Source organism: Paraburkholderia sp. CNPSo 3272 (genome assembly GCF_024206495.1).
Classification (GTDB): Bacteria; Pseudomonadota; Gammaproteobacteria; order Burkholderiales; family Burkholderiaceae; genus Paraburkholderia.
Genome location: NZ_JAMBPQ010000025.1, coordinates 57,672 through 104,307, shown reverse-complemented (window position 1 = coordinate 104,307; position 46,636 = coordinate 57,672). Strand labels below are relative to the sequence as shown.

Annotated in this window: 46 protein-coding genes; 27 read left to right on the top strand and 19 right to left on the bottom strand. The window is 65.3% G+C overall.

From position 1 onward, the window contains the following. Together M3I53_RS25950 and M3I53_RS25945 are read left to right on the top strand one after the other, a co-directional pair. Positions 1-211 (top strand): transposase (locus M3I53_RS25950; protein WP_254318699.1); only part of this gene is annotated, 211 nt, incomplete at its 5' end. A 282-nt stretch (positions 212-493) separates the two neighbouring features. Then, a complete protein-coding gene (locus M3I53_RS25945; protein ID WP_254318698.1) occupies positions 494-640 on the top strand; it encodes a hypothetical protein in 147 nt (48 codons plus the stop codon). 174 nt (positions 641-814) lie between these two features. On the opposite strand, the gene M3I53_RS25940 is transcribed toward M3I53_RS25945, so the two are convergent. Further along, positions 815-1,135: a hypothetical protein gene (locus M3I53_RS25940; RefSeq protein WP_254318697.1), complete on the bottom strand. Its 321-nt coding sequence runs from the start codon at positions 1,133-1,135 to the stop codon at positions 815-817. Positions 1,136-1,291: 156 nt separating this feature from the next. After that, positions 1,292-1,495 carry a hypothetical protein gene (locus M3I53_RS25935; RefSeq protein WP_254318696.1) on the bottom strand — a complete coding sequence of 68 codons (204 nt, stop codon included), beginning with the start codon at positions 1,493-1,495 and terminating at the stop codon, positions 1,292-1,294. A 439-nt stretch (positions 1,496-1,934) separates the two neighbouring features. Between M3I53_RS25935 and M3I53_RS38690 the strand changes: the two genes are divergently transcribed. The 4 genes from M3I53_RS38690 to M3I53_RS25915 all read left to right on the top strand — a co-directional run bounded on the left by M3I53_RS38690 (position 1,935) and on the right by M3I53_RS25915 (position 5,463). After that, a complete protein-coding gene (locus M3I53_RS38690) occupies positions 1,935-2,429 on the top strand; it encodes an SDR family NAD(P)-dependent oxidoreductase (RefSeq protein ID WP_375542580.1) in 495 nt (164 codons plus the stop codon). Beyond that, positions 2,426-3,304: a LysR substrate-binding domain-containing protein gene (locus M3I53_RS25925; protein ID WP_254318695.1), complete on the top strand. Its 879-nt coding sequence runs from the start codon at positions 2,426-2,428 to the stop codon at positions 3,302-3,304. The genes M3I53_RS38690 and M3I53_RS25925 overlap by 4 nt, the downstream gene beginning before the upstream one ends. Positions 3,305-3,462: 158 nt before the next feature. Then, entirely contained in the window at positions 3,463-4,617 is a 1,155-nt protein-coding gene (locus M3I53_RS25920) for a pyridoxal phosphate-dependent aminotransferase (RefSeq protein WP_254318694.1), read from the top strand. Positions 4,618-4,674: 57 nt separating this feature from the next. Beyond that, entirely contained in the window at positions 4,675-5,463 is a 789-nt protein-coding gene (locus M3I53_RS25915; protein ID WP_254318693.1) for an ABC transporter substrate-binding protein, read from the top strand. A gap of 39 nt (positions 5,464-5,502) precedes the next feature. On the opposite strand, the gene M3I53_RS25910 is transcribed toward M3I53_RS25915, so the two are convergent. Together M3I53_RS25910 and M3I53_RS25905 are read right to left on the bottom strand one after the other, a co-directional pair. Continuing rightward, on the bottom strand, positions 5,503-5,739 hold the full coding sequence (locus tag M3I53_RS25910) for a hypothetical protein (protein ID WP_254318692.1): 237 nt from the start codon (positions 5,737-5,739) through the stop codon (positions 5,503-5,505). 33 nt (positions 5,740-5,772) lie between these two features. After that, a complete protein-coding gene (locus tag M3I53_RS25905; protein ID WP_254318691.1) occupies positions 5,773-6,351 on the bottom strand; it encodes a hypothetical protein in 579 nt (192 codons plus the stop codon). A 199-nt stretch (positions 6,352-6,550) separates the two neighbouring features. Here M3I53_RS25905 and M3I53_RS25900 point away from each other — a divergent pair, with 199 nt between their 5' ends. Beyond that, entirely contained in the window at positions 6,551-6,931 is a 381-nt protein-coding gene (locus M3I53_RS25900; RefSeq protein ID WP_254318690.1) for a DUF3022 domain-containing protein, read from the top strand. 13 nt (positions 6,932-6,944) lie between these two features. Here the strand turns inward: M3I53_RS25900 and M3I53_RS25895 are convergent, their stop codons facing one another. The 3 genes from M3I53_RS25895 to M3I53_RS25885 all read right to left on the bottom strand — a co-directional run bounded on the left by M3I53_RS25895 (position 6,945) and on the right by M3I53_RS25885 (position 10,871). Next, on the bottom strand, positions 6,945-8,267 hold the full coding sequence (locus M3I53_RS25895; RefSeq protein WP_254318689.1) for an MFS transporter: 1,323 nt from the start codon (positions 8,265-8,267) through the stop codon (positions 6,945-6,947). A 126-nt stretch (positions 8,268-8,393) separates the two neighbouring features. Then, complete coding sequence (locus M3I53_RS25890; RefSeq protein ID WP_254318688.1) at positions 8,394-9,923, bottom strand: bifunctional 3-(3-hydroxy-phenyl)propionate/3-hydroxycinnamic acid hydroxylase; 1,530 nt, start codon at positions 9,921-9,923, stop codon at positions 8,394-8,396. A 96-nt stretch (positions 9,924-10,019) separates the two neighbouring features. After that, the gene (locus M3I53_RS25885; protein WP_254318687.1) at positions 10,020-10,871 is read right to left on the bottom strand and encodes a fumarylacetoacetate hydrolase family protein; all 852 of its coding nucleotides are present in this window, start codon (positions 10,869-10,871) and stop codon (positions 10,020-10,022) included. Between the two features lie 145 nt (positions 10,872-11,016). Between M3I53_RS25885 and M3I53_RS25880 the strand changes: the two genes are divergently transcribed. Further along, complete coding sequence (locus tag M3I53_RS25880) at positions 11,017-11,595, top strand: VOC family protein (RefSeq protein WP_254318686.1); 579 nt, start codon at positions 11,017-11,019, stop codon at positions 11,593-11,595. A gap of 12 nt (positions 11,596-11,607) precedes the next feature. Here M3I53_RS25880 and M3I53_RS25875 read toward each other — a convergent pair whose 3' ends face one another. The 4 genes from M3I53_RS25875 to phaP all read right to left on the bottom strand — a co-directional run bounded on the left by M3I53_RS25875 (position 11,608) and on the right by phaP (position 15,525). Further along, positions 11,608-12,363 carry an IclR family transcriptional regulator gene (locus M3I53_RS25875; RefSeq protein WP_254318685.1) on the bottom strand — a complete coding sequence of 252 codons (756 nt, stop codon included), beginning with the start codon at positions 12,361-12,363 and terminating at the stop codon, positions 11,608-11,610. Positions 12,364-12,594: 231 nt separating this feature from the next. Further along, a complete protein-coding gene (phbB, locus tag M3I53_RS25870) occupies positions 12,595-13,338 on the bottom strand; it encodes an acetoacetyl-CoA reductase (RefSeq protein WP_035514360.1) in 744 nt (247 codons plus the stop codon). A gap of 289 nt (positions 13,339-13,627) precedes the next feature. Then, entirely contained in the window at positions 13,628-14,809 is a 1,182-nt protein-coding gene (locus tag M3I53_RS25865; protein ID WP_254318684.1) for an acetyl-CoA C-acetyltransferase, read from the bottom strand. A gap of 140 nt (positions 14,810-14,949) precedes the next feature. After that, on the bottom strand, positions 14,950-15,525 hold the full coding sequence (phaP, locus tag M3I53_RS25860; protein ID WP_254318683.1) for a TIGR01841 family phasin: 576 nt from the start codon (positions 15,523-15,525) through the stop codon (positions 14,950-14,952). Between the two features lie 360 nt (positions 15,526-15,885). Between phaP and M3I53_RS25855 the strand changes: the two genes are divergently transcribed. The 7 genes from M3I53_RS25855 (at position 15,886) to M3I53_RS25825 (ending at position 20,913) form a co-directional block, all read left to right on the top strand. Continuing rightward, positions 15,886-16,221 carry a hypothetical protein gene (locus M3I53_RS25855; protein ID WP_375542582.1) on the top strand — a complete coding sequence of 112 codons (336 nt, stop codon included), beginning with the start codon at positions 15,886-15,888 and terminating at the stop codon, positions 16,219-16,221. Positions 16,222-16,247: 26 nt separating this feature from the next. Continuing rightward, on the top strand, positions 16,248-16,913 hold the full coding sequence (locus tag M3I53_RS25850; RefSeq protein ID WP_254318681.1) for an RNA polymerase sigma factor: 666 nt from the start codon (positions 16,248-16,250) through the stop codon (positions 16,911-16,913). Beyond that, a complete protein-coding gene (locus tag M3I53_RS25845; protein ID WP_254318680.1) occupies positions 16,910-17,365 on the top strand; it encodes a hypothetical protein in 456 nt (151 codons plus the stop codon). Before M3I53_RS25850 ends, M3I53_RS25845 begins: the two co-directional genes overlap by 4 nt. Next, positions 17,362-17,886 (top strand): periplasmic heavy metal sensor, encoded by a 525-nt coding sequence (locus M3I53_RS25840; protein WP_254318679.1) that lies wholly within the window; start codon positions 17,362-17,364, stop codon positions 17,884-17,886. Before M3I53_RS25845 ends, M3I53_RS25840 begins: the two co-directional genes overlap by 4 nt. Positions 17,887-17,971: 85 nt before the next feature. Next, on the top strand, positions 17,972-19,423 hold the full coding sequence (locus M3I53_RS25835; RefSeq protein ID WP_254318678.1) for a DUF1800 family protein: 1,452 nt from the start codon (positions 17,972-17,974) through the stop codon (positions 19,421-19,423). A 5-nt stretch (positions 19,424-19,428) separates the two neighbouring features. Further along, complete coding sequence (locus M3I53_RS25830) at positions 19,429-20,577, top strand: DUF1501 domain-containing protein (protein WP_302057849.1); 1,149 nt, start codon at positions 19,429-19,431, stop codon at positions 20,575-20,577. Positions 20,578-20,697: 120 nt separating this feature from the next. Beyond that, positions 20,698-20,913, top strand: a complete 216-nt coding sequence (locus M3I53_RS25825; protein WP_254318677.1) for a YXWGXW repeat-containing protein — start codon at positions 20,698-20,700, stop codon at positions 20,911-20,913. Positions 20,914-20,950: 37 nt separating this feature from the next. On the opposite strand, the gene M3I53_RS25820 is transcribed toward M3I53_RS25825, so the two are convergent. The 4 genes from M3I53_RS25820 to M3I53_RS25805 form a co-directional block, all read right to left on the bottom strand. Then, complete coding sequence (locus M3I53_RS25820; protein WP_254318676.1) at positions 20,951-22,537, bottom strand: Na+/H+ antiporter; 1,587 nt, start codon at positions 22,535-22,537, stop codon at positions 20,951-20,953. A 55-nt stretch (positions 22,538-22,592) separates the two neighbouring features. Continuing rightward, complete coding sequence (locus M3I53_RS25815) at positions 22,593-23,498, bottom strand: LysR family transcriptional regulator (RefSeq protein WP_254318675.1); 906 nt, start codon at positions 23,496-23,498, stop codon at positions 22,593-22,595. Between the two features lie 92 nt (positions 23,499-23,590). Continuing rightward, the gene (locus M3I53_RS25810; protein ID WP_254318703.1) at positions 23,591-24,358 is read right to left on the bottom strand and encodes an SDR family NAD(P)-dependent oxidoreductase; all 768 of its coding nucleotides are present in this window, start codon (positions 24,356-24,358) and stop codon (positions 23,591-23,593) included. A 41-nt stretch (positions 24,359-24,399) separates the two neighbouring features. Beyond that, positions 24,400-27,933 (bottom strand): indolepyruvate ferredoxin oxidoreductase family protein, encoded by a 3,534-nt coding sequence (locus M3I53_RS25805; RefSeq protein ID WP_254318674.1) that lies wholly within the window; start codon positions 27,931-27,933, stop codon positions 24,400-24,402. 140 nt (positions 27,934-28,073) lie between these two features. Between M3I53_RS25805 and M3I53_RS25800 the strand changes: the two genes are divergently transcribed. Next, entirely contained in the window at positions 28,074-28,547 is a 474-nt protein-coding gene (locus tag M3I53_RS25800; protein WP_254318673.1) for an Lrp/AsnC family transcriptional regulator, read from the top strand. 62 nt (positions 28,548-28,609) lie between these two features. Here M3I53_RS25800 and M3I53_RS25795 read toward each other — a convergent pair whose 3' ends face one another. Next, complete coding sequence (locus M3I53_RS25795; protein WP_254318672.1) at positions 28,610-29,569, bottom strand: DNA-binding protein; 960 nt, start codon at positions 29,567-29,569, stop codon at positions 28,610-28,612. Between the two features lie 480 nt (positions 29,570-30,049). Between M3I53_RS25795 and M3I53_RS25790 the strand changes: the two genes are divergently transcribed. From M3I53_RS25790 to M3I53_RS25770, 5 genes are all read left to right on the top strand, one after another. Next, positions 30,050-31,456, top strand: coding sequence for an FAD-binding oxidoreductase (locus tag M3I53_RS25790; RefSeq protein ID WP_254318671.1), 1,407 nt, complete (start codon positions 30,050-30,052; stop codon positions 31,454-31,456). Between the two features lie 34 nt (positions 31,457-31,490). Beyond that, on the top strand, positions 31,491-31,784 hold the full coding sequence (locus tag M3I53_RS25785; protein ID WP_254318670.1) for a GYD domain-containing protein: 294 nt from the start codon (positions 31,491-31,493) through the stop codon (positions 31,782-31,784). 268 nt (positions 31,785-32,052) lie between these two features. Next, positions 32,053-32,427: a hypothetical protein gene (locus tag M3I53_RS25780; protein WP_254318669.1), complete on the top strand. Its 375-nt coding sequence runs from the start codon at positions 32,053-32,055 to the stop codon at positions 32,425-32,427. Between the two features lie 4 nt (positions 32,428-32,431). Next, positions 32,432-32,776 (top strand): hypothetical protein, encoded by a 345-nt coding sequence (locus M3I53_RS25775; RefSeq protein ID WP_254318668.1) that lies wholly within the window; start codon positions 32,432-32,434, stop codon positions 32,774-32,776. An 81-nt stretch (positions 32,777-32,857) separates the two neighbouring features. After that, positions 32,858-33,310, top strand: a complete 453-nt coding sequence (locus tag M3I53_RS25770) for a lytic transglycosylase domain-containing protein (protein ID WP_375542581.1) — start codon at positions 32,858-32,860, stop codon at positions 33,308-33,310. A gap of 48 nt (positions 33,311-33,358) precedes the next feature. On the opposite strand, the gene M3I53_RS25765 is transcribed toward M3I53_RS25770, so the two are convergent. Both M3I53_RS25765 and M3I53_RS25760 read right to left on the bottom strand, forming a co-directional pair. Beyond that, complete coding sequence (locus M3I53_RS25765; RefSeq protein ID WP_254318666.1) at positions 33,359-34,330, bottom strand: DUF6492 family protein; 972 nt, start codon at positions 34,328-34,330, stop codon at positions 33,359-33,361. A gap of 19 nt (positions 34,331-34,349) precedes the next feature. Continuing rightward, on the bottom strand, positions 34,350-36,524 hold the full coding sequence (locus tag M3I53_RS25760; protein ID WP_254318665.1) for a hypothetical protein: 2,175 nt from the start codon (positions 36,522-36,524) through the stop codon (positions 34,350-34,352). 180 nt (positions 36,525-36,704) lie between these two features. Between M3I53_RS25760 and M3I53_RS25755 the strand changes: the two genes are divergently transcribed. The 6 genes from M3I53_RS25755 to M3I53_RS25730 all read left to right on the top strand — a co-directional run bounded on the left by M3I53_RS25755 (position 36,705) and on the right by M3I53_RS25730 (position 46,160). Next, entirely contained in the window at positions 36,705-37,424 is a 720-nt protein-coding gene (locus tag M3I53_RS25755) for a polysaccharide biosynthesis/export family protein (protein ID WP_254318664.1), read from the top strand. A gap of 63 nt (positions 37,425-37,487) precedes the next feature. Next, a complete protein-coding gene (locus tag M3I53_RS25750) occupies positions 37,488-38,774 on the top strand; it encodes a hypothetical protein (protein WP_254318663.1) in 1,287 nt (428 codons plus the stop codon). Then, a complete protein-coding gene (locus M3I53_RS25745) occupies positions 38,761-40,437 on the top strand; it encodes a glycoside hydrolase family 44 protein (RefSeq protein ID WP_254318662.1) in 1,677 nt (558 codons plus the stop codon). Before M3I53_RS25750 ends, M3I53_RS25745 begins: the two co-directional genes overlap by 14 nt. Beyond that, the gene (locus M3I53_RS25740; protein ID WP_254318661.1) at positions 40,430-41,812 is read left to right on the top strand and encodes a lipopolysaccharide biosynthesis protein; all 1,383 of its coding nucleotides are present in this window, start codon (positions 40,430-40,432) and stop codon (positions 41,810-41,812) included. Before M3I53_RS25745 ends, M3I53_RS25740 begins: the two co-directional genes overlap by 8 nt. Positions 41,813-42,015: 203 nt before the next feature. After that, on the top strand, positions 42,016-43,806 hold the full coding sequence (locus M3I53_RS25735) for an FAD-binding protein (protein WP_254318660.1): 1,791 nt from the start codon (positions 42,016-42,018) through the stop codon (positions 43,804-43,806). A 359-nt stretch (positions 43,807-44,165) separates the two neighbouring features. Continuing rightward, a complete protein-coding gene (locus tag M3I53_RS25730; protein ID WP_254318659.1) occupies positions 44,166-46,160 on the top strand; it encodes an alkaline phosphatase family protein in 1,995 nt (664 codons plus the stop codon). A 135-nt stretch (positions 46,161-46,295) separates the two neighbouring features. On the opposite strand, the gene M3I53_RS25725 is transcribed toward M3I53_RS25730, so the two are convergent. Further along, positions 46,296-46,550 (bottom strand): hypothetical protein, encoded by a 255-nt coding sequence (locus tag M3I53_RS25725; RefSeq protein ID WP_254318658.1) that lies wholly within the window; start codon positions 46,548-46,550, stop codon positions 46,296-46,298. Positions 46,551-46,636: the final 86 nt, after the last annotated feature.

The following is a 46,636-nucleotide window of genomic DNA, read 5'->3' as shown; positions in this document are numbered from 1 at the left end:
CGTTGCGCGTCTGATACGTCGGCACTTCGACGGCATCGTCGCCTGGACTCAGACCCGCCAGACCAACGGCTTCATTGAAGCCATCAACGGCTTGTTTCAAGCGGCCAAGCGAAAGGCTCGCGGTTACACGCGCTTCACGACAATGCGCACGGTCCTCTTTCTCGTTGCCGGCAAGCTCGACTTCTCCGGCTTCAACCCGCATGCCTCGTGAGTCGCATCACCCACTCCAAATTCAAAAGAGCCGCAAATCTTCATTAATTACAAATTCATGATTGAATGATTTCACGTTTACATCGTTAATTCGGGCGCCTCTGACCTCGGCACATGTGAGCTTTCGGTGAAAGTGTGCGGAGCCTCGATCTGGCCACGCCTGGTTCCCGGGCGTGGCCAGACGGCCCGCACTCTTGCGGGCAGGCATCGAAAAGGGGGATTCGCGCACGCTCCAGAATTGCCTGCTGGGCCACGGAGCACCGGCTTTCAGACGAGCGGCCAGATGTCGGCCATCGATCCCGGCATCGCCCCGGCCGCCACGCCGAAAGCGATGCATCCTGGTAATTTATCGCTCGCAACAAGGTGGCTCGAGGCGCAGGTATCACAACAAGCGCTCCGGGTCGCGGCGGCCAGTGAAGCACGGATTTGAGGCTCAACCTTGTCGAGATCGGAATGCTGGCCCGCGCCGTCGCGCAAGCCGGTCTGAACCTGCGTTCACTACTGGTGACATCGGCGAGCAGATAGCAGACTTGCAGACGACTAGCGACGAAATGGCGCAAGCCAGCCTCTGGGGGGCGCGCAGCGAGGAAGCCGCGGCGAGTCTTCAGCAGACGGGGCGGACGTCGCGCGTGTCTAGTCGATGATCGACGAAATCAGCTCCGCTACAAGCGAGCAGTTTAGTTCGATCGGCGAAAGACATCTCGGCATCACGTAGCTCGACCGGACGACCCAACACAACGCGGCGCTGGTCGGGAACTCGGCCGCAGCCGCAGGGAATCTGCGAGACCGCGCTCGGCGCTTGCGTGAGGCAATGGCTGCGTCCGTATAAACGCTGGCTGGATGCCCAATTGACCGCAAGCGCGACATCGTCGCGATACGGCGGCGTGCAAACGGACATGTACTCCACGAGCTTGCCGTCGCGCACGACTGGGTGGCGTTGGCGCGGACCCAGTATTGGTCGCCGTTCTTGCGCCGGTTCTTGAGCGGCGCACTCCGCGACATTCCCGCGCGCAGTGTCGACCACATGTCGGCAAACGCTTCGGGCGGAATGTCGGGATACCACATGTGTGCGGCTCGCCGATCAATTCGCTTTGGTCGAGCCGCTGACAGCAATGAAACCTGGATTGGCATAGCAAATGCGGCTCTGAGGGTCGGTGACCGACATCATCATCACATCGTCCGCGAGTGTGTATTCGCGCTGTGTAACCGCCCGTTGTCGCGCATGGTTGAGTTCTCTTTTTGCTATGGGGATTATCTTTTGAGCGACGATTCCGGTCGCGAGCACGAGGGCGCGTCTCTGGTGGCTCGTTCACATTATCGGCGCCAATAGGGCGGAACGACTTGAATGAAACTGCTCCTTTCACATAAGGGAAACCCTTTTTCGAGAGCGAGGCTTTGTTTTTTTCTCCTTCGCGGCGAATTGGACGTCGCGCCCTGTCATGGTGCTGGCAGTCTGAAAGGAAGGCAAATCGTTAATCTCTCGGATGAGAGTCACCTGAGACCCTGCAAATATCGATTTGGCCCGCGTGAGCAAAGAAGTCGTGCGCGTGACCGTTGCCACACATGGCGTCGGTCACATCAAAGGCGCAGCATCTTCGGTGTTTAGACCCACATGCAACAAAGCCGCTTCCCCTGAATCACTCAGTACAACATAGCGTTTCATGTCTTAAACGTCGTCCGTCATTTTTTACTGTAGTCACCGTAACCCACCTGGAGCGAATGATATGGCGAAGCGGATTGCTTATGTAACCGGCGGCATGGGCGGAATTGGAACGGCGATATGCCAGCGTCTATACACGGACGGGCTCACTGTCGTCGCAGGATGCGGGCCGAAATCTCAGCGACGAGAGCGGTGGCTGGCTGAGCAAGCCGAACGGGGTTTCTCGTTTATTGCGTCGGAGGGCAATGTCGCTGACTGGGAGTCGACCGAGGCTGCCTTCGTAAGGGTGAAGAAGGAGGTCGGCGACATCGACGCAAGCATCCACAATTGCGGCATACGTGGTTCGAAGTGCCGGGTGCGGGCCACAACGCGGAGGCCATGTTCCTCTCCTGAGCCCGGCATACGCGCCCTGTTCGGCACGCACGCCACGATCGACACGACACGCGCGGCAAGCCAGGCGCAGGCGGCGCCGACGATTGAAGCGGGCGGCCGTCGTATCATAGCGGCTCGATTCCCGCCGGCTGCGCGCACTCGCCCGGCCGCCCAACGACCGCCATGAGACGCCTTCCCCCGCTCAACGCCCTGCAGATTTTCGAAACGGTCGCCCGCTACGGCAGCTTTACGCGCGCAGCCGAGCACCTTTGCGTCACACAAGGCGCAGTCAGCCGGCAGATTCTCGCGCTCGAACAGTACTACGGCCTGCCGCTCTTTCGCCGTTCGTCCAAAGGCCTCACGCTCACCGCCGAAGGCGAGCAGCTGCTGCCCGCCGTGCGCGACGGCTTCGGGCGTATCGAAGAAGCCTCGCAGCGTCTCACGCGCCAGCGCACCGAGCTTGCCCTCAAGGTCCCGACCTGCGTGATGCGCTGGATGCTGCCGCGCATCATGCGCTTCCAGAACGAGCACCCCGACCTGCAGATCCAGATCACGACTACGTGGGGACACGAAGTGGACTTCCAGGCCGAGCCTTTCGACGCGGCGATCATCTACGGTTCGTCGCCCGGCGCCGACGTCCATGCGGTACCGCTCTTCGACGAATACCTCACGCCCGTCTGCACGCCCGAGGTGCTCTCGCGCCGCCCGCTCGTGACGCCCGACGACCTCGCGCACCAGACCCTGCTGCACCCCACGCGCGACCACGCCGACTGGCGCCTGTGGCTCGCGCGCGCGGGCGCGAAAAAGGTGGACGCCGATCTCGGTCCCACGTTCGAATCGCTCGATCTCGCGGCCACTGCCGCCATGCAGGGCTTTGGCGTCGCCATTACCGATCGCACGCTCGTCCGTGAGGATGTAGAGACCCGGCGCCTCGTCATGCCCTTCGACCTCGCCGTACCTACGGGCTCGCGCTACTATTTCGTGTACCCCGAGTGTGTGGCCCAGCAGAACAAGGTGCAGCTGTTCAGCGACTGGATGGGCCGGGACCGCTCAACATCGTAGCGCGCCATGAGGGCAGCGCATGGCGGCCATGAGAATTAATCGATTGCATGCCGGCCGCTCTTTCGGCGTAATGGGGCGCTCCGCGCAAGGCCCGATCTTCCGGCAACCTCGCATTTGTCACACCATGCGGCCGCGCGCCGCCCAAGGGGAGACCGACCATGCAGAGCGCCGCGCAGGCCCGCTCGAAGCTGCCCGATGTAGGCACGACGATTTTCACGGTAATCGGCCAGCTCGCCGCCGAACATCAGGCGCTTAACCTCTCGCAAGGCGCGCCGAATTTCGACCCGAGCGCGAAACTCGTCGATGACGTGGCCGCCGCCATGCGCGCGGGCCACAACCAGTACGCGCCCATGGCGGGCCTGGCCGACTTGCGCGAGGCGCTCGCCGCGAAATTCGAAACGCTCCATGGCGCGCACTACGACCCGTCGAGCGAAGTGACCGTGCTCGCGAGCGCGAGCGAAGGCCTGTACTCGACGATCAGCGCGCTCGTGCATCCCGGCGACGAGGTAATCTATTTCGAGCCCTCGTTCGACAGCTATGCGCCCATCGTGCGCCTGCAGGGCGCAAAGCCCGTGGCGATCAAGCTTGCGCAGCCGCATTTCCGCGTGGACTGGGACGCAGTGAGCGCGGCCATCACGCCGCGCACTCGCATGATCATCGTGAACACGCCGCACAATCCCACGGCCACGATATTCGGCGAGGACGACATCGCGCGCCTCGCGGCGCTCACGCGCAACACCGACATCGTGATTCTCTCCGACGAGGTGTACGAGCACGTGGTGTTCGACGGCGCGCCGCACCGGAGCATGGCGCGCTATCGCGAGCTGGCCGAGCGCAGCGTAATCGTTTCGTCGTTCGGCAAGTCGTATCACGTCACGGGCTGGCGCGTGGGCTATTGCCTCGCCGCCGCCGCGCTGATGGACGAGATCCGCAAGGTCCACCAGTTCATGGTCTTTTCCGCCGACACGCCCATGCAATATGCGTTCGCGCAGGCGCTTGCCGAGCCGCAGAGCTATCTGGGTCTCGCGGCCTTCTACCAGCACAAGCGCGACCTGCTCGCGCGCGCGCTGGCCACCTCGCGCTTCGAACTGCTGCCGAGCGAAGGCAGCTTTTTCATGCTCGCGCGCTTCCGGTCCTTCTCCGACGAGCGCGACAGCGACTTCGTGCTGCGGCTCATCCGCGACGCCCGCGTAGCGACGATTCCGCTCTCGGCGTTCTACACCGACGGCACCGACGAAGGCATCATCCGCCTGAGCTTTGCCAAGGATGATGAAACATTGCTCGAAGGCGCTCGCCGCCTTTGCGCGATCTAGCGTACCGGATTCGATACACAACGAAACTGCCTGGAACTGGCAGGCAAGGAGATCACCATGAAGCGACTCAACGCGCTCCTGGCGCTGGCATGCGCGTACGGCATACTTGGCCCGGTATCGGCATTCGCCGATGCGAACCTGCTGCGCTTCGGCGTCGAGGCGCAGTATCCGCCGTTCGAAACAAAAGCCTCGGACGGCACGCTGCAAGGCTTCGATATCGACATCGGCAATGCCGTGTGCACGAAGGCGGGCATGACCTGCAAATGGGTCGAAACCTCATTCGACGGCCTGATCCCCGCGCTTCAGGGCCGCAAGTTCGACGCCATCAACTCGGCGATGAACGCAACCGAAAAGCGCCGCGAGGCCATCGATTTCACCACGGTGATCTATCGTGTGCCGAGCCGCCTGATCGCGCGCAGTGACAGCGGGCTAGTGGCCACCGCCGCATCGCTCAAGGGCAAACGTGTCGGCGTGCTGCAATCGTCGATCCAGGAAACTTATGCGAAGGTGCACTGGGAGCCGGCCGGCGTGACAGTTGTGCCCTACCAGGACCAGAACCAGATTTACGCGGACCTCGGCGCGGGGCGTCTCGATGCGACGCTCGTGCTCGCGCCCGCGGGCCAGAAGGGCTTTCTCTCGCAGCCCGAAGGCAAGGGTTTCGCGTTCGTCGGCGAAGCCGTGCGCGACGACAAAATTCTGGGCAGCGGCGTGGCGTTCGGCATCCGCAAGGGCGATACGGCCTTGCGCGAGCGCCTGAACGCGGCCATCGCGAAGATAGAGTCCGACGGCACGGTCACCTCGCTCGCACACAAATACTTCGGCGACATCGACGTTTCGCCGAAGTAAAACGCCGCACTCAGGGGCGGTCGTATGGCATGAACGAGCTCAGCGCCGCCCCTCGCGCGAATTACGGTTCACGGGCTCGTCGTTCTTCGTGCGCTCCTGGTATGCATCGCCGCCCCGGCGGTCCGTGTCCTCCTGGCCGCTCTCCACGTCGCTATGCCCCTGGCGGCCCACCGAGCGCGGCTCGTGCGGATGACGCCGCGCGAGCGGCTCGCTGCCTTCGTGCTGCGGGCTCTTGACGTTCGTACCGTCGTCGTCCGGGGTCTCGTGATGCTTCATGGTCGCCTCCCTGTCGGCGCAATGCGCTGCCGCTCATTCGCGCAGCGGCTCGACGCTGCGGGTCGGGTCGAAGTCGGCCCAATGGCCCTGTTGCCAGCGGCCGTCGGCGCGCTCGATCTCCACGCCGCCCGCCGCGCTCAGTACCTGCGCCGCCGTGTGCTGGGTGCCGGAGCTCACATGCACGGCCACCAGCACACCGGACTCGCGGGCCTTCGGCGTGCCGTCGGGCTCGTGGCCGATGTCGGGCTGGCGCGCCTTGCCGCCACCCCTCGTCTGCCAAAGCGCGCCCGCGAGCGTGCCCACATAGGCGCCCACGCCGGCGGCCACCGCCAGCACCACGAGCGAGTGGAATACGACGTACGAGATCAGCACGCCGAGCACGAGGCCGATCACCGCGCCCCCCGCCGCCCCCGTTGCCGCGCCCAGCGACGTGCCGCGCGCGCCCGGGTCGACGAACTCGTCGCCGCCCACCGGAAAGCGCGCGTGCTGGCCGCTCGGGTTCACGAAGAACGAGGCGACATCCTCGCCGACGAAGCCGTTCGACTGCAGCTTGTCGACGGCCACTTCCGCTTCGTGCAGGGTCGTGAAGCGGCTTGCAACGATCATGGACATGGCTCTCTCCTTGCAGGCTTCGATGAGTGGAAGTTCTCGAGCGAGCGCGCACGCGCCGTGCCATTCGCCTGGCGCGCTGCCTGAAATGCGCGTTCGCCTGCCGCTGCCAGTTTGCGCATCGGGCGTGCCCAGGCCGTGCTGGAACGCCTGATGCGCACTGCAAACCCACGCAGAGCAAGCCATCGAGACGGGAGCCCTTATGAACACCTTCGATTTCGACCAGCGTCTGGAGGAAATACAGATCGCTGTCGCCGATATTTTCGATTCGCCCAAGCGGCCGGCGCTCAGCCTCATTGACGAGGGCGAGACGATCGTCATCCAGCTTTCCTGGGTCGTGGACTCGCACCGCGACACCACGCTCGACGCACGCTGTGCCGCCACGCTGCGCTTCTCGCGTGCGCAGCTCGACCGCTACGCCGAGATGGACACAGCGCGCCGGCTCATGATCCAGCAGCGCATTCGCGAGCGCGTGCGCGAGCGCTTCGAGGCACGGCAGACGCCGCCCGCCACAGAGGGCGCATGTTCGATCGAAATCGACGTCGACGATTCGGAGTTCGAAACGCCCGAAGGCCCTCTTTGAGCCCCGCGCACGCCTAGCCTGCGGCTGCCGCTGAGCGCTCCATCCGCGAGCGCGACGAAGCGTGCAGCCCGATGTTCGCCACCAGCGCGACGAGGGCCGAACCGGTCACGTACCACGCCGGCGCGGCCGGCGACCCGCTCATGCGCACGAAGGCCGCGCAGAGCAACGGCGCAAAGCCGCTGAACACGACCACCGAAACGTTGTAGGCGAGTGCGATGCCGCTAAAACGCACCTGGACCGGAAAGAGATCGGCGAGGACCGCGGCCCACGTGCCGCTCGCAAGCGAGAACACGAGCGCGGCAAGCACGAACAGCACGACCACGTTCACGCTGTGCGCCGCGAGCGCCGTATAGAACGGCCAGGCGAGTGCGGCGAGCAGGATGCACGACACACGCAGCAAGTATCGGCGCGGCACGAAGTCGCCAGCCCAGGCTGCCGCGAGCAGCCCCACTGAACTCACGAGCAAGTACGCATTCTGGGCGAGCGCGGCCTCACGCGGCGCGTATTTCAACGTTTCGATCAGATACGCGGGCATGTGGCCGTAAAGCACGCCGTTGAAGCCCGCCATCACCGCAATCGAAAACACGCCGCCCACCACCGCGCCGCGATGGTGGCGCAGCGTTTCGCGAAACGGCTGCTTCACCACGGCGCCCTGCATTTGCCGGAATTCGGGCGACTCGTCGAGATTGCGGCGCAGCAGATACGAGACGATCCCGCACAGGCCTCCCACGAGGAACGCGATGCGCCAGCCGTAGCTCGCGGCGTCGGCGGGGGTGAGCGCGGACTGCACGAGGAGATTGACGATCGTCGCGAGCATCACGCCCGTATTGATCGCGCAGACGATCACGCCGGCCGCGAGGCCCGCGCGGCGCGGCGCCGCTTCCACCGCATAGGTAATCGCGCCGGGCATTTCGCCGCCCACGCAAAAGCCTTGCAGCACGCGCAGGCCGATCAGCGCGATGGGCGCGGCAACGCCCCAGCGCGCGTAATTCGGCAACAGGCCGATGCAGATGGTGGCGAGCGTCACGACGACGATCGAGCCCACGAACACGGGCCGCCGCCCGATGCGATCGCCCAGGCTGCTGAGCACGATGCCGCCGAGCGGCCGGATGATATAGCCGATAGCGAGCACCGAAAACGTGAGTAGCATGCTCACGAGCGCGTCGCTCGCCGGAAAGAATTGCGCGGCGATCGAATGCGCGAAGAAGCCGTAGATCACGAAGTCATAGAACTCCAGCGAGCCGCCCAGACTCGCGATGAGGATCATCTTCCATTGGGCGCGGGTCAGGCCAGGCGCCGCGGCGTGCGACGCTGGCAGGGAGGGTGTCGTCTCCATATGCTCTCCTTGTTGATGGACCTGGCGGCGCTTGTGTGGCTGCTAGCGGATCTTCGTCCTGCGCCTGTGCTTCGAAATCACCGGCCCGGGCAGCCGCGTTGCATTGCGGACTGCCCGGGCCTTGGGTCAAGCGGCCTCGCGTCGCTGCGGCGCGCACGCAACGCCTGCACGTGCGAGCAGCGCTTCCAGTTCGCGCGCGTCGTGCGCGACGCCGCCGACGTAGCGGTCGGGCCGCAGCAGCACGGCGCGCGCGCCGGCATCCGCGAGCCAGGCGCGCAGCGGCTCCCGCGTGGCCGGCACGATCGCCACGCGCTCGCGTTGCGCTGCGTTCGTCAGCGCGTCCTGTGCGTGTTGCGCAAGCGCTTCGTCGACGATCAGCGCGAAGCGATAGCCGACGGCGTCGTCGAGGCGCGAACCGTCTTCGAACACGGGCTGCGGCCCGATATCGCCGCCCGCCGCGCCGGTATGCCAGCCAGGGCCCAGACGCGGCTGGGGGGTGCGAAAGTCGCGAATCGCGGCCGTCATCTCGCGGTCGCGCGCGGCAACGGCGTCGCTGTCGGTGGCCTGGATCACGCCGCCTAGCTGCACCGCCGTTTCGATGAACGTGCGCACGTGCGGCTCGCGCTCGCTCTCGTAGGTGTCGAGCAGCGTGTCGGGCAGCGCGCCGGCGATCACGTCGGCGAGCTTCCATGCGAGGTTCGAGGCGTCGCGTATGCCCGCGGCCATGCCCTGCCCCATGAACGGCGGCGTCTGATGGGCAGCGTCGCCCGCGATCAGCAGCCTGCCGCGCCGCCAGCCCTGCGCGATCACCGAATGGAACGTGTAGATCGCCGAGCGTTCGAGTTGCGCGTGCCCGGGCGTGATCCATCGCGCGAGCCGCTCCCAGATCCATTCCGGCGTGCCGATGCGGCGCTCGTCGTCGGCCGGCATCACCATGATTTCCCAGCGGCGGCGGTTGTGCGGCCCGCGCGTGTACGTGGTCGGCCGCGCGGGGTCGCAGTACTGGATCGAGTAGTCGCCGAGATCGACGCGCTCGCCTTCGAGCAGCACGTCCACCACGACCCAGCGCTCGTGCGATTGCAGATCGGCCAGTTCGGTGCCGACGAAGCGCCGCACGGTCGAGCGCGCGCCGTCGCAACCGACCACATAGCGCGCCGTAGTCTGGGCGAGGCGCCCTTGCGCCGTATCCTCGAAACGGATGCGCACGTGGTCGTCGCGTTCGTCGAGCGCGAACACCTCGTGACGCAGATGCACGTCGGCTCCGCCACGCGCCGATAGTTGCTCGCGCAACGCCCGTTCGAGATCCGGCTGATGAAACTTGTAGCTTGCGCACCAGCCTTGCGGGCCGATGCCGCCGGGCCGGGTCCAGTCGATCATCAACTCGCCGCGCGCATTCACGAACTTCATGCCTGGGCCGACGAAGAGATTGGGCAGCAGCGTCTGCGCGATTCCCGCCGCCTGAAACACGCGCATGCATTCGCCGTCGAAGTGCACAGCGCGCGGGAGCTGGAACACGTCCTTGTCGCGCTCGAACACCACGACTTTCAAGCCGCGCAGCGTGAGCAGATTGGCGAGCGTCGCGCCCGTTGGCCCGAAGCCGACGATCGCGACGTCATAGTCGGGCTCCGGATTTGATTTGCATACCGAATTGTTCACGACATCCTCCATCCCATTCACCTGATCCATGGCTAACTGAGTGAAAACTACCTGGATGACTGCGCCGCCCGCAGCGCGCGGGCGGCGTCCTGCGGCCTACGCTTCGTCCGCGACGGGATTCCTGAGCGTGCCGATGCGATCCACCTCGACTTCCACCACGTCGCCATGCTTCATGAAAAGCGGCGGATTACGCTTCGCGCCTACGCCGCCGGGCGTGCCGGTCACGATCACGTCGCCAGGGAAGAGCGGCGTGAAGGTGGAGAGATACGCGATCTGCTTCGCAATGCCGTGAATCAGCATCTCCGTGGTGGCGCGCTGCACTTCCTGGCCGTTCAGACGCGTGACGAGCGTCATCAGCGCGTTCGGCTCGATCTCGTCGCTCGTGACCATCCACGGGCCGAACGCGCCTGTGCGGAAGAAGTTCTTGCCCGGACCCCACTGGCCAGTGTGGCGCTGCCAGTCGCGCACGGAGCCGTCGTTGTAGCAGCTGTAGCCCGCGATATGACGCCACGCGTCGGCCTCGGCGATACGCCGCCCGCCCTCGCCGATGATCACGGCGATCTCGCCTTCATAGTCGAACTGCGTGGACTCGCGCGGACGCAGCATGGGCTCGCCGGCGCCCACCTGCGAAGCCGGCAGCCGCATGAAGATCACGGGCTGCTCGGTGGTCTCGCGGTTGGTCTCCTTCACGTGCTCCGCGTAGTTCAGGCCCACGCAGAAGATCTGCTGCGGATTGGCAATGACGGGCTCGAGAGTGACTTCGGCGAGCGGATAGTCGCCCTTGCCTTCGCTCGCGGCGCGTTCCGCTTCGGCACATGCACCCGCCGCGATCAGCGACTTGAGGTCGGCGTAGCGGCCATCCAGGCGCTTCTTGAGGTCGAACACCGCGCCGTCGCGCACGACGCCGAACGACGAACCTTCATGGGTGGAAAAGCTGGCGAGTTTCATGATGCTCCAATGATAAAGAGTGAGTATTTCGTGGAATGGGGGGCGCGTATTTCTTGTGCGTTTATCGTATTTTGAGAATACACTACGTAAAACGCACAGTACAACGTGATTTGCATCAGGGTTTATCACTATCACTGGAGACAGCATGACTCTGCCGCACACCGAACCAACCACCAGACGAACCGGCCTCACGCTGAGCCACATGGGCTTTTTCGTGAGCGACATGGCGAAGGTCGAAGACTTCTATACGCGGGTGCTCGAATTCACGGTGACGGACCGCGGCACGCTGCCTTCGCCGCGCGGCACGGTCAGCCTCGTCTTTCTCAGCCGCGATCCCCGCGTGCATCACCAGATCGTACTGGCGAGCGGCAGGCCCGAGCAGTTGGCGTTCAATCCGATCAACCAGATTTCACTGGAGGCGGACAGCCTCGCCACGCTGAAGCACTTTCACCGGCGCTTCGTGGAGGAAGGGATGGAGGAGATCGTTCCGGTCACGCACGGCAATGCGATCTCGTTCTATGCGCGCGACCCGGAGGGCAACCGGCTGGAGATCTTCATCGACACGCCGTGGTACGTGGATCAGCCCATGCGTGTCGCCGTGGACTTTGCGCTGCCCGACGACGCGTTGCTCGCCGAGGTCGAGCGCCATGCGAGCACGTTGCCGGGCTTCCGGCCGCGCGCGGTGTGGGAGAGGGAGATGGCGGCGCGTATGGGCGTAGCGTGACGCCGCGCCGCTTTATGCCTCGATCAATGCACGCACGCGCGTGGAAATGCGCGCGGCGGCTTCCTTCACGGCCTCGACCACGCGCTCGAGGTTGAAGAACGCGAGGCGCTGCTCGGGCACGACGAGCGCGAGCGCGGCCACGGCTTCGCCCGATGCGTCGGTGAACAGCGGCGAAGCGACGGCGGACATGCCCGCTTCGAGTTCGCCCTTCGAGAGATAGAAGCCCGCGCGGCGGATCTTGAGCAGGCTCGCGCGGAATTCTTCGAGCGTAGCGCCGAGTCCGCTGGACGCGATGTCCTCGGGGTACTGCTCGAACAGCGCGGCGAGCTTCGCCTTGGGAAACGTCGAAAGGATCGCCTTGGGCGCGGCGCCAAGAAAGAGCGGACGCGGACGGCCACGTCCATAGCGCAGGTCGAATACGGCGTCGTGCGATTCCCGGTGGGTATCGACGAGTTCGTTGCCGTACCAGCGCGACATCACGGCGTCGAAGCCCGACTGCTCGGCCAGTTCGCGCATGACCGGCTGCCCCGCCTTCAATAGCGGATCGGAAATGCGCAGATGGTAGTCGAGCGTGATGATGCGCGGGCCGAGGCCGTATTCGCCGCCCACGAAGCGCAGCAGCATGCCCGTATCGACGAGTTCGCGCAGATAGCGGTAAGCGGTCGGCACCGAGCATTGCAGTTCGGCCGCCACCTGTTCGGCGGAAAGAAAAGGCCGCGCCTCGGAAAAGAGTTCGAGGATGGACAGCAGTTTCGCAATGCTCGACAAAGGGCCGGTCTCCGGTCACGCATGGGGTGGCCAATTATAGCGGCACGCTTCACCGCGTTCGCGCCCCGCAATCCCCGCGGCGCCATGCAAAACCGCCGCCTTGCAAGGCACGCTTTACACGTCCCCTGCAAGGCGGCGGTCGGTATGGATTACCGCTGCCGCATGCACCCCGCATCGCTCAGGCGAAAGTCGCCTGACATCATTCATGCGAAATGCATGTTTAGCATAGCTTTATTGCATATGCTGGCCGCCGTTGATAGGAATATTTGCGCCCGTCACGAATCCCGCTTCGTCCGAACAGAGGAATAGCACGAGCGCGGCGACTTCACCGGGGTTGCCGAGGCGGCCCATCGGAATCTGCGGCAGGATCTTCGTGTCGAGAATGTCCTGAGGAATGGCGGTCACCATCTTCGTGGCGAGATAGCCCGGCGAAATGGTGTTCACGGTCACGCCCTTGCGAGCCACTTCCAGCGCGAGCGACTTCGTGAAACCGTGCATGCCTGCCTTCGCCGCCGCATAGTTGGTCTGTCCGACCGAACCCTTCGAACCGTTCACCGACGAAATGTTGATGATGCGGCCCCACGCGCGCTCGACCATGCTGTCGCAAAGCGGCTTCGAGATATTGAAGATCGAGTCGAGATTCGTGCGCAGCACGGCGTCCCAATTGACCTTGTCGAGCTTGCGAAACGTCATATCGCGCGTGATACCCGCGTTGTTCACGAGAATATCGACGGGGCCGATCTCGCTCTGGATCTTCTGCGCGCCGCGCTGGCACGAATCGTAGTCCGCTACATCCATGCCATATGCGTGAAATTCGCGGTCGGTCTCCTTCATGCGCGCCAGCCAGTCCTTCGCGCCGGCGTTGTCGGGCGAGTGCGTCACCACAACGCGATAACCCGCGTCATGCAGCTTCACGCTGATGGCCTCGCCAAGGCCGCCCATACCACCTGTCACCAATGCAATACGATTAGTCATCCTATATGTCCGCGAGAGTTGAGCATCACGAAAACCGTGGCGTTACGCACTATGCGTGCAGGCGCCACATACACTGTTGCCCGGCTTCATCCTTCTACCCAGGACGAAGACAAGGCGAATGCCGCGCGGCTTCTGATCAATTTCTAGTATTGCGCGTGGTTGCTTGCTACTGGCGGCTCGCCGCTGCTTCTCGCGCGACGAGCCGCTTGCTGCCTGATTACCAGACTGCTTCCTGCGTTGAAAGCGGGATCAAGCTGGGGTAAACGGGGTCAAGCAGAATCAAGCAGGATCAAGCGCGCTCGAGCGCGAGCGCCACGCCCATGCCGCCGCCGATGCACAGCGAAGCCAGGCCGCGCTTCGCATCGCGGCGCTGCATCTCGTGCAGCAGCGTCACGAGAATCCGGCAGCCCGACGCGCCGATCGGGTGACCGATTGCAATCGCCCCGCCGTTCACGTTGATCTTCGACGTGTCCCAGCCCATCTGCTTGTTCACGGCCAGCGCCTGCGCCGCGAATGCCTCGTTGATCTCCATGAGATCGAGGTCGTTCACCGACCAGCCCGCGCGCTCCAGCGCACGCGTGGACGCCGGCACCGGACCCATGCCCATCACCTTCGGATCGACGCCGGCGCTGGCGTACGCCTTGATGCGCGCAAGCGGCGTGAGGCCCAGCGCCTCGGCCTTCTTCGCCGACATCACCACGACCGCGGCTGCGCCGTCGTTGATGCCCGACGCGTTCGCCGCCGTCACCGTGCCTTCCTTGTTGAACGCCGGCTTCAGGCCCGCGAGCGATTCGGCCGTCACGCCGTGGCGCACGAATTCGTCGGTCCTGAACTGCAGCGGCTCACCCTTGCGCTGCGGAATTTCCACCGGCACGATTTCCGCGTCGAAGCGGCCCGCCTTCTGCGCGGCTTCCGCCTTGTTCTGCGAGAGCGCCGCAAACGCGTCCTGTTCTTCGCGCGTGATGCCGTATTCCCTCGCGACGTTTTCCGCCGTCACGCCCATGTGGTACTGGTGGTACACGTCCCACAGGCCGTCGACGATCATGCTGTCGATGAGCTTCGCGTCGCCCATGCGGAAGCCGTCGCGCGAGCCGGGCAGCACGTGCGGCGCGGCGCTCATGTTCTCCTGGCCGCCGGCCACGACGATGTCCGAATCGCCAGCGATGATCGCGTTGGCCGCGAGCATCACCGCCTTCAGGCCCGAGCCGCACACCTTGTTGATCGTCATGGCGGGAACGCCCGCGGGCAGGCCCGCCTTGATCGATGCCTGACGCGCCACGTTCTGGCCCGAACCGGCCGTCAGCACCTGACCCATGATCACGTCGCTCACCTGCTCGGGCTTCACACCCGCGCGCTCGAGCGCGGCCTTGATGACGATTGCGCCCAGGTCGGGCGCCGCCACCTTCGCGAGCGAGCCGCCGAATTTGCCTACTGCCGTACGTGCGGCCGAAACGATCACGATGTCAGTCATGTTGAGCTCCTGCTGTGCAATGCACTGGAATGTCGATGTCTGGAAGGCTGAGCCGGCAAACGCCGCGCCCCCGTCGTTCGTTCACGACGAAGGCGCGCGTTGAGGCGTAGTGGCGTATTGCCGGCGGGCAGGAACGCGAATCAGGCCTTGGCCGGGCTGGCCTTGGCGGCAGCCGGCTGGACCGCGACCGGCGTGGCTTCCTGGGCGGAAGCGACGACGTTCTGGAAACCGCTCTGGGCCGTTTCGAAGGCCTGGCGGGTCACGCCGCGCAACGTTTCGGCGGCGTTGTTGACGGCCGCGAAGGTCGAGTTCATGGCCGCGACGAAGGGCTCCGCGCCCACGGGCGCGTTTTGCGTCAGGCCTTCGGAAAAGGCCTTGAAACGCTGCTCGTTTTCGCCCGTTTGCGCCTGGGCGGCCTGCAGCAACTCGTTTTGGGTCGTCGTCGCGATGTCGACGAGATGGCGGCCGTACGACATGGCCTTGGCGGCGGCTTGCTGCGTTGCACCAATCTGCTGCGTCAGGAACTCCGCGGGATTGCCACTTTCGAGTGCGCCTTTGAGCGTCGCTTCGCTTTCGGCGATGGCAGCCTTGCTGGCCTGGACGTTGAGATCGATCACGGCCTGCACGCCCTCGACAACGGGCTTCGTGAGCGCAAAGAACGCTGCGACGCCAGCCTGGTAGTTCGCGCGGAATTGTTCGGGTGCGGAAACGGACATCAGCTCATACTCCTTGGTTAGTCTTACTAATTAAAGCGCCAACCCCCGATGGCCTGACTTGCGGCTGTATTCCTATGTTTAAAAACTAATGCTGCATCGCCGCAGTCGACCTAGAGTGTCCATTCTAAGACAGAAATTTAACAATTTTGTGGCGGTTCATATTAGGTAGAAACCCTTAATGTAAGTCTTTCGGGTTCGGATCTTGCAGTTGTCAAGCAACCTGCTGCCCGTTCGGTAAGTTCGACGCTGAGCGCGGAAATTGCATGGTGAAGAGATGGCCCGCGACGGATTTTCCGCGCGGCGCCGTTTAAGTCCTCATAGGGGCTGTTGACCCCTCTGCATCAAGGGAGAGAAATCATGATCCGCAAACCACTGCGTTCGTCGTTTGCCGCCGTTCTGCTCGCCTCCACCGCGACGGCCGCGCTAGCTCAAGCCGTGGTCGTCGAACCCAATCAACCGCCTCAGCAGCCGGTGATGGTCGCCCCGACGTCGCCACCGCCTCCGCCGCGGGAAGAAGCGCCCCCACCGCCGCGCCAGGGCTATGTTTGGCAGTCCGGCCACTGGCGCTGGGACCAGGGCGTGTATGTCTGGGAACCCGGCCGTTGGGAAGAGGCCCGCTCGGGGTACAACTGGGTGCCCGGACACTGGGTCGAGGACGGCCCGAACTGGCGATGGATTCCGGGCCACTGGGCATAATGCGGCTCGAGCGGCATAAGGCGTGAATGTCCGACTTCAACCTGGGAAACGACTATGACGGCGCGGCAGCGGGTTCGCCTGCGGTTCCATCGTTGCAGACCAACAAGGCCGGGAAGGCCTTGAACGAACGCGATCCGGATGCGGAACTCGTTGCGCGTGTCGCCGCGCGTGACCCGCTTGCCGTGCGCGCGCTCGTCGCGAGCAAGCTGCCGCGCCTCATCGCACTCGCCACCCGCATGCTGGGGGACCACAGTGAAGCAGAAGACGTCGCTCAGGAAGCGTTCGTGCGGATCTGGAAACAGGCGCCCACCTGGCGCACCGGCGAAGCGAAATTCGACACGTGGCTGCATCGCGTGGCGCTCAACCTGTGTTACGACCGCTTGCGCGGACGCCGCGAAGAGACCGTAGAAGACCTGCACGCCGTGAGCGAGCCGGCTCCCGATCCAGCAGGCTCGCCCGACCAGCAGATCGAAGCGCGTACGCGCGACGAGCGCGTGCGCGCCGCACTCGCGGCGCTGCCCGTGCGCCAGCGCGAAGCGCTCGTGCTCACTTACTATCAGGAGCTTTCGAACCTCGAAGCAGCCACCCTGATGGATATTTCGGTGGACGCGCTCGAAAGCCTGCTGGCGCGCGCCCGGCGCACCCTGCGCGCACAACTGGCCGGCGAAGCTGCCGGTAAGGACTCCGTATGACACCCGAACGATTCCACACGCTCGTCGCGGCTTATGGCGCCGACCCGCAGCGCTGGCCGCAGCATGAGCGCGAAGATGCGCTCGAATGGGCGCGTGCGCATCGCGCAGAAGCCAACGCGGCGCTCGACGAAGCCATGACGCTCGACAGCTGGCTCTCCCGCGACATGGTCGCGCCGCCGGGACGCGCGCTCTTTGAGCAGATCGTTGCAGACGCACCGGTCAGGCCCGTTGCCGCCGCGAAGCGTCGCAGTTTCTGGTGGTCCGGCGCGGCGTTCGCCGGCGTGGGCCTCGCGGGTGCGCTCGCAGGCGCGCTGACGATCTCGTTTGTCGTCCTCGGCGGCACGACGCCCGCAGGCCAGCACGAGACGTATCTCAGTACGAGCTTCGGGGGGACCGTTTCGGACTGGAGCGAATCGAACCTCAACCCCGGCGGCGAAGGGAGTGACGAATGAACGGCTGCTCATGGAAAACGCTGCTCGTGGGCTCGGTTCTCCTGAACGTTTTTCTGCTCGGTGGAATTGCGGGCGGTGCGTGGCGCTGGCTCGCCGTACGCAGCGAGCCGCAGGCGCAGGCGACGCAGCGCGTGGCGTTGCGCTTCGCCACCGAAGAGCTTTCGCCGCAACGCCAGCAGCAGTTCGCCCAGGCGCTCAAGTCCTCGCGCCGCGAAGGCCGCCAGTTCGCGCGCGACGGACGCGACGGACGCCGCGAGGTGCTCGACCTGCTCGCCGCGCCGCAACTCGACCGCAACGCCATCGACGCCGCGCTCACGCGCACGCGCACCGCCGATACCGCGTTGCGCGCGCAAATCGAAAGCGGCGTGGTCGATTTCGCGGCCACGCTCACGCCCGAAGAACGCGTGAAGTTCGTCGAGGGGCTCGAAAAGCGCGGCCAGTGGCGATTGCCGGCACAATCGCAGAAGCAGCCGCCAATGCAACCGCAGAACGCCGTGAGCGAGGCGAGCGGCGCGCAGTAAAAATTTGGCAGATCAGCGACGGATACCGCGAGCGACGAGCGTTTAACGGGAATACACAACGCTCCAATGAGCACAAGGACCGCGCATGGAAAGCCTTTCGAATGTCCGCGCCGGCGCGATCGCCATGAACCGCTTCGGCCTCGGCGCGCGCGCCGACGAGCCGCCGCCCGCCGACCCCCATGGCTGGCTGCTCGGCCAGCTCCACGCATACGAACCTTCGCCCGCGGCGTGGCGTAACGAGCCCGGCGCGCTGGCGCTCGCCGCGCGCTTCGAGGAAGAGCGCCAGCAAGGTATGGCGGCCGACGCGGCCGCGAGCGCCGCTTCCGGGGCCAATGCACAAGAGAACGCTCAACAAGCCGCACGCCGCGCGGCCAACCAGGCGATCCGCCGCGAGAGCGTGGGCATCTACCGCAGCGCGGTGAACGCGCGCCTCGCGAGCGCCTTGCAGACCGACACGCCTTTCGTCGAGCGCCTCGTGCACTTCTGGTCGAACCACTTCGCCGTATCGGTGGACAAGGCATTGATCGCGGGCATTGCGGGCGCATTCGAAATGGAAGCGATCCGGCCGCACGTGCTCGGCAATTTCGCGGACATGCTGGTTGCCGTCGAGCAGCACCCTGCCATGCAGCTCTTTCTCGATCAGACGCGCTCCGTGGGCCCCGACAGCCGCGCCGCGCTGCGCGCCGATCAGCGCGACCCCGCGCACAAGCGCGGCCTCAACGAGAACCTTGCACGCGAGATCATGGAGCTGCACACCCTCGGCGTGCGCACCGGCTACACGCAGGACGACGTGACCGAATTCGCCCGTGCGCTCACGGGCTGGAGCGTGGCAGGCGTGCGCGGGCCGCAGCCCGGCAATGCCGCGCCCGGCAGCTTCGTGTTTCGCCCCGCGCTGCACGAGCCGGGCACGCGCACCGTGATGGGCAAGCGCTACGATCAAGCGGGGGAGCAGCAGGCGCTCGCCATCCTCAACGACCTCGCGCACGCGAGCGCCACGAGCCGCCATATCGCGTTTCAGCTCGCGCGTCACTTCGTTGCCGACAATCCGCCGCCGGCGCTCACCGAGCGCCTTGCGCTCGCCTTCGAGCAAAGCGGCGGCGACCTGCCCACCGTGTATCGCGCGCTCATTGAAGCGCCGCAAGCGTGGGCGCCCGTCGATGCGAAGTTCAAGACGCCGTGGGAGTGGACCGTTTCGTCGATGCGCGGTCTCGGCTGGCGCGAACCCGGCGACGCGGGCGACATCAACGCCGCGCCGCTGCTCACGCAGCTCGGCCAGCCCGTGTGGCGGCCGGGCTCGCCCGCCGGCTACGACGACATCGCCGCAAGCTGGGCCGCGCCCGATGCGCTAGTGCGCCGCGTGGAAGTCGCGCAGCGTTTTTCGGCGCGCGTGGGCGACCGGCTCGACCCGCGCACGCTCGGCAGCACGCTCATGGGCGCCACGCTCAGCGCGCCCACGGCCACCGCGGTCGCGCATGCCGAAAGCGCGTCCACTGCGATCGCCTTGCTGCTCGTCTCGCCCGATTTCCTGAGGAGATAACCGCCATGGTTTCCCGCCGCCATTTCCTGCGCGTCGCCGCCGCCGGCGCGGGCGCGATGCTCGTCGCGCCGCAGATCGTTTTCGCCAGCGTCGAAACCGAGCGCCGCTTCGTGTTCGTGATCCAGCGCGGCGCGGCCGACGGACTCAACATCGTCGTGCCCTATGCGGAGCCGGCCTACGCTACGCTGCGCGGCCCGCTCGCCATCGACATCGACAAGGCCACGAAACTCGACGGCACGTTCGCGCTGCATCCGTCGCTCGTGCAGATGGCGCAGATGTATGGCGAGAAGCAGGCGCTCTTCGTGCATGCGATCGCTTCGCCCTATCGCGACCGCTCGCACTTCGACGGTCAGAACGTGCTGGAAACGGGCGGCCGCGCGCCCTATCAGGTCAAGGACGGCTGGCTCAATCGCCTCGTCGCCATGTTGCCTGCCTCGCGCGAAAACGCCATTGCGCTAGCGCCTACCGTGCCGCTCGCACTGCGCGGCGCGGTGCAGGTGAGTTCGTACGCGCCCTCGGCGCTGCCGAGCGCGTCCGACGATCTGCTCACGCGCGTGTCCGCGCTCTACGAAGCCGATCCGCAACTGCGCGCGCTCTGGACTTCGGCGATGAACGCACGTGGGCTTGCGGGCGCCGCCAGTGCGCGCCAGGACCCCGCGAGCGTCGGCAAGCTTGCGGCGGGCTTCCTCTCGCGCCCCGACGGCCCGCGCATCGCCATGATCGAAACCGGCGGATGGGACACGCACAGCGCGCAGAATGCCCGGCTCGCGAATCAGCTGAAGGCGCTCGACACGATGCTCGCCTCGCTGCGCGACGGACTCGGCCCCGCGTGGGACAAGACCACGGTGCTCGTCGCGACCGAGTTCGGCCGCACGGCGGCGGCAAACGGCACGGGGGGCACCGACCACGGGCAGGCTTCGGTGGCGATGCTCGTAGGCGGCGCTGTGGCAGGCGGACGCGTACAGGCCGACTGGCCGGGGCTGCGCAGCGCGGATCTCTACGAGTCGCGCGACCTCAAGCCCACGGCCTCTCTCGACGCATTGATCGCGGGCGCGGCCGCGCAGAGCCTCGGGCTCGATCCGCAGCGCACGGCATCGACGCTATTCGGCGATGCGGGCACAAAAAATGCGGCAACGGGTCTGATAAGGGCATGAATGGTTAGAACAAGCAACACCGAAGCGGCCGCTTTTCGAGGCCCCGGATGCTCGGCACGCGACGAGATCGGCCAGCCGTTCGGATAACCAAACAATTTCAGTCAGTGGAGGACACCCGCCATGAAGATAAAACTACTGCACCCCGTGACCCTGGTCGCCTGCGCCGCCCTGCTTTCCGCGTGTATCGTGGAGCCCGCCCATCCCCCGGAGCCGGCGCCGCGCGTCGAGACACCGCCACCCGCACCCGCCGAGGGCTATGCGTGGTCCAAGGGACATTACCGTTGGGAAGGTAACCAGTGGGTGTGGATTCCGGGGCATTGGGTGCAGGGGTACTAAGGCTGCATCGTGCGCCGGAAGAACGCGCGGAAAAGTATCAGCCCTTCCCATGTCGCGCCGACAGCTCTTCCAGATCGAGATCGCGTTCGAGCACGCGCAATAGTTCGTCGTGGATCAGTCCAGCGCGGTGCAGCTTCAACAGCTCCGCGCGTCCTGCCTCCACGGCGGCCAGCACGACGTCGTAGTGCGAGGTGCGCATCTCCTGAGGAAAGCTCTCGGCGTTTGCATAATTGCGCGTCAGGTTCGCACGATACGTGTACTGCTCCAGCAGCCGCGGGTGGATCACGCTGCCGTCCTGCCCATGGACGAGCGGCGTGATCGCCGCCAGCTGCGCGGCTTCGACGCGCGCCCATGCCTGCGGCTCGCTAAGGTAGGGTTCCTCATCTTCCATATCGTTCGCAGGTCTGATGAGTTTGATGAGCGGCCCAATGGTCGTGCCTTGCAGCAGCACCGTGAACAGAATGACGGCGAACGCGGCGAAGAGAATGAGATCGCGGCCAGGCATCGCCTCCGGCAGCGCAAGCGCAATGGCCAGCGTAACCACGCCGCGCATGCCGGCCCAGCTCACCACCGTTGCGCCGCGAAAGTCCGGCGCTTTCACGCGGGCCGGTACCATCCGGTTTAGCGCGGCCCTGACGATCTCGGTCCCATACGTCCACACGCAGCGCGATACGACAACGGCGAGCACCACGGCCATCGCAGCGGGACCGAGCAGCGCGACGGCATTGGCCGTCCCGCCGAGGCGCAGCATCACCCCACGCAGCGAGAGGCCGATCAGCACGAACACCAGCGCCTCCAGCACGAAGACCATGACCTGCCAGAACGCCGTGCCGCGGCTGCGCACCGTGGCCGAAAAGATTTCGTGCTGATGCCAGCCTAGATGCATGCCGCACGTGACCGTGGCGATCACACTCGAAACGTCCAGCATGTCCCCCGCGATATAGGCGATCCAGCCTGCGAGGACGGAGGCGGTGATGATCAGATACTCATCTTCGAGCTGACGCAGCAGGCACACCACGACATAGCCGACGACAGCGCCGACCACAATGCCGCCCAGCGCGAGCCCGACGAAACTGAGCGCCGCATTCGGCTCGCTGAAGACGCCCGTCAATGCCGCCGCGACGGCGAAGCGAAACAGCACGAGACCGGCGGCGTCGTTGAGCAGGCTCTCGCCTTCGAGCAGCACCATCAGGCGGCGCGGCAGCGCGAGCCTCTCTAGCACGGCTTTCGCGGCGACCGCGTCGGGCGGCGACACCACCGCGCCCAGCGCGAAACATGCTGCCCACGGCAGCGAAGGAACGGCCCAATGCGCGACCACGCCAACCGCCCACGTCGTGAATGCTACGGCGCCGATGGCGAAGAGCAGGATGGGCGCGAGGTAACGCTTGAAGTCGGACCAGACGAAGAAGTAAGCGCCGTCCATCAGCAAGGGCGGCAGGAACACGATGAGAACGAGGTCCGGGTCGATCACGACCGGCGGCAGACCGGGCGCGAAGGCCATGGCGGCGCCGCCTACCAGCAGCGCGGCAGCGGGCGGCAGGCGCAGACGTTTGGCGAGCAGCTCGAGCGCGATGATGGCGATGAGCGAAAGGAGCACGAGCTTGAACGCCGACGCAGCCGACATGAGGCTTCCTCGTTTTTACCCTGGTACGGTGAGTGGAGGGGCGCGGCCGCCCCCTTCAATTCCCGCAAGCATGAATCAAAAACTGCTGCATCGCTCTCGCCGGGTCGCTGAGCACCGCACCAGGATGCCACAACATGCCCGCTTCCATCTGCGCAATGGCATCCTCGATGGCGCACGCGTCGATGCGCTTGCCCTCCAGCGACCACGGCCTGAACACCATGTCCGAGAGTATCGTCACGCCAAAGCCATGCGCCACGAGCCCGCGCAGCGCCTCCATCGAACTCGTGCGAAACGCGATATTGGGCGCAACGCGGCGCTTTTTCCAGTAGCGCAGCGTCGAGGCCTCGCCCTCGTCCACCGTGAGCTGGATATAGGGGTAACGCGCGATGTCGCGCAGCGTGACGGTGCCCATCTGTGCGAGCGGATGCGTCGGCGCGGCCCACAACTGGCGGCGCGAACGCATCAGCAAGTGGTGGCCGAAGCGCGCGCGCCGCTCCACGTTGGAAAGCAAGGCGACGCCGAGGTCCACCTCGCCCGCGAGCACCGCCTGTTCGATGGCGGGCCGGTCCAGATCGTGCAGATCGATCTCGATCTCGGGATAGGTCGCGCGAAACCGTGCAAGGAGTTCCGGCAGGAAATAGCCGAGCAGCGTATAGGAGGCGGCCATGCGCACCGTACCGCGCAGGCTGTGCGCGCGAAACGGCGCTTTATGCAGCGCGTCGCGCACCGACTCCAGCACGTGGCGCGCGTGATTGAGGAAGTCCTGTCCGTCCGGCGTCAGTGCCACGCCTTGGGGCAAGCGCACGAAAAGCCGCGTGCCGAGCGCCTCCTCGAGCGCCAGCACCGCATTGGTGATCGCCGACTGCGAGACATGCTCGGCCGCCGCCGCCATCGAAAACTGCCCGTTCTGGGCCGCCGCCACGAAGTAGCGGAACTGCCGCAAGGTCACGTCCTTGGCCATGTGCTTTTCGAATATCGTGAGTCGATGGTTCCGATTCTACGATACGCGGTCTGCGACGTCCCCGCGGCGGTCGGCCCCACAGAAAACGGGTATCAGCGCGGCGCCATGCGCAAGGCGCCGTCCAGCCGTATCACCTCGCCGTTGAGATAGCGGTTGCCGACGATATGCTCGACGAGCGCCGCGAACTCCGCGGGCTGCCCAAGACGCTGCGGGAACGGCACGCCCGCGCCGAGCGCCTGCTGCACTTCGGCGGGCATGGCGAGCAGCATCGGCGTTTCGAAGATGCCGGGCGCGATGGTCACTACACGAACACCGTTGCGCGCCAGTTCGCGCGCCGCCGGCAGCGTGAGCGAAACGACGCCGCCCTTCGAGGCCGCGTAGGCCGACTGTCCGATCTGGCCATCGTACGCGGCCACCGAAGCCGTATTGACGATCACGCCGCGCTCGCCGCCGGCGTCGGGCGTATTGTTCGCCATCGCCACGGCGGCGAGGCGCATCACGTTGAAGGTGCCGATGAGGTTGACGCTTACGACCTTCGCGAACAGATCGAGCGAATGCGCCCCTTCTTTTCCGACGATGCGCTGCGCCGGTGCGATCCCCGCGCAGTTCACCACGCCATGCAGCGCACCGAAGCGCTGCGTGACGAGCGCGATGGCCGACTCGACGCTTGCCGCCAGCGTCACATCCACCTCGACGGCCAGTGCATGCTCGCCGCCGAGAGCCGCCACGTCACGCGCACGGGCCAGGTCGATATCGCCGAACACGACATTCGCGCCGCGCTCGAGCAGATGTCGGCCCACCGCCGCGCCGAGCCCAGAACCACCGCCCGTGATGAAAAACGTCTTGTCCTGCACAATCATTTGAATCGCCTCCATGGGTTATCGATTAGTTATCCGATATGTCAAACCGTTTCGCCTGCCAGTTCCGCGCGATACTTTTCGCGCACACCGCGCGAACGCTCGTAATTGCGCTCCTTGACGATACCGAAGCCCCGCACCGCACCCGGCACCCCAAGCAGCCCGACGGCTGCAGGAAGCGTCTGCTGCGTCAGCTTGCCGAGTACGAGGCGCACGTCGTCCTCGAATTCGCCGATCATCGCGCGCTCGATCACGCGGTCGCGCTGCCGTGCGAACGGATCGAACGGCGTGCCGCGCAGCGCCTTGCCGTGTTTGAGCACGCGCAGCAGCGGCTCGGCCCACACGCCGCGCAGCGCGATCTTGTTGCGGCGTCCCGTTTGCGCATCGCGGCGTGTGAGGAGCGGCGGCGCCATGTGGAAGGTCTTCTTGCCCGCCGTGCCATCGAACAAGCCGGACAAGTACGTGCCGAAGCCGCCATCGGTGTGCAGGCGCGCGACCTCGTATTCGTCCTTGTAGGCGAGCACCTTGAAATAATGGCGCGCCGCCGCTTGCGCAAGCGCGCCACTGGCCCCTTCGACTGCGCGCTCTGCCTGCGCGACGGCATCGACCAGCGCGCGATAGCGCTTCGCATAGGCGGCATTCTGGTATTGCGTGAGATCGCGCTCGCGCTCGGCCACGAAGCGAGCGAGATCGAACGGCGTGTCCGCGACCGCAATGTGCGCCCCCGTCACGCGTTCGAGCGCGCGAGCGTCCTGTGCGATCAAACGTCCCCAGAGGAACGCGCGTTCGTTCATCTTCACGGCCGCGCCATTGAGCACGATTGCCTGCAGGATGGATGCTTCGGAAAGCGGCACGAGGCCCGACTGATACGCGTAGCCCACCATCATCATGTTCGAGGCTATCGCGTCGCCGAAAATCGCTTCCGCCGCCGCCGTGCAGTCCCAGAAGACGGCGCCGTCCGCGCCCATCGCGCTCTCTATCGCGGCCTGATGGACGGCCTTGCTCACGGGCAGATCGCCGTCGCGCACGAAGTCGGCTGTCGCGTTGATGCGCTCGTTCACGATCGCGCGCGCGCCGCCGGCCGGCAAGCGCGAGAGCGCGCCAGACGATGCCGCCACCACGGCGTCGCAGCCCAGCAGCACGTTGGCCGCATGAGCGCCGATACGCGAAGTGGTGATGAGCCCGCGGCTCTGCGCGATCTGCACGTGGCTCAACACCGCGCCGTTCTTTTGCGCGAGGCCCGTGAAGTCGAGCGTAGAGGCGCCGCGCCCTTCGAGGTGCGCGGCCATGGCGAGGATCGCGCCGATCGTCACGACGCCCGTGCCGCCCACACCCGTCACCACCATGCGCAGATGTTGCTCAAGCGCCTGCGGCACGCGCGCGGGCGGTGCGAGCGTGGCGCGCAGTTCGGCTTCGATGCGCTGAATGCGCGCGGCGTCCGGGCGCTTCGGCTCCATGCCCTCGACCGTCACGAAGCTCGGGCAGAAGCCCTTCACGCACGAGGTGTCCTTGTTGCAACTCGATTGGTTGATGGCCCGCTTGCGGCCCAACTCCGTTTCAAGCGGCTCGATCGCGATGCAGTTCGACTGCACGGAGCAGTCGCCGCAGCCCTCGCACACGGCCGGATTGATCACCACACGCGTGGGCGGGTCGATCAGCTTGCCGCGCTTGCGGCGGCGGCGCTTTTCGGCGGCGCAGGTCTGGTCGTAGACGATCACCGAAACGCCCTTCTGTTCGCGCAGGCGGCGCTGCAGCGCTTCGAGTGCGTCGCGGTGCAGGAGCGTCACGCCCGCAGGCAACGCCTGCGAGCCCGCGTACTGCTCGGGCCGGTCGGTCACCACGACGACTTCGTTGACGCCTTCGGCCCGGACCTGCGCCACCACGCGATGCACGGTGAGGCCGCCCTCTGCGGGCTGGCCGCCGGTCATTGCCACCGCGTCGTTGAAGAGGATCTTGTAGGTGACGTTCGCGCGCGCCGCCACGGCCTGGCGGATCGCCAGGCTGCCCGAGTGCTGATAGGTGCCGTCGCCGAGATTCACGAACAGATGCGGCATGTCCGTGAAAGTCGACATGCCGACCCACTGCACGCCTTCGCCGCCCATCTGGCAAAACGTCGCCGTGTCGCCCGCCTCGCCGAGCGCCATGATGTGGCAGCCGATGCCCGCCGCGGCATGCGAGCCCTCGGGCAGACGCGTCGACGTATTGTGCGGGCAACCCGCGCAGAAGAACGGCTTGCGGGTGAGCGGTTCGCCTGGCGGCACCTGCGCGAGCGCGATCACGCGCTGCGCGCCGCCCAGACGCGCCTGGGTTGCGCCCGTAGCGACCAGCGGCAAATCGACTTCGACGTGTCGGAAAAACCGCTGCAGCGCCTGCGCGAGCTGCTCGGGCGCGAACTCCATCGCGGCGGACAGCAGCGGCTCGCGCTCGCCAAGCGTCTTCCCGTGCACGGAGGGTCGCTCGTCGGCGCGCACGTTGAAGAGCGCTTCCTTGATCTGCCGCTCCACGAACGAGCGCTTTTCCTCCACGACGAAAAGCGCCTGCATGCCGCGCGCAAATGCCTTGAGCCCCTCCGTTTCGAGCGGCCAGATCATGCCGACCTTATAAAGCCCGATACCAAGTTGTTCGAGGCGCCCGGCCGTGAGCCCCAGCGCCTCGAACGCGGCCAGCACGTCCGCATGCGCCTTGCCAACCGTCACGATACCCACGCGCGCCTGCGCAGGCCGCAGCAACGCGCGGTCGAGCGGATTCGCGCGCATGAAGGCGAGCGCGCCGGGCAGGCGCTCTTCGAGCACGCGGCGCTCCAGTTCGGCGCGCTCCGCGGGCCAGCGCAATTGCGGGTCGTAGTTGAAGCCGCGCTGTGCGGGCACCGCGATGTCTTCGGGCAAACGCAACGGCGCGCCGCGGCCCACGCGCATCGAGCGGCCGCTTTCCACCGTCTCCGTAATCGCCTTGAAGCCGACCCAGAGTCCGCTGAAACGCGAAAGCGCATAGCCGGTGAGCCCGTACTCGATGTACTCCTCAACCGACGCCGGAAAGAGAATCGGCATCATCGCGCCTTCGAATACGTGATCCGTCTGGTGCGGAAACATCGACGACTGCGCCGCGTGGTCGTCGCCGGCCACGGCCAGCACGCCGCCGTGCCGCGCGGTGCCGAGCATGTTCGCGTTGCGGAACACGTCGCCGGTACGGTCCACGCCCGGCCCCTTGCCGTACCACATCGAGTACACGCCTTCCACACGTTTGCCCGGAAACGCGTCGAGCTGCTGCGCGCCCCACAGCATGGTCGCGCCAAGGTCTTCGTTCAGGCCCGGCTCGAAGCGCACGTCGAAGTCCGCGAGCAATGCCTTCTGGCGCCACAGCTCCTGATCGAATCCGCCGAGCGGCGAGCCGCGATAGCCGGAGACGAGGCCCGCCGTTTTCAGCCCGGCGCGCCGGTCCGCGCGCGCCTGTTCGATCAGGATGCGCACGAGCGCCTGAGTGCCGGTGAGAAAGACGGCGCCGTCCTCGCGCAGGTAGCGGTCTTCGAGGCGATAGTCCGTATCGATCTGGCGGTCGGTCTCGACGGCTCGCATGTTCATGGTTGTCTCCGCTGTTCGACTTGTGGGTATAGCGGATTCTAGGTAGCTAATAGCGGCGATTCGTGCCAAACTGAGCCACGGAATTCTCGTGCATTAGCAACACTCGCCCAAAATCCGCCTTTTTTAGGGAAACCTGGCCAATGAAATTCGACCGCGTGGATGTGGCCATCCTGCACGCCCTGCAGCGCGACGCGCACGTGAAGTCCGCCGACCTCGCGGAATCGCTCGGGCTTTCGCTCTCGCCGTTCTACCGGCGCATCCGCATGCTCGAAGAGCGCGGCGTCATCACGCAGTACGTCACGCTGCTCGATCAGGAGAAGGCGGGCTTTCCCGTAAACGCGTACGTGTCAGTGGCAATCGAGAAGAAGAACGAGACACGGCTAGCCGCGTTCGAGCGCGCAATCTCGAACTACGACGAAGTGATGGAGTGCTACTTGATGACGGGCGCGTTCGACTACATGCTGCGCGTGGTGGCGAGCGATATTGCGGGCATCGAGCGTTTCGTCATGACGCGCCTCACCAAGATCGAGGGCGTGCGCGACATTCACACTTCCGTGGCGCTGCGCCGCGTGGAGTACAAAACCGGGCTGCCGGTGCGCGTGCGCGACGAGTGACACGCGGCGCAATGCTGCTCTTCGGTCAGGATTTCGAGGGAGTCACTGCGTAGCCAGGGCGTTCACGCCTTTTGCCCCGTCTTGCGCGCCGCTCGCAACGGCCTCGCTGCGGCGCCCTTCTCCGGCGCGGACTCCCGCCCGCGCCCCTGAACCTCGCGGGTCGAACGCAGCGCGTCGAGCCTGCCTTCGAGCATGCCCACCTGGTGGCGCAAATCGCCCAGTTGCGTCTGCAATGCCTGAATTTCAGCGCGCGCACTTTCCTCCGTGCGCACCGCGCGCTGCGCAGCGGCTTCGGCGTCGCGCTGCAAACGCACGTTGGCCGTGCGCTCGCGCTCGATTTCGAGCTGGGCGCGCTTCTCCGCTGCCTGCCAGCGCGTTTGCGCGAGTTCGGCGCTTGCGCGCAGCTTGTCGCGTGCGGCCGCAAAGTCGGCGCGCGCCTGGGTGAGCGCCATGTCGCGTTCGCGGCTCGCTTCGCGCTCGCGCGTCAGTTCCGCTTCGAGTGCGCCGCGCGTGGCAACCGCGGCGGCTTGCGCCTGTTCCAGCTCCTGAATGCGCACCTGCGCCGTGAGCAGCGCGGCGGTGCGCTGTTCGAGCGCCACCTCCGTGTGCGACAGGTCTGCGCGCACGACGGCGGTTGCGCCTTCCGCGGCGCGGCGTGCCTCCTCCACTTCGAGCCGCAGCGCTTCGAGCGACGCCTGCGCGGCCGCCGTGGCGCGCGTCCAGAGCGCGCCCATCAGTTCGCCGGCGGCCCCTTGCAGCTCCTCGGGCAGATCGGCGTGTTCGATACGCAAGCGGCTCTTTTCGCGCAGGGTGGCCCAGAACTCAGAAAGCACTGCTGTAGGCGTGCTCATGCTGCCGCGGCGCACGAGCTGATAGAGCCGGTTGGCCGTGGGCGTAATGCCGTAGCGGAAGAACATCAGCGCGCACACTTCGCGATACAGCTCGCGCGTTTTGGGAAACTCGGCCTTGAGCCGCTCGATCTCGGCGGCGAGGCGTACTTCGTCGGGGGCGACGTCGGTCATGGGGCAGTGGGGGGCTGGAATGCGTCGATATTACAACGCAAAGCGTATGGTTCCTACCGCCACGCATGCAGCCCGCTCTTGCGCGAAAATCATAGAAGCCATGCATTGCGCTTGCTAAACTACTAAGGCGAATCCAGACGCGACAATAATCTGAATTAATCGCACGCTTTTTTATCAAGCTGCATAATTTAGGTTATCTAATGAATCGGCGAGGCTCGGTGGCTGACTGGGTACGATCCAGACCGTCACAGCGTGCTCGCCGCCCGGTCCCTCGCGGTCCGGCCCGAGGCGGCCCCTGCCGCCCTTTGCGAAAGCCCTTCCTTCCCGCTTTCCCGACCGGACGCACGCCGCGTCACGCGCGTGTGTAAGCCGCATTGATTCGACAATTGAAGCGGTCGCCTGCAGTTCCGTTCAGTCCATGAAGACGCTCGCCCGGCTGTTGGCGCGCGCTTGTCCGTTCCGTTGATTGAGAGGTGTGCCATGTCGAGCCTGTCGAGCGAATCCATCGCCACATTGAAAAGCGCGCTGCGCGGCGAAGCCCTGCAACCCGGCGACGCGGCCTATGAAGAAGCCCGGCAAATCTGGAACGCGATGATCGAGCGCCGCCCCGCGCTCATCGTGCGCTGCCGCGGTTGCGCCGACGTGCGCCAGGCCGTGGCGCTCGCGCGCGAATCCGGTCTGCCGCTCGCCGTGCGCGGCGGCGGCCACAATATCGCGGGCAGCGCGCTATGCGACGGCGGCATCGTGATCGATCTCTCGCTGATGAAGTCGGTCAGAGTCGAGCCCGCCACGCGCCGCGCGTATGTGGAGCCGGGCGCCACGCTGCACGACTTCGACCACGAGGCACAGGCGTTCGGCCTCGCCACGCCGCTCGGCATCAATTCGACGACGGGCGTCGCGGGTCTCACGCTGGGCGCCGGCTTCGGCTGGCTAAGCCGGCGCTTCGGCATGTCGGTCGACAACCTCGTCGCCGCCGACGTCGTGACCGCCGACGGCAATCTGCTGCGCGCGAGCGCCGAAGAAAACGCCGACCTCTTCTGGGCGCTGCGCGGCGGCGGCGGCAACTTCGGTGTTGTGACGATGTTCGAGTTCGCGCTACACCCCGTCGGTCCCGAGATCTACGGCGGACTGGTCGTGCTCCCGTTCGACGCCGCGAAAGAAGCGCTGACGCACTACCGCGAGGCGGTCGAAGCGATGCCCGAAGACCTGACCGTGTGGAGCGTCTCGCGTCTCGCGCCGCCGCTGCCTTTCCTGCCATCCGAGGTGCACGGCAAGCCAGTCATCGTGTTCGCGATCTGCTATTCGGGGCCGCTGGAGAACGGGCCGACCGCGGTGGACGCGGTGCGGCGCTTCGGCAAGCCGTGTGGCGAACATCTCGGGCCGATGCCCTACGCCGCGTGGCAGCAGGCATTCGATCCGCTCCTCACGCCGGGGGCGCGCAACTACTGGAAATCGCACAATCTCGCCGCGCTGCCCGACGGTCTCATCGACACGCTGATCGACGCCATCGCCGCACTGCCCTCCCCCGAGTGCGAAATATTCTTCGGGCAGATCGGGGGCGCGACCCAGCGCGTCGCGCCCGATGCGATGGCCTACCCGAACCGCGACGCGCTCTACGTCATGAACGTGCACGGCCGCTGGACCGATCCCGCCGACGACGCCCGCTGCGTCGCCTGGGCGCGCGGCTTCTTCGAAGCTTCCGCGCCTTATGGCCTTGGCAGCGTCTACGTGAACTTCCTCACCGACGACGAACGCACTCGTGTCGAGGCGGCTTATGGCCCAAACATGAGCCGTCTCGTCGCCGTCAAGACGAAATACGACCCGCAGAATCTTTTCCGCCACAACCAGAACATCCGGCCCGAAGGGTCGGCCGAGGCAAGCCAGTAATCCGCGTATCGATGTCATCGTAAGGAGATTCGTCATGGCGACTTATGTGGTGCTCTCGCAGTTCACCGACCAGGGAATCCGCGCCGTCAAAAACAGCGCGCAACGCGCCGGTCAGGCAGCAGAACTCGCCAAAACTTTCGGCTGTGAAATGAAGCAGATCTATTGGACGCTCGGGAAATACGACATCGTTACGGTCATCGAAGCGCCCGACGAGCAAAGCTTCATGGCGTTCGGCCTGGCGCTCGGGTCGCTCGGCAATATCCGCACGCAAACGCTGCGCGCCTTGAGCAAGGATGAGTTCACGGCGGTGCTCGGCAAGCTCAATTAACGAACGCCGGCGCGCGGCACCCGGGCCGGTGCCGCGCCGCCGCGCATCTTTCTTCATACCTATTCGCTGCATGCGCAGCGCATTTCCCCGCCATTTTGGCGAGGCAGTTCCCTGCCCGAACACACCATGGCGCGCGAGCAACCTTCCGGGAAGCCGCGCTGCGCGAGCGAAGTCTTTCTTTTTGGCAAACGTTTGCCGCCCGGGTATCAAGTCCGCGCTCGCGAGGCCGACAACGCGTACATCGCCACGATTTTCTGGAGGCCCGGCCGTGACGCGCGTTTTGCTTTTACTTGCCGTAATGGTTGTGACAGGCTGCGCGCAACTGCAGCCGCCCAGCACGGCACAAACCGGGAAACCCGCCGCGTCGAACGTCATCATGAAGTTCGACATTCCCGCCGACGCGCTAGGCGCGCACGACGCGCAACTGAGCGCGGTGCTCGCCAAGGCGGGCGCGCTCGCCGCCGCGCAGAAGCAGCCCACCGTGATCCGCGTGACGGCGCTCGGCCAGGACTTCAAATACATCAATCAGGCCATCTGGCGGGGCGTACCCGCGCAAGGGCCCAAGCCCACGCTCGAAAACCTGACGGCGGGTGCGAACCAGACGTACAGCGTCTCGATCGAGCCGTGGCATGCGGGGAGCTGACACGATGCGTCCAATCGTTCTCGCGGCCGCCGCACTCGGTTTCTGTAGCGCCGCCTGGGCGGGCCAACCCGCGGCCAGCGCGCCCGCCGCTGCCACCGTGGTTGCCGCTGCCGCCCCGCCCGCCGCCGATAAGGTTTATCCGCCGCTGCCCTCGCTGGCCATGCTGCCGCCTGCCACCGGCGACGACGACGAGGTTGCCGCGCCGCATTCGTCTTCGCACAGCAAGAAGAAGGCGCGCCAGCGCGATTGCCACTGCGCCATGCCGACGCCGCGTCTCGTTGTCTCCGACACTTCGCGCGCCTATCTCAAGGACATCGAGCAGCAACTCGATTCCGCTCTCGCGCAGTGACGTCGCGCATTGACGCCCAACCCGGAGCTTCGACCCATGCAGCAGAAGACCTACGCCCAGCGCCAGCTACGATCGCGAGTCATGCGCGCGTGGGTCGCGTTCGCGAGCCTCGCGGCGCTCGGCGCAACGGCCGCGCATGCGGCGCCGGCCGCCGACGAATGCTTCGAAAGGGCCGGCGCCTACCAGGGCGTGAATCCGCTCGTGCTGCGCGCCGTGGCGTGGCGTGAGTCGAAAGGCGACGCGGCGGCCATCAATCACAATGCGAACGGCTCGATCGACGTGGGGCAAGCGCAGATCAACTCGATCCACTTTTCGGAGCTTTCGCGCGAGGGCATTCCTCACGGGGCCCTCACGGACCCGTGCGTGAATATTTTCGTGGCGGCCTGGCTGCTCAAACAAAAGATGGTGCGATACGGCAACACGTGGCGCGCCATTGGCGCGTACCACTCGGAGTCGCCGCACGAGCGCGACGCCTACGCGCGCAGCATTCAGGCGATCCTCGTGAGCTGGGGCCACTTGCAGCCGGGGCGATGACCGACGCGCCCGGCGTCCCTTCAGATTCCTTTTATACGCAACAACCGCTTAACCGCGCAGCTTGTTCAACAGCTTGAGTCCGCGACGCGCCACGGCCGAATAAAGCTCGGCACCCTTGAGCGCGGGGTCGACATGACGCTCGTAAGGCTGCAGCGTGATCGGGAAATACGGCGCAAGCTTCTCCACCACGCGCTCCGGCGAGATGTGCGTGTTGCTCTGGACCACGGCGAACATGCCATCGCTTTCCGGCGCGAGATGGCGGGCCTCGCTCCAGCCTTCCATCTTGTCGGCGAACCAGACGCTTTCGTCGGCGTGCAGAGCGCGCTGGCCTGGCTTCGGGCCCGTGTGGTACTGATCCAGCAGCCCTTCGTTTTCCGCGTTGAGCCAGTAGAGCGTGTATTCGGTCCAGTCGAGCGCGTAATTGGCAAGCAGCACGCGCCGCCAGTCGGTGCCATGCAGGGCCGCGAGGCGCTGTTGCAGGCTCAGGCACAGCGTGCGCGACAGGATGGCCGGCGTCCACCAGATGCCGTCGCGCGCGAGTTGAGGATCGAGTTTCAGCAGCTTCGCCGACGCCTCCCAGTAATACGGCTCCACTGTGCGCGGCTGCACATGCGTGAGCGCACGGCCGTCGAGAATCAGCGTGTCCGCGCTGAAGCGATGCGTGGCGAAGCAGTCGGGGTCGAGCACGAGGAAATACTCGGTCTCGATCCATTCGGGCGCATTGAGCTTGATGATCTGCTGCCGGTGCCAGTTGCGGATCTGATGACGCTGCGAAAACTCCGCAAAAATGCCCATGTACAGCGATTCGTCGACCACTTCGATGGGGAAATCGGACCACGCTTTCGCGTAGCCTTTGACCTCTTCGAGTTCGTCGTGCGGCACGACGATCACGAAACGGTGAAACGTCCTGGGCGTCGTGAAGTGACGCAGCGACGAGAAGAGGATGTCGCAACGACCGATGTTGTCGGCGTAATGCCGTCCCCGCGTCTTGACCGGCAGGATGGCGCTGATCTGGTGCATGGCAGTCAGGTCCCGAATGTTAGAAGAATCGATAGATAAAGTTCGGGATGTAGCCGCGCCGATGCGTCAGCGCAATGCCGATCAGCCTGCCGCCCGCGTCGAGCAGCTGCGTTTTCAGGCCGAGGACCACGGGCTTGCGCGAAACCTCTGCGCGCACCGCCATGACCGTAGCGTCCGCCAGCGCCGCGTTTTCGATGCCGGCGAAGGACTGGCTAGCCGGCGGCGCATGCACGACGATGTAGTCGTGCGCCTCGCGCAGCGCGTCGAAGAGAGTCGTGGTCTGCTGCCACGAAGTCGGGAACGCGCCGCTTTCCGGCCGCGCGACGACGATGTTGTGCCGCTCGACGCTCTCGAACACGAGGCCACCCGACGCCGCGATCTCCGTGGGCGCCGCGCTCGCCGCACGGCTTTGCCCGCCGTGCCCCGACCACGTCAGCAGGCCCTGCGCGTTCGGCGGCCCATAGAGCGGCGCGTCGGTGCCGGAAGCCATGTCGAGAATGAGGACCGGCTTGGTCGTGCGGTGCTCCAGTTCGACGGCGAGGCCGCGAATCACCGAAAGCAGCCCGTCGTTCTTGCCGAACGAGAGCGCCATGACGACCTTGGCGGGCGAGTCCGTGCTGGCGTTGATGGCCGCGATCATGCGGCCATACGCCATATGCGCGGGCCGGCTGGCCGCCTTGCCTGCGTCAGCTGACGCGCCCGCGGCGCCGGGCCGCCGTGCGCCGCCGCCAAGCATCACCGGCGCGTTCAGCACCGGCAGCAGCAGCGAGCGCTCGGCCTGCTCCGGACTCAGGAAGGTCTCGCGCATGCTCGCCATGACGAGCACCACGAGCGCCGAAATCAGCAGACCGGCCGCCACGCTCGCCGCAATGATGAGGCTGGCCGACACGCTGCGCTGCGAAGGCGGGAACGGCGCCTGGATCACGCGCACGTTCGTGCTGTTCACCTGGCTCACCTGCTCCTGCTGTATCTTCGCCAGCTCGACCTGGCGCGAACGGTCCTTGAAGCTGTCGGCCAGAATGTCGCGCGTTGCCTGCAGCTGGCGCATCTGGCTGGAGATGTCGCTCAAGCTGCGCAGCTTCGCGCGCGTGTCCTTGATCTGATCTTCGAGCGCCTGCTGGCGCGCGGTTTCGCCCGCGATGCCGGCATTGAGCGCGGCGAGCCGCCCTTGCACCACGTCGTAGTAATCGTTGTGCCCGTAGCGCGTGGCGGTGGCCATCTGGGCCTTGCGCCGCGCGATGCTCGCGTGCATGTCGGCAATCTGCTGATCGAGCTGCTGCACGAACGGCGAGCTATCCATGTAGCGCGAGGCGAAATCGGCGCGGCGCGCTTCGAGCTGCATCAGCGAAAGCTGCATCGTGTCCAGCGCGTGAGCGGCTTCGGAGTCGTCGGTGAAGATCGGAATCGTCGCCTTCACCCCCTTCGACGACGCCTGCTCCGACTTCAGTTCGCCGCGATGCTGCGCGAGCGCCGTGTCGTTCTCGAGCTTTTGCTGAACCAGCTGGCTTTCGAGCAGCACGGCGCGCGAGGTCTGGTCGTCTATATTGACGATGCCGTGCGTTTTCTCGAACGCGAGCAGGTCGGCATCGGCTTTTTTCAGTTGCCTTGCGACTTCGTCGCGCTGACCGGTCAGGAAATCGACGCGGCCCGACGTGAAAATCGTCGCGCGCCGGCGGAAGTACGTATCGAGCAGACGCGAAAGCGCATCGGCCGCTTCCTTGGGATCGGCGTCGTAATACGTGAGGTTGATGGTGCTCGCGAGATCGTTCTGCTCGATATGCAACCGATGCTCGAACTCCTGCAAATGGCTGTCGATTTCGTGTTCGCTTGCGTTCGGCCCCAGTTTCGCAATCACCACGTCGCGATGCAGTTCCGGGCTGCCGAGGATTTGCGCCTCGACGCCGTCGAGCTGGCCAATGGCGGGCTGCACCGCGGCGGCGCCATTCGTGTTGTTCGACTGGTCGTAATATCCTGCAAGGAGTACGAGCAGCGTCGACTGCGCCCGGTAGGGCATGGGCACCAGAAGCGCGACGGCCACGCCGATCGCTACAACGGAAAGAAATACCGCTGTTGCAATCTTGCGATAATAAAAAAAGGTGTTGAGATAATCCCGGACCGTCAGTTCGACAACAGCCGCCTTCCTTTCAGGCCTTGTTCTAGTAGTAATAACCATACAGGTGCGGTTCCGGGCCAACAGTGAAGATTCGACGGCGCATATAATACGTAAGAAAACATTCAGAATGTCGCGTTAAACTGACAGTCTTGGCAAATTCGCGAAAAAATCGTGTGAGTTCCACCCTTCATTAACGGCAATTCCTGCCGTTACTTGACAAGAGATCAGGAACCGCAAGCCACCGCTTCACCCACGCGCCCGATGAACATACTCCGACCAGCCTGTGTCCTCGGGCTGCTGACGCTTACCGCCTGCACCCAGACCTGGGTGGAACCGCAATTCCAGCAGCGCGCGCAGTTCGCCGCGTGGTCGCAAGCCACGCCCGGCGTCTATCGCATCGAACCCGGCGACGACCTTTCGGTCGTCATGCCCTTCAATGCCGAGCTGAACTTTCGCGGCTCAGTCGCGCCGGACGGCGGCCTGACGATGCCGTTCGCGGGCACGATCCCGGCGGCAGGCCTCACGGTCGGCCAGCTCGGCGACGCCATCAACAAGGCGCTCGCCGCCAACGGCATGGCGAAGAACGCGCACGCTTCGGTTTCCATCGTGCAGTCGGCCGCCAAGATCTATGTGGCCGGCCAGGTCGCGCGCCCCGGCGAAATCGCGCTGCACACGGGCATGAGCGTGCTGCAGGCCATCGCCGCAGCGCAGGGCTTGCTCGACACGGCGCGCACCAACGAAGTCGTGGTGATTCGCCGCAGCCCCGATGGCCGCCCGATGCTGCGCACGATCGACCTCGACGCGCTCACGCATCGCGGCGACCCGACCCAGGACGTCATTCTGCAGGCCACCGACACGATCTTCGTGCCGAAGTCCTCGATCGCCGAAGTCGACCAGTGGGTCGATCAGTACATCGACAAGGTCATTCCGTTCCAGCGGGGCTTCGACTACACGATCTCGAACAACCCCGCGACTTACTAAGCTTATTCAGCGAACCTGGACCGCCAGATGGTTTGCGACGACCGGGCAAACGAAGCGAACGCGATGCAAACCGCCACCACGACCACCGGGCTCGCCCCGGTCTTTTCGAGCGAGCCCGCCAGGTGGCGGGTCACGTGGTGGCTGCTCGCGCTCCTGCCGCTCTTCGGCCAGACCTTCCATTACCTGAGCACGCTCGTGCCGCTCTGGGCGCTCTCGAAGGCGCTGCCGGTCATTTCGCTGCCCGCCGTGCTGCGTCTGGGCGGCGAACCGCGTTTTCCCATGACGCGGCAAATCCTCATCAGCTTCGCGTGGCTGTTGCTGGTGCCGAGCTTCGCCGCCATGTTCTATTTCCACGAAGGGTTTTTCACGAGCATCACGGCGCAGGTGAAACTGCTGCCCGTGCTGTACTTCTTCTCGTTTCTCGCGCTGCTCCTCACGCTCAAACCCACGCTCGGCGAGTTGGAGCGCGGCTTCCTGGTGCTCGGCGTCGTCATTCTCGCGGTGCTGATCGTTCTCTGGGCCGTGGTGCCCTCCGACTGGTACCAGGAGTCGTATGTGATCGGCCAGTCGCCCTTTTTCAGCAGCGACAACCGCGGCCATCGCATCCGTATGTCGATGTATTTCCCGCTGATCCTGCTGTTCTTCTGCTACCGGCGCGCCTTCTTCGAAAAGCATGCGGGCTATCTGTTCGGCGTGGTCGTCGCGTTCGCGGTCACGCTGCTGATCGTCAAGACGCGCGCCATGGTCATCGGCATCATGGGCGTGCTCTTCATCAACACCTTCGCCTGGTCGCGCATGCGCACGCGCGTTCTGCTGCTGCTCGCCGCGCCCGTGGCGCTCGTCGCCGTGTTCTCGGCGGGCTACCTCGCCACGACCTTCAGCACCGACGCGAGCACGGGCTTCGACACGCGCCGCGTCACCATCATGCTCGCCACGAAGTTCCTCGGCAGCGAGCCGATGCGCTGGCTCTTCGGCGTCGGTACGATCAGCTCGACGAGCAAGGACAACCTGATCGATTACTTTCACCACTTTTTCTTCCTGGCCGACATTACGTGGCTCGGCATCGTGTTCGAGTACGGCCTGATCGGCGCGCTCATCATCCTGTTCTTCCAGCTGCGCGGCATCGTGTTCTACCGGCGCCTGCGCAAGAAGGTCGACGACGATTTTCTCGGCGCGCTGTTCGACTATCTCGTCTACGTCCTGCTCATTTCATTCTTTTACCCGCCTACCCTCACGCCGGGCGAGACCGCCGTCATTCTCGCGATCTTCGCGTACATCTGGCGCGTGGGCGAGCTGGGCGGCGATTCCAACGACCATGCCGATCTGCAGGTTCACCATGCCTCGCTTTAAGCGCATCAAGCGCCCCAACCTGCACACGCTGCTGGTCGGCGCGCTGCTCATGTCGGGCGCGGCGGCCTGCACCGACGCGACCTCGGGCACCCCCTTGCCGGTGGCCATCTCCGTGGACGCCGCCGCCGGCCGGCACCCCATCAGCCCGCTGATTTACGGCATCAACTTCGGCACGACGGCCGTCCTGCAAGACCTGCGCGCGCCCATCAACCGCTCGGGCGGCAACAGCGCCTCGGCCTATAACTGGCGCCTCGACGCACGCAACGCGGGCAAGGACTGGTATTTCGAGAGCCTCGCCGTCAATCCCGCCGATATCAACGACCAGTTCGGCGAGCGCTTCGTCGCGCTCACCCAGGCGGCGGGCGCCACGCCCATCGTGACCATTCCGATGCTCGGCCGTGTGGCGAAACTCGGGCCGGCGCGCGAGACGCTCGCGAGCTTCTCGATCGCCAAATACGGCCCGCAGCCGAATCACGACGTGAACGGCCACGCCGACGCCGGCAACGGCGTCGCGCCCGGCGACAAGCCCATTGCCGGCAACGACGCGAACGACGCCTCGACGCCCGACGACCCGCAAAACGAGCAGGCGCGCGTAGCGGATCTCGTCAAGCAGTTCGGCGGCGCGAGCGGGGGCGGCGTGCGCTATTACGCGCTCGACAATGAGCCAAGCCTCTGGCAACTCATTCACCGCGACGTGCACCCCACGGGCGCGCATGCGAGCGAGATCGCCAGCAAGGTGATCGCCTATGGGCGCGCCGTTAAGGCGGCGGACCCGCACGCGCAGATCGTCGCGCCGGAAGAATGGGGCTGGCAGGGCTATTTCTATAGCGGCTTCGACCAGCAGTACGCCGCGGACCACGGCCTCGATCACGCGCCCGACCGCACAGGCGAAACCCAAGGCATGCCGTACGTGCCCTGGCTGCTCGCGCAATGGAAAGCGGCGGGGCATCCGGTCGACGTGTTCAGCCTGCACTTCTACCCGCAGGGCGGCGAATACGCCGAGACGGGCGTGACGAACTCGCAGGCCGTCGCGCTCATGCGCAACCGCTCGACGCGCGACCTGTGGGATCCGAACTACAAGGACCCCACGTGGATCAACAGCGTCGTCGCGCTGATCCCGCTGATGCGCCATTGGGTCGATACGTACTACTACCCGGGCACGCCCATCGGCATTACGGAATACAACTGGGGCGGCGACACGCTGATGAACGGCGCGACAGCCCAGGCCGACGTGCTCGGCATTTTCGGCCGCGAGGGGCTGGATATGGCAACGCGCTGGGGCACGCTCGATCCTTCGATGCCGGTGTACAAGGCATTCAAGCTCTACCGCAACTACGACGGCAACGGCGCGGCATTCGGCGCCACCAGCATTGCCGCGAACGCGCCCGACCCGGACGCCGTTTCCGCGTTTGCCGCCTTGCGCGAGCGCGACCACGCGTTGACGCTCGTGGTCATCAACAAGCAGCTGGACCGCCCCGCCGATGCCGCCGTCACGCTCGATCATTTTGCGGCGAGCGGCGTGGCCGAAACCTGGCGGCTCGCGAACAACCAGCTGTTCCGCATGCCCGACGCGCGCTACCAGGACAGCACGCTGCGCGCGAGCCTGCCCGCGCAGAGCGTGACGCTGTTCGTACTGCGCGGCGCTCAGGCGCAGCATGAGTGAAGCCGGCGAAGCGCGCATGCCCGCGCGCCAGAACGGCGCCTCGATGATCCGGGGCTCGCTCGTGAGCCTCGGCGTTCGTCTGCTCGACCTGCCGAGCCGCTACGGTTTCCATCTGCTGATCGCCGCCATGCTGGGCGTGGTGCGTACAGGCGACTTCTATATTGTGTTCAGCACGATGGTGGCGCTCGCGGGGTTCGGGCGCCTCGGCATCGACCAGGCACTCACGCGGCAGATCGCGATGGCCCTCGCGGCGGGCGAGGCGCGCGCCGTGCGGCCGGCCATCCGTCGCGCGCTGTGGCTGGTGCTGCTCGCCTCCACGGCCATTTCGATTGCGCTTGGCGCGGGCGCGTTCGCCTTCGCGCACGACGTGCTGAAAAAGCCCGATCTCGCCTGGCCGCTTGCGCTCGGCGCGCTCTCATTCGTTCCGCAAAATCTCGGCGCGGCAATGGCGGGGGCGCTTGCCGGACTTCAGCGCGTGGGCTGCAGCCAGATGATCTATTCCTGGCTCTGGCCCGCGATCTTCTGCGCCGTCGCCATCCCGCTCGGACTGACGCACGGCATGAGCGTCGCCAGCACGCTGATGCTGATCGCCGCCAGCTTCACGCTCACCGCGCTGACCGGCGCGTTTCTCCTCAGGCGTTTTCTCGCCGGCGTGCCTGCCGGTGCACGAGCGCCAGCCGAAGCGCCGCGCTTGCTCAAGGCAGGTTTGCCGCTTTTCACGCTGGAATTCACGAAGCTCCTGATCACCTCGGCGCCCGCCATCGTGCTCGGCATCGTCGCCTCGTCGCGCGAGACCGGGCTCTTCGCGCTGGCGTGGCGTCTCGCGCTCGTCATCAATCTGCTGATCAGCGGCGTGACCGGCATGGCCGCGCCGAAGTTCGCAGGCCTTTTCGCGCGCAACGACCGGCATGGGCTCGATAAAAGCGCGGCCCAGGCGGCGGGCCTCGTGCTGTGCCTCGCGTTGCCCGCCGCGCTCTGCATGCTGCTCTTTCCCGAACACTTGCTGCGCCTGTTCGGGCCGGGCTTCGGCGGCGGCGCGGCCGCGTTGCGCGTGCTCGCGCTCGGCCAGATCGCCGCGGCATGCTTTACCGCCATGCCCGAACTGCTGGGCATGACCGCCCACACTTCCGTCCTGTACCGAATCAACTTCTACTCGGTCGCCGTGCTGCTCGTGGGCCTCGCCGTACTCGCGCCGATGGGCGGCAGCGTCGGGGCCGCGGCGGCGGCATCACTGGCCATTGCCGTGAACGGTGCGCTGGCAGCGTGGGCGGCGCACCGGCTGCTGGGCGTGTTGCCACTCGCATTGCTCGGGGGATGGATACTCGGGCGCGTGCCGCGACGCAGCGCGGCGCAAGACGGGGAACAGGACGCCTAGATCGTCGGGCAGCGCCGTCTTCAACTGCTTGCGCTTTCAACGACACGCCGTTCCCACGCGAATAGGCCCCGGCGAGCGCAGGCGCCACGGCGCTGATATCATGAACGCCCGACCCTTCTGCAAGCGCTTCGGCGGACTCTGGCAGCGCTGCATCATAATCTGGAAAACTGAACGTTTCACCCGTCGCGAGGAGAAGAAACGTCATGAAACGACGCTGCCTGCTAAAGGGGGTTGTCGCTTTGCCGTGCCTCACCGCTACCGCGAGTTTCGCTGGCGCGCTGCCCGCTGCGGGTCGCGCAGGTCGCATCCGGCCCAGCGATCCCGCGTGGCCGAAAGCACTGGAATGGGAGGCGTTGAGGCAGGCGGTCGGCGGAAATTTGCTGCGACCCACCACGATCTGGCAGACCTGCGCGCAAGCGCCCGACGCACCAGCGTGCCTCGCAAGAATCAAGGAAGCGCGCAACCCGTTCGCGCTCGGCGACGATCCCGGCGCCACCCAGATCGCCGGCTGGCTCGATGCATGGACGGCGCACGCAAGCGCCTACGCAGTGGCGGCCCGCTTGAGCGCGGACGTCGTCGCGGGCGTCAATTTCGCACGTCGACACAACTTGCGCCTGGTGGTGAAAGGCGGCGGTCACAGCTACCTTGGCGGCTCGAACGCGCCGGATTCCCTGCTGATCTGGACGCGCAGGATGAACCGTGTCGAACTCCATGACGCGTTCGTGCCGTCCGGCTGCTCGAACCCGCCACAACAGGCTGTGTCGGTGGGGGCCGGCTGCATGTGGATCGACGTCTACACCGCCGTCACGACGCAGGCGGGACGCTACGTTCAGGGCGGCGGATGCACGACCGTGGGCGTCGCCGGCCTCGTTCTGGGCGGCGGCTTCGGGTCCCACTCGAAGCGCTACGGACTCGCGGCCGCGAGCCTGCTCCAGGCGGAAATCGTCACCGCCGACGGCGTTGTCCGCACGGTCAACGCATGCCAGGAGCCCGACCTTTTCTGGGCGCTCAAAGGGGGCGGTGGCGGCAGTTTCGGTGTGGTGACGAGGCTCACGCTGCAGACCCACGACCTGCCCGAAAATTTCGGCTGGGCCAGGTACAAGGTCAAGACTTCATCGCCTGAGGCTTACCGGCGGCTCGCTGCGCAACTGATCGATCACTATGCAGAGCATCTGTTCAACCCTGCGTGGGGCGAGCGCTACATCTTTCACAGCGACGCGATCGAGGTAGCGATGGTAAGCCAGGGCCTCGACGACCATCAGGCCAAGTCAGCCTGGGCGCCTTTCATCGATTGGGTGCGCGCCTCGCCGGCAAGCTTCACCTTCGACGAAGGACCTCGCGTCGGCGCCGGCCCGTCGCGTCGCTGGTGGGACGTCGAAGCCAACCCGGGACTCGTGCCCGACCCACGCGCCGGCGCCGCGCACAACCATGGCTGGTGGCGAGGCGATGGCGAGCAGGCCTCCGCCTTCCTGCACGGCTACGAGTCGCAATGGCTGCCCGCGGCCCTTCTCGAACCGGCGCAACGCGGACGGCTCGTTGACGCCTTCGTGGCGGCAGCCCAATTTCAGGCCGTAGAGTTGCATTTCAACAAGGGCCTCGCGGGCGCGCCGCCGGAAGTGAACGAGCAGGCGCGCCACTGTGCGACGAATCCAGGAGTCGCCGACGCCTTTGGCCTGATGATCGTCGCCACTGGCGGCCCGCCGCCGTTTCCGGGCCTGCCCATCCCCGCGCCTGACATGGCGCAGGCACATCGCAACGCCGAAAATATCGCCAGGGCAGCGGCGATTCTCAAGGCGCTGTCGCCGCAAAGCGGCTCCTATCTTTCGGAGACCGATTTTTTTCGCAACGATTGGCGCGAGGCGTTTTGGGGAGTCAACTACGCGCGGCTGAAAACGATCAAGGATCGCTACGATCCGGAAGGTTTCTTTTACGTCCATCACGGCGTGGGCAGCGAGGACTGGAGTCCCGACGGTTTTACGCCCGTACGGACGTGAACGTTGCGCTGGCGGGCGTGGACTTATTAATTAGCCTGGCTAAATAAATACCCGCATTTCCCGCGACTCATCGCGCAGATAGGGCTGTCCCTTATTCCCTCACGTCGCCAGATCACGCACCCGCCTCGCAGGACGCCTGTCATCCGGCACAGCCAACGTCCTTGCATCAACCGAAAGTTCCCTGAAGGTAAATCGTAGGCGCGGTCACGTGACCTGCACAGAACCGACTTACTGCCGCCTCCTGAACGTCATGTGGAAGGTCTAGCTTTCCAGCGAGTAACACGCCGTAATGATTTGAAGTGACGCAATCGCCGCCCCACCGTCATGCAATGAAGTGCAACGCTTCAATGGAGAGACACATGCGCCAGACATCGAGATCCAGACATCAACGGCCCGCCGTTCCTGCCTTGCTTGCGGCAGTTTCGCTAGCAGCTGCGGCACTCTACTGCTCTGCTGCCGATAGCCAGTCCACAGCGAATACATCTTCTGCCACGGCAACACCGATCAAGCATGTCATCATCATCGTGGGCGAAAATCGAACGTTCGATCACGTGTTTGGCGCTTATCAGCCGCGCGCGGGCCAGACCATATGGAACCTTCTGTCGAGAGGCATCATCCGGGCTGACGGGGGACCCGGACCCAACTTCAAGATCGCCGAGCAATACATGGCCAAGGCCACGAATCCCTCCCGGTTCGACGCCAGCCCAACGTCGAAGCAACCTTACACGACGCTGCCGGCGCCGAACACAGGCTCGGCCCCGACCGCCGCGAGCGACGCGAAACCTCCGCCGTTCGCGACCCTGGCGGCTGCGCAGGCAGCCGAAGGCGACGCCCTCGAATCAAAGGATGTCGTTCATTTGACGACGGGCGCAACGGGCCTCCCCAACGACGAGCCCGACGCGCGCTTTGGATCGAACCTGTACAACCTGCAAAGCGGCCCCTATCAGATCTCGCGTGTGGGTCCGAACTACGACCAGTACATGAACAGTCCGGTGCATCGGTTCTACCAGAACTGGCAGCAGTCGGACTGCAATATCGCGCACGCGACCCTCGATAATCCGAGCGGCTGCAAGATGGATCTCTTTGCGTGGGTCGAAGTGTCGATCGGCGCCGGATCGAATGGCAATGCGCAAGCGGCCCACTTCACCGATCAGTCGACCAACGAAGGCGCGACCGCACTCGGGTTCTATAACGTGAATACCGGCGATATGCCCTATTTCACGGATCTCGCGCGTCACTACACGATCAGCGACAACTATCACCAGCCGGTGATGGGCGGCACGGGCGCGAACAGCATCATGATCGGAACGGCCGATGCGCTCTATTACACGGACGGCAAAGGCAATCCGGCGACGCCGCCCCAGAACGAGATTGAAAACCCGCGGCCGCAACCGGGTACCAACAACTGGTACGCACAGGACGGCTACTCAGGCGGAACGTATAGCAATTGCTCCGATCCGAAGCAGCCTGGCGTAGGCGCGATACGAAAATATCTCGATAGCCTGCCCTATCACCCCAATGCCAACTGCGCGCCCAGCACGTACTATCTGCTGAACAACTACAACCCCGGCTACAACGGTGACGGCACCGTCAACACGGGTACGTTCACCATTCCACCTTCACCGGTGCGCACGATCGCCGATACGCTCCTCGAGAACAATATTTCCTGGAAGTACTACGGCGAAGGCTGGAAGACATTCGTCAGCAGTCCTTCAACGAGTGTCTACTGCAATATCTGCAATCCGTTTCTCTATGAAACGGCGATCATGACCAATCCGTCGCTGGTGGCCGCGCATCTTCAGGACACGCCCAACCTGTATTCCGACATCGCAAACGGCACGCTACCCGCGGTGTCGTTCGTGAAGCCCGGCGGACTACTCGATGGGCATCCGTCTTCTTCGAAGTTCGGTCTTTACGAAGGGTTCGTGCACAAGATCATCGACTCCGTTCAGGCGAACCCCGCGCTGTGGGCCTCCACTGCGATCTTCATCACGACCGACGAGGGCGGCGGCTACTACGATTCCGGCTACATTCAACCCGTGGACTTCTTCGGTGACGGGCCGCGTATTCCCCTCATCGTCGTGTCGCCGTACTCGCGCGGCGGTCGTGTCGTTCACGACTATTCGGATCACGTGTCGCTCGTGAAATTTATAGAACACAACTGGTCGCTGGGACCGATCACGGCGCGCAGTCGCGACAATCTTCCGAATCCCGTCCAGTTGCCCGCGAGCCCGTACGTACCGACGAACGCGCCAGCGATCGGCGACCTGTTCAGTGCCTTCCAGTTCCAACCCGCCACGCAGTCCGGAGCGGGCAATGGCAACGAGGGCGCGGCTGGCATGTTCCCGTTCTGATCGCCGTCAGGACGCACACCGAAGACGCCGTCGGTCCTCAGTCCTTGCACCCAAAACGCTGGCGGACCGTCGGCGCGCTCCCGGCCATTGTTCCGAATGGCCGCGTCGTGGCAGAGCGTCTGTTGCGCTACTCGCCTAACCAGTCGAGCCCGCCCCGTTCGGATCGATGTCGTTGCCCTTTTCGCGCTCGAGCATGTCGAGCGCGAGCACACGCCCGACATCGCGCACGAACGCTTCCATGACCGCGAAAGATTCCTGGCTGCCCGGCACACAGTCTTCGGGATTCCGCTTGCCCTGTGCCTGTCTGATTGCGCGGATGCTGGCTTCCAGCGCCCGTGCTTCTGCCCGGATCGGATCGTCTTGCGGTGGTTTGGGTTGTTCGTGCGCCATGCTGGGATTTTCGGCGGCCGGCACACAAACTTTAGCGTCCGTGAGCGTCGGAATACTAACGTGACTGCACACAATTAAGCGCCAGG

Bases quoted from the DNA above. Each gene is read 5' to 3' on its own strand.
- phaP (WP_254318683.1), bottom strand. From the start codon at position 15,525: ATGTCCGTTTCCGCACCCGAACAATTCCGCGCGAACTACCAGGCTGGC.
- M3I53_RS25895 (WP_254318689.1), bottom strand. From the start codon at position 8,267: ATGGAGACGACACCCTCCCTGCCAGCGTCGCACGCCGCGGCGCCTGGC.
- M3I53_RS25735 (WP_254318660.1), top strand. From the start codon at position 42,016: ATGAAACGACGCTGCCTGCTAAAGGGGGTTGTCGCTTTGCCGTGCCTC.
- M3I53_RS25815 (WP_254318675.1), bottom strand. From the start codon at position 23,498: ATGGCCAAGGACGTGACCTTGCGGCAGTTCCGCTACTTCGTGGCGGCG.
- M3I53_RS25765 (WP_254318666.1), bottom strand. From the start codon at position 34,330: ATGCACCAGATCAGCGCCATCCTGCCGGTCAAGACGCGGGGACGGCAT.
- M3I53_RS25900 (WP_254318690.1), top strand. From the start codon at position 6,551: ATGAACACCTTCGATTTCGACCAGCGTCTGGAGGAAATACAGATCGCT.
- M3I53_RS25800 (WP_254318673.1), top strand. From the start codon at position 28,074: ATGAAATTCGACCGCGTGGATGTGGCCATCCTGCACGCCCTGCAGCGC.
- M3I53_RS25945 (WP_254318698.1), top strand. From the start codon at position 494: ATGTCGGCCATCGATCCCGGCATCGCCCCGGCCGCCACGCCGAAAGCG.
- M3I53_RS25915 (WP_254318693.1), top strand. From the start codon at position 4,675: ATGAAGCGACTCAACGCGCTCCTGGCGCTGGCATGCGCGTACGGCATA.
- M3I53_RS25805 (WP_254318674.1), bottom strand. From the start codon at position 27,933: ATGAACATGCGAGCCGTCGAGACCGACCGCCAGATCGATACGGACTAT.
- M3I53_RS25810 (WP_254318703.1), bottom strand. From the start codon at position 24,358: ATGATTGTGCAGGACAAGACGTTTTTCATCACGGGCGGTGGTTCTGGG.
- M3I53_RS25840 (WP_254318679.1), top strand. From the start codon at position 17,362: ATGAACGGCTGCTCATGGAAAACGCTGCTCGTGGGCTCGGTTCTCCTG.
- M3I53_RS25865 (WP_254318684.1), bottom strand. From the start codon at position 14,809: ATGACTGACATCGTGATCGTTTCGGCCGCACGTACGGCAGTAGGCAAA.
- M3I53_RS25910 (WP_254318692.1), bottom strand. From the start codon at position 5,739: ATGAAGCATCACGAGACCCCGGACGACGACGGTACGAACGTCAAGAGC.
- M3I53_RS25795 (WP_254318672.1), bottom strand. From the start codon at position 29,569: ATGACCGACGTCGCCCCCGACGAAGTACGCCTCGCCGCCGAGATCGAG.
- phbB (WP_035514360.1), bottom strand. From the start codon at position 13,338: ATGACTAATCGTATTGCATTGGTGACAGGTGGTATGGGCGGCCTTGGC.
- M3I53_RS25775 (WP_254318668.1), top strand. From the start codon at position 32,432: ATGCGTCCAATCGTTCTCGCGGCCGCCGCACTCGGTTTCTGTAGCGCC.
- M3I53_RS25850 (WP_254318681.1), top strand. From the start codon at position 16,248: ATGTCCGACTTCAACCTGGGAAACGACTATGACGGCGCGGCAGCGGGT.
- M3I53_RS25730 (WP_254318659.1), top strand. From the start codon at position 44,166: ATGCGCCAGACATCGAGATCCAGACATCAACGGCCCGCCGTTCCTGCC.
- M3I53_RS25925 (WP_254318695.1), top strand. From the start codon at position 2,426: ATGAGACGCCTTCCCCCGCTCAACGCCCTGCAGATTTTCGAAACGGTC.
- M3I53_RS38690 (WP_375542580.1), top strand. From the start codon at position 1,935: ATGGCGAAGCGGATTGCTTATGTAACCGGCGGCATGGGCGGAATTGGA.
- M3I53_RS25830 (WP_302057849.1), top strand. From the start codon at position 19,429: ATGGTTTCCCGCCGCCATTTCCTGCGCGTCGCCGCCGCCGGCGCGGGC.
- M3I53_RS25740 (WP_254318661.1), top strand. From the start codon at position 40,430: ATGAGTGAAGCCGGCGAAGCGCGCATGCCCGCGCGCCAGAACGGCGCC.
- M3I53_RS25835 (WP_254318678.1), top strand. From the start codon at position 17,972: ATGGAAAGCCTTTCGAATGTCCGCGCCGGCGCGATCGCCATGAACCGC.
- M3I53_RS25845 (WP_254318680.1), top strand. From the start codon at position 16,910: ATGACACCCGAACGATTCCACACGCTCGTCGCGGCTTATGGCGCCGAC.
- M3I53_RS25920 (WP_254318694.1), top strand. From the start codon at position 3,463: ATGCAGAGCGCCGCGCAGGCCCGCTCGAAGCTGCCCGATGTAGGCACG.
- M3I53_RS25880 (WP_254318686.1), top strand. From the start codon at position 11,017: ATGACTCTGCCGCACACCGAACCAACCACCAGACGAACCGGCCTCACG.
- M3I53_RS25770 (WP_375542581.1), top strand. From the start codon at position 32,858: ATGCGCGCGTGGGTCGCGTTCGCGAGCCTCGCGGCGCTCGGCGCAACG.
- M3I53_RS25745 (WP_254318662.1), top strand. From the start codon at position 38,761: ATGCCTCGCTTTAAGCGCATCAAGCGCCCCAACCTGCACACGCTGCTG.
- M3I53_RS25725 (WP_254318658.1), bottom strand. From the start codon at position 46,550: ATGGCGCACGAACAACCCAAACCACCGCAAGACGATCCGATCCGGGCA.
- M3I53_RS25820 (WP_254318676.1), bottom strand. From the start codon at position 22,537: ATGTCGGCTGCGTCGGCGTTCAAGCTCGTGCTCCTTTCGCTCATCGCC.
- M3I53_RS25750 (WP_254318663.1), top strand. From the start codon at position 37,488: ATGCAAACCGCCACCACGACCACCGGGCTCGCCCCGGTCTTTTCGAGC.
- M3I53_RS25790 (WP_254318671.1), top strand. From the start codon at position 30,050: ATGTCGAGCCTGTCGAGCGAATCCATCGCCACATTGAAAAGCGCGCTG.
- M3I53_RS25755 (WP_254318664.1), top strand. From the start codon at position 36,705: ATGAACATACTCCGACCAGCCTGTGTCCTCGGGCTGCTGACGCTTACC.
- M3I53_RS25785 (WP_254318670.1), top strand. From the start codon at position 31,491: ATGGCGACTTATGTGGTGCTCTCGCAGTTCACCGACCAGGGAATCCGC.
- M3I53_RS25825 (WP_254318677.1), top strand. From the start codon at position 20,698: ATGAAGATAAAACTACTGCACCCCGTGACCCTGGTCGCCTGCGCCGCC.
- M3I53_RS25905 (WP_254318691.1), bottom strand. From the start codon at position 6,351: ATGTCCATGATCGTTGCAAGCCGCTTCACGACCCTGCACGAAGCGGAA.
- M3I53_RS25885 (WP_254318687.1), bottom strand. From the start codon at position 10,871: ATGAAACTCGCCAGCTTTTCCACCCATGAAGGTTCGTCGTTCGGCGTC.